We start from the raw sequence: 49918 nt of genomic DNA on the forward strand, positions 1-49918 counted from the left end.
CAATCACAAAGGGGAAAAACCACGCTTTTTCCCCTTTGTCACCGTATGAAGGGCTCACGGTGTGAGCCCTTTTTGCGTTGGCCGTCGCATAACCGACAATATCGGCCCGCCGTTTTTTTTGCTAAAATGACTGCCCATTCACGGTTAGTCAGTTCATTGATAATGAAGAAAAAACGGCCGGTACTCCAGGATGTGGCGGACAAGGTGGGCGTGACCAAGATGACGGTGAGCCGTTATCTGCGCAATCCCGACCAGGTTTCCGCCGCCCTGCAGCAAAAAATCGCCGTCGCGCTGGATGAGCTGGGCTACATCCCCAACCGCGCGCCGGACATCCTCTCCAACGCCACCAGCCGGGCGATTGGCGTGCTGTTGCCGTCGTTGACCAACCAGGTGTTCGCCGAAGTGCTGCGCGGCATCGAAAGCGTGACCGACGCGCACAACTACCAGACCATGCTGGCGCACTATGGCTACCTGCCGGAGCGTGAAGAAGAGCGTCTGACCTCGCTGCTGTCTTACAATATCGACGGCCTGATCCTGTCTGAGCGCCATCACACGCCGCGCACCCTGAAAATGATCGAGGTGGCGGGCATTCCGGTGGTAGAGCTGATGGACTGCGTCTCGCCGTGCATCGATCTGGCGGTGGGCTTCAACAACTTCGAGGCGGCGCGCCAGATGACCCAGCAGATCATCGCGCACGGCCACCGTCACGTGGTCTATTTCGGCGCCCGCCAGGATGAACGTACCCTCATCAAGCAGCAGGGGTATGAGCAGGCGATGCGTGAATCCGGTCTGGAGCCGTACAGCATCATGACTGCGCGGTCTTCCTCCTATTCCGCCGGCGGTGAATTGCTGCGCGTGGCGCAGCGCGACTATCCGCAGATCGACAGTATCTTCTGCACCAACGATGACCTGGCGATCGGCGCGGCCTTCGAGTGCCAGCGGCAGGGGCTGTCGATCCCGCAGGATATGGCGATCGCCGGCTTCCACGGCCATGACATCGGCCAGGTGATGGTGCCGAAGCTGGCCAGCGTGCTGACGCCGCGTGAACGCATGGGGCAGATCGGCGCCGAGCGCTTGCTGGCCCGGCTGCGCGGCGAAACGGTGTGCCCGCGCATGGTGGACGTCGGTTTCACCGTGATCCCCGGCGGCAGTATCTGAGCCATTTTAACGTTATGTTTTAACACCCTTTCTTTTTGCAGCGCGCCCTGAGGCGCGCGGGTTATCCCGCCTGTAAGCCCTCTGCTCGTTGCTGACATAAGTTTGATCTCTGTCCCAGAACGCGAATTTTAGCCGCTTACCCGGTTCCGGCGCTCATGTTGTTACCGGTATCATGATACCGGTAACAACGAGTGTGCGGTCATCTTGCTGCAAGACTGAACCTCTGATTCAACAACACCTACAGCTCTTCTTAAACACCGGGAAAGAGCCTAAAAATAAAACAACCGCACGCTTTACGCCTATCGTAAAGAGAGTCGCGATAAAAGGTTGGAGAAAAACTATGCCATTAGTGATTGTTGCAGGCGGCGTAGCGCTGCTGCTGCTGCTGATGATCCGCTTCAAGCTGAACGGCTTTATCTCTCTGGTGCTGGTTGCCCTGGCGGTCGGGATTGCGCAGGGTATGCCGGTCGATAAGGTCATCGGCTCCATCAAGGCCGGCGTGGGCGGCACGCTGGGCAGCCTGGCGCTGATCATGGGCTTCGGCGCCATGCTCGGCAAGCTGCTGGCGGACTGCGGCGGCGCGCAGCGCATCGCCACCACGCTGATCGACAAGTTCGGTAGAAAACACATTCAATGGGCGGTGGTGCTGACCGGTTTCACCGTCGGCTTCGCGCTGTTCTACGAAGTGGGCTTCGTGCTGTTGCTGCCGCTGGTGTTCACCATCGCCGCCTCCGCACGTATTCCGCTGCTGTACGTCGGCGTGCCGATGGCCGCCGCGCTGTCGGTGACCCACGGCTTCCTGCCACCGCACCCAGGCCCGACCGCCATCGCCACCATCTTCCATGCCGACATGGGTAAAACCCTGTTGTACGGCACGCTGCTGGCGATCCCGACGGTGATCCTGGCCGGCCCGGTCTATGCCCGTTTCCTGAAAGGCATCGACAAGCCGGTGCCGGAAGGCCTGTACAACCCGAAAACCTTTACCGACGCGGAGATGCCGAGCTTTGGCGTCAGCGTTGCCACGTCGCTGGTGCCGGTGATCCTGATGGCGCTGCGCGCGGTGGCTGAAATGGTGTTGCCGAAGGGCCACAGCCTGCTGCGCTTCGCCGAGTTCTTCGGCGACCCGGTGATGGCGACCCTGATCGCCGTGCTGATCGCCATCTTCACCTTCGGCCTGAACCGCGGCCGCACCATGGATGAAGTGATGGGCACCATCACCGACTCGATTAAAATCATCGCCATGATGCTGTTGATCATCGGCGGCGGCGGCGCCTTCAAGCAGGTGCTGGTGGACAGCGGCGTCGAGCAGTACATCGCCGGCCTGATGGAGGGCAGCAACGTTTCGCCGATTCTGATGGCTTGGTCGATCGCCGCCGCGCTGCGTCTGGCGCTGGGGTCCGCCACCGTGGCGGCGATCACCGCCGGCGGCATCGTCGCGCCGCTGATCGCCACTACCGGCGTCAGCCCTGAGCTGATGGTGATTGCGGTCGGTTCCGGCAGCGTTATCTTCTCGCACGTTAACGATCCGGGCTTCTGGCTGTTCAAGGAGTACTTCAACCTGAGCATCATGGAAACCATCAAATCCTGGTCGGTGCTGGAAACCATCATCTCGGTGTGCGGCCTGGTGGGCTGCCTGCTGCTGGCGACGGTCGTATAATCTTTATCCGACGCCCTGCGGGGCGTCGGCGTTCCAGAGTATCTTTATCAGTTGGGACGCATTTGGCGCTCGCGCCAGTTCCCATAAGGGCATGACACAATGAGCAATCCGCAGAATCACGTATTTATCCTGATGGGCGTATCCGGCAGCGGCAAATCCGCCGTGGCCAGCGCCGTCGCCCACGAGGCCGAGGCCGCCATGCTGGACGGCGATTACCTGCATCCGCGCGCCAACATCAACAAAATGGCTGCCGGGCACGCGCTGGACGACAACGATCGCGCCCCGTGGCTGGCGGCCTTGAACGACGCCATCTTCGCCATGCAACGCACCAATCCCGTGTCGCTGCTGGTTTGCTCGGCGCTGAAAAAAAGCTATCGCGACCGCCTGCGTGAAGGAAATAGCAACCTGCATTTCCTCTACCTGAAAGGCGACAAGGCGGTGATCGAGGAACGCCTGAAGCAGCGCAAAGGTCACTTCTTCAAACCGCAGATGCTGGTTTCGCAGTTCGCCACGTTGGAAGAGCCGGGCGAGCAGGAGCCGGACGTGCAAGCGATCGACATCAACCAGCCGCTGGACGGCGTGGTCGCCGATACGCTCGCCTATATTCGCCGCGTTACCGCCCGCTAAGCGCAGGCCGTTGTCGGCGCCGCCAGGCGCCTACAGCTTCATGTAAGCCCGCACGCCGTCCAGGAACATCTGGGTCGACAGCATCACCAGAATCAGCCCCATCAACCGCTCCAGCGCGCTGACGCCTTTGCTGCCCAGCAGGCGCAGGAACAGGTTCGACATCAGTAAAATGGCCGCAGAGAGACCCCAGGCGATCAACAGCGCCGCCACCAGATGGGGCAGCTGATGCGGATACTGGTGCGACAGCAGCATCAGCGCTGCCAGAATCGACGGCCCGGCCACCAGTGGGATCGCCAGCGGCACCAGGAACGGTTCCTCGCCGGCGGACAGCCCGGAGCTGTTCCCCTCCTGCGTGGGGAAAATCATCTTGATGGCGATCAGAAACAGAATGATGCCGCCGGAAATGGAGACGGTTTCGGTGCGCAGATTGAGGAACGCCAGAATTTTCTCGCCGGCGAACAGGAAGATCAGCATCAGCAGCAGGGCGATCAGCAGCTCGCGGATCAGCACCACCCGGCGGCGGCGCGGCTCCAGATGCTTGAGCACCGACATGAAAATCGGCAGATTGCCCAGCGGATCCATAATTAAAAACAGCAATACCGTAGCGGAAATCATCTCTGTCATGGTGACCTCGTGATCGGGAAAACGCCTCGGCCTTTCCGGCCGCGTCCTTGCCTATAAGAAGGATTGCTGAGAAATCCTCAGCCATCGAATAAATTCACTTTGCGCCCGCGCCGACATTTTGTAAGGTGAGGAGATATTGCACACAACTCGTTATCACCTATATAAGCCCTTATCCGGGCGGGACACAGATATTATGAAAAACGTTGGTTTCATCGGTTGGCGCGGAATGGTCGGCTCGGTTCTCATGCAACGCATGACGGAAGAGCGCGATTTCGACGCCATTCGCCCGGTCTTTTTCTCCACCTCGCAGCACGGTTCTGCCGCGCCGGCCTTCGGCGGCCAGCAAGGCACGCTGCAGGATGCGTATGACATCGACGCACTGAGCGCGCTCGATATCATTATTACCTGTCAGGGCGGCGATTATACCAACGAAGTGTATCCTAAGCTGCGCGCCAGCGGTTGGCAGGGTTACTGGATCGACGCGGCCTCGTCGCTGCGCATGCAGGACGACGCCATCATCATCCTGGATCCGGTCAACCACGCGGTGATTCAGCAGGGCCTGGACAAGGGCATCAAAACCTTCGTTGGCGGCAACTGCACCGTCAGCCTGATGCTGATGTCGCTCGGCGGCCTGTTCGCCAACGATCTGGTGGAATGGGCGTCGGTCGCCACCTACCAGGCGGCCTCCGGCGGCGGCGCGCGCCACATGCGCGAACTGCTGACTCAAATGGGCATGCTGCATGCCGACGTGGCGAAAGAGCTGCAGGACCCGGCTTCCGCCATTCTGGATATCGAGCGCAAGGTGACCGAAGCCACCCGCAGCGGCAAACTGCCGACCGATAACTTCGGCGTGCCGCTGGCCGGCAGCCTGATCCCGTGGATCGACAAGCAGCTCGACAACGGCCAGAGCCGTGAAGAGTGGAAAGGTCAGGCGGAAACCAACAAGATTCTGAATACCGGCAGCGTGATCCCGGTCGATGGCCTGTGCGTGCGCGTCGGCGCGCTGCGCTGCCACAGCCAGGCGTTCACCCTGAAGCTGAAAAAAGACGTGTCGCTGCCGGACATCGAGCAGATGCTGGCGACGCACAACGACTGGGTGCGCGTGATCCCGAACGACCGCGAGCTGACCATGCGCGAACTGACGCCGGCGGCGGTGACCGGTACGCTGAATACGCCGGTCGGCCGTCTGCGCAAGCTGAACATGGGGCCGGAGTACCTGTCGGCGTTCACCGTGGGCGACCAGCTGCTGTGGGGCGCGGCCGAGCCGCTGCGCCGCATGCTGCGTATCCTGTTGTAAACCCCACTCGCCAGTTCATCTGTAGTATTTCAAAGCCCGCTTATTGCGGGCTTTTTCATATGAGTTGGGTCATGTCGGTATTGTCTGAGTGTGGTTACAAGTTAACCTGTGCTGTGGTATTTATAAACGCATTGTCTACATAGCGCAGGTATAGGGATATGATCTCCAACGAAGGATTGCAGGTTGCGCTTTCGCCCGTGCAGCTAGCGGCCGTGATATCGGATAGCACGGTCACAGAAGGGGAAACCTGGAGTAATCGGCTCATGGGGGGGCTGGGTTTGGCGGGGGGAGTCGTCGAACTTCTTGGGGCTGGGGTTATGTGCTATGCACCTGACCCAACATTGTTAACCAAAGTGGGATGCGTGGTCGTAGGTACTCACAGTATGGATAGCATAAAAACCGCTTCAAATCAGATCATTACCGGTCGATCATTTACGACAGATACTTACAAGTCGGCGGTTTTGCTGGCTCAGATGCTGGGGGCCGACGAGGATACGGCCTACAACGTCGGTTTAACGGTAGATATTGCCGTTCCTTTGGTGTTTGCAAGCGCTTTAGGCGTTGCGCGCGTGGCTTCCGTTCGGGTGGGGCAACTAAAATTGCTTGAGCACGAGTCTATAGCCGGTGCCAAAGGCGGCGGGCACACCATTGCTAAGCATGTCGCTAAAAGCTCAGAGGAGTTGTTGGAGCGCTTGGCAAAGAGCCCTGGTTTACAATCAGCCTCGACGTTTACAGATTTACGTACTGCTGAATACGCAATTAGTCGGGCGTTGAGAGTGAATCACTCGCTTATTAAGCACTGGGCGCAACAGCCTGCTTCGGCCAACGTGCTTGAACTCACGTATCAGGCGGGTAAAGCGGTTGGTTTTGGCTACAGGCAAGGAGGCGCAATTCAATTAACGTCCAACAGCGTGCGAGTTGTCTTGCTAAAGAAGATTTACAACGGTAAGCCATATTACATTTTAACCGCTTACCCCATTATCAGATAAGGGACCCTATGGGCTTTTCAGTCGCTAATCTCGGTACACTTGTGCGTGTTTTTTTTGGGCAAGATTATGATTTATTTGGAGAGTCTGTAGAAGAGATCCTGGCCTCTTATCGGGAGACGGAAAATACCGCGACAGTGAGAAAAACCGTCGATGAAGCCCGAGTGTTGCTGGCGCAATATCCTGAGGAACAACAGCTTGAACTTGCTGTTGCTGAACTTGCTGATGGGGAGTTTGCACCAGCTCCATGGGGATACACAGCGCGATCGTTTCTTGAGAAGGTGATCTCTGCTTTGGAATAGGCGATACCTTCTGCTTCTGTACTTTGTTGTAAACCCGTACTTCCTGGGGGCTGGCTGATTTCAGCCCCCTAAAGCCTTATTTTCCGCCTTTTTGTTCGCCGCGCACCGCGTCGGGCAACGTCACCGCAAGCTTCGTTTCACTGGGCTGTACCCCGCATATCCCCTCGTCAGCCGCCGCATTCAGACGCCGCCGGGCTGGCAGTTTTCTTAATGAAGAATTTTCCTGAGCAATGCTGAGCAGTTTTTAACAGACATTGGCTATGCTTAACGCATGGGTGGACAATTTTTCACCATGACTGAAATATTTCAAAAAATAAGCATAAAGAGCGAAATTCAGGTCGGCAGAGTAAAGATTGGTCAATAACCGACCGCAATCACGCTTTAGAGTCCGAATGCATTGCATGATGACCAAAACGGCCAAGGAATAACCAACAAGCCGTGCTTAGATCATGCTGTTAATCTAAGGAAGAAGACTATGCCTGTACTTCCCGATCGTGACGTGATTGATCAGATCATCTCCGGCCATTACGCCGATCCCTTTGCTCTGCTTGGTATGCATGCGACCGATAACGGCCTGCAGGTGCGTGCGCTGTTGCCGGACGCCGGCGCAGTCTGGCTGGTAGAACAGCAAACCGGCCGGCGGCTGGTTCAGCTGAACTGCGACGATCCGCGCGGTTTCTTCAGCGCCGTGGTGCCGCGGCGAAAAAATCCTTTCCGCTATCAGCTGCAGGTCAGCTGGCGCGATCATCAACAGATCGTTGACGATCCCTACCGGTTTGGCCCGCTGCTGCAGGATATCGACAGCTGGCTGCTGGCCGAGGGCACGCACCTGCGCCCCTATGAACGCCTGGGTGCCCACCTCGCCACGCTGGATGACGTCGACGGCGTCAGTTTTGCCGTCTGGGCGCCCAATGCCCAGCGCGTCTCGGTGGTGGGGGAGTTCAACTTCTGGGACGGCCGCCGCCATCCGATGCGTCTGCGGCGTGAAAACGGCATCTGGGAGCTGTTCCTGCCCGGTGTGCGGGCCGGCCAGCTGTATAAATATGAAATCGTCGATTGCTACGGTAATACCCAGCTGAAAGCCGATCCTTACGCCTTCGAGGCGCAGATGCGCCCGGACACCGCCTCGCTGGTGGCGCCGCTGCCTGAGAGAGTGCCGTCGACGCAGGCGCGCTGCCGTGCCAACGATTTTGACCAGCCGATCGCCATCTACGAGGTGCATCTCGGCTCGTGGCGTCGCCACACCGACAACCACTTCTGGCTCAGCTACGGCGAGCTGGCGGTGCAGCTTATCGACTATGTGAAGGACATGGGATTCACCCATATCGAGCTGCTGCCGATCAACGAGCACCCGTTCGACGGCAGTTGGGGCTATCAGCCGCTGGGGCTGTATGCGCCGACCCGGCGCTTCGGCACGCCGGCCGATTTCAGGGCGTTCGTGGCGGCGGCGCATGAGGCGGGCATCAACGTGATCCTCGACTGGGTGCCGGGGCACTTCCCGAGCGACGCCTACGGCCTGGCGAATTTCGACGGCACCGCGCTGTACGAATACGCCGATCCGCGCGAGGGCTATCATCAGGACTGGAATACGCTGATCTACAACTACGGCCGTCACGAGGTGCGCAACTACCTGGCGGGCAACGCGCTGTATTGGCTGGAGCGTTTCGGTATCGATGCGCTGCGGGTCGATGCGGTGGCGTCGATGATCTATCGCGACTACAGCCGCGCCGACGGCGAGTGGGTGCCGAATTACTACGGCGGCAACGAGAACCTGGAGGCGATCGCCTTCCTGCGTTATACCAACCAGACTATTGGCCAGGCGCAGCCGGGCGCGGTGACGCTGGCGGAAGAGTCCACCGACTATCCCGGCGTCACCCTGCCGCCGGACGCCAACGGTCTTGGGTTCCACTACAAATGGAACCTCGGCTGGATGCACGACACGCTCAATTACATGAAGTGCGATCCGGTGCACCGCAAGTATCACCACAACCAGATGACCTTCGGCATGCTGTATGCCTATACCGAGAACTTCGTGTTGCCTATCTCGCACGATGAAGTGGTGCACGGCAAAAAATCGGTCCTCGACCGCATGCCAGGCGACGCCTGGCAAAAGTTCGCCAACCTGCGCGCCTATTACGGGTTTATGTGGGCGCATCCGGGCAAAAAGCTGCTGTTTATGGGCTGCGAGTTCGCGCAGGGGCGCGAGTGGAATTTCGATACCAGCCTCGACTGGCATTTGCTGGAGGGGTTGGATAACTGGCACAACGGCGTGCAGCGGCTGGTGCGCGATCTGAACCATTGCTACCGGCAGCAGGCGCCGCTGTACGAGCGGGACTATCGCCCGGATGGCTTCGAGTGGCTGGTGGTCGACGATCACGACAACTCGGTGTTCGCTTTCGCGCGCTACGATTCGCAGGGCAATGAGCTGATCGCCATCAGCAACTTTACCCCGGTGCCGCGCTACCGCTACCGCATCGGCCTCTCGCGCGCCGGCGACTACCGCGAGATCCTCAATACCGATTCGCACCACTATCACGGCAGCAACGCCGGCAATCAGGGGCAGGTCTCTTCCGAAGCGGTCGGCAGCCACGGCCGCGACTTTTCCATCTGCGTGACGCTGCCGCCGCTGGCGACCATTTATTTGCTGCGGGAGGCGTCATGACGGAGCTGACAGCCGGCCTCGCCGCGCCGCTGGGCGCGCATTACGACGGCGAAGGCATCAACTTTACCCTGTACTCGGCGCACGCCGAGCGGGTGGAGCTGTGCCTGTTCGACGGCCAGCAGCGTGAGGTGCGCCTGCCGCTGCCGGCGCGCAGCGGCGATATCTGGCATGGCTATTTGCCGGGCGGTAAGCCGGGACAACGTTACGGTTACCGGGTCTACGGCCCGTTCGACCCGGCAAATGGACAGCGTTTCAACCCCAACAAGCTGGCGCTCGATCCGGCCGCGCGCGCGGTGGAAGGGCCGGTGGGGGACCACCCGCACCTGCACGGTGGTTACGATCAGCCGGACCCGCACGACAGCGCCGAGCTGATGCCGAAATGTGTGGTGGTGGACGAACGGTACGACTGGCAGGACGATCGCCCGCCTGCCACGCCCTGGGGGCAGACGGTGATTTACGAAGCGCACGTGCGCGGCCTGACGCTGCTGCACCCGAAGATCCCGCCGGCGCTGCGCGGCAGCTTCGCCGCATTGGGGCACCCGGCGATGATCGCCCACTTCAAACGCCTCGGCATCACCGCGCTGGAACTGCTGCCGGTGCAGCAACATACCTCCGAACCGCGCCTGCAGCGGCTGGGGCTGATCAACTACTGGGGCTATAACGTGCTGGCGCCCTATGCGCCGGACAACCGCTACGCCAGCCTGAGCACCGAGGGCACGCCGCTGAACGAATTTCGCGATGCGGTCAAGGCGCTGCACCAAGCCGGCATCGAGGTGATCCTCGACGTGGTGTTTAACCACAGCGCCGAGCTGGACAGGGACGGACCGATGCTGTCGCTGAGCGGCATCGATAACCTGAGCTACTACTGGCTGACGCCCGAAGGGGACTACGTCAACGACACCGGCTGCGGCAACACCCTGCGATTGGATCAGCCGCAGGGCGTGGCCTGGGTGATGGATTGCCTGCGTTTTTGGGTGCGGGAGTGCCACGTCGACGGCTTCCGTTTCGATCTGGGCAGCGTGCTCGGCCGCACGCCGGGGTTCGATCGTGATGCGCCGCTGTTCCAGGCGATGCTGGCGGACGATGTGCTGTCGCGCTGCAAGCTGATCGCCGAACCTTGGGACGTTGGCCCCGGCGGCTATCAGGTGGGGGCGTTCCCCGGGCGTTTCGCCGAATGGAACGACCATTATCGCGACGACATGCGCCGTTTCTGGCTGCAGAGCGGCGTGTCGCTCGGCCAGTTCGCCCGGCGTTTTGCCGCCTCCAGCGATGTGTACAACCAGCGCGGGCGGGCGCCTTACGCCACCGTCAACATGCTGACTGCTCATGACGGTTTTACCCTGCAGGACGTGGTCAGCTTCAACGAGAAACACAATCAGCCGAACGGCGAAGGCAACCGCGACGGCAGCGATCGCAATTTCAGCAACAACCACGGCGTGGAAGGCCTGGTCGCCGACGACGCCATTGTGCAACGCCGCAGGGCCAGCCAGCGGGCGATGCTCGCTACGCTGTTGCTGTCCCAGGGAACGCCGATGCTGCTGGCCGGCGATGAACAGGGACACAGCCAGCAGGGGAACAACAACGCCTATTGTCAGGACAACGCCACCACCTGGCTCGACTGGGCCACGGCGGACGACGCGCTGACCGATTACGTCGCGGCGCTGATCGCGCTGCGCCGCCAGATCCCCGCGTTGCAACAGGACCGCTGGTGGCAGCAGGACGACGGCAGCGTGCAGTGGCTGAACGCGCAAGGGCAGGCGCTCGACGCGCAGCAGTGGGAACAGGGCGAGCTGCGCATGCAGATCCTGCTGTCGCAGCGCTGGCTGCTGCTGGTCAACGCCACGCCGCAAACGGTGGAGATGAGGTTGCCGGAAGGCGATTGGCAGGTTGTCGCTCCGTTCACTCAGGAAGACTCACGGGCGGTGTTACCCGCCTGGCACCAGGCCGCGCGCTCGCTTTGCGTACTGGTACGGAAATAATAAAAGGAGTCCGCTATGGTTAGGTTTGAAAATAAAGACCCCCTGATGTTGGCGCGCCAGCTGCCGATTAAATCCGTAGCGCTGATCCTGGCCGGCGGCCGCGGCTCGCGCCTGAAAGATTTGACCTCCACCCGCGCCAAGCCCGCCGTCCACTTTGGCGGCAAATTCCGCATTATCGATTTCGCCCTGTCGAACTGCCTGAACTCCGGCATCCGCCGCATCGGCGTGATCACCCAATACCAGTCGCACACGCTGGTGCAGCACATCCAGCGCGGCTGGTCGTTTCTCAACGAGGAAATGAACGAGTTCGTCGACCTGCTGCCGGCCCAGCAGCGACTCAGCACCGAACATTGGTACAAAGGCACCGCCGATGCGGTGTACCAGAACCTGGACATCATCCGCCGCTATGAGGCCGAATACGTGGTGATCCTGGCGGGTGACCATATCTACAAGATGGATTACTCGCGCATGTTGATCGACCACGTCGAGAAGGGCGCTCAGTGCACCGTGGCCTGCCTGCCGGTACCGCGCAGCGAGGCCGGTGAATTCGGCGTGATGAAGGTGGATGAAAGCGACCGCATCATCGAGTTTCTGGAAAAACCCGCCGATCCGCCGGCGATGCCGGGCAACCCGGATATGTCGCTGGCCAGCATGGGCATCTATATTTTCAATGCCGCCTACCTGTTCCAGCTATTGGAAGAGGATATGTCGACCCCTGGCTCCAGCCACGACTTCGGCAAGGATCTGATCCCGAAAATCACCGCGCAGCAGGCGGCGTGGGCGCATCCGTTTACCTTGTCCTGCGTGACGTCCAACCCCGACCTGCCGCCGTACTGGCGCGACGTGGGCACGCTGGACGCCTACTGGCGCGCCAACCTCGATCTGGCGTCGGTAACGCCGGAGCTGGACATGTACGACCGCGCCTGGCCGATCCGCACCCACATGGAGCCGCTGCCGCCGGCCAAGTTCGTGCAGGATCGCTCCGGCAGCCACGGCATGACCATGAACTCGCTGGTGTCCGGCGGCTGTATCGTCTCGGGCTCGGTGGTGGTGCATTCGGTGCTGTTCCCGCGCGTGCGAGTGAACTCGTTTTGCACCATCGACTCTACCGTATTGTTGCCGGACGTGAACGTCGGCCGTTCCTGCCGCCTGCGGCGCTGCATCATCGACCGTGCCTGCCACATTCCGGAGGGCATGGTGATCGGGGAAAACGCCGATGAGGACAGCAAGCGTTTTTATCGCTCGGAAGGCGGCATCGTGCTGGTGACGCGCGAAATGTTGTCAAAATTGTGAGTTAACGTGGGCGGCAGAACGATAGCCTGCCGCCTGATGAACGGTTCGATGGCTTGCGCAACGCGGCAAACATAACAGCGGCAAGCCTGCTTTATTTCTTATCCAGAGGCCTTCGGCCGACTTTCAGGAGTGATAATGCAGGTCTTACACGTATGTTCTGAAATGTTCCCCCTGCTGAAAACGGGCGGACTCGCAGACGTGGTTGGCGCACTGCCGGCGGCGCAAATCGCCGAAGGCGCCGATGTTCGGGTGCTCTTACCCGCTTTCCCTGACGTACGCAACGGCATTCCGGACACCGTGCTGGTGGCGGAAATCGATTCGTTCGCCGGCCGGGTGGGCCTGCGTTACGGCACCTATCATGGCGTGGGCATTTACCTGATCGATGCGCCCTGGCTGTATGACCGGCCGGGCAGCCCGTACCACGACCAATCCATGTACGCCTACCCCGACAATCACCGCCGCTTTGCGCTGCTAGGCTGGATGGCCTGCGAGCTGGCCAAGGGGCTGGATCGCTACTGGCGCCCGCAGCTGGTGCACGCCCACGACTGGCACGCCGGCCTGAGCTGCGCCTATCTGGCCGCCAACGGCCACCCGGCGCGTTCGGTGTTCACCGTACACAACCTGGCCTATCAGGGGCTGTTCTCCGGCCATCACGTGACCGAGCTGTGGCTGCCGGCGTCGTTTTACGATGTCTACGGCCTGGAGTTTTACGGCCAGATGTCGTTCCTCAAGGCCGGGCTGTTTTATGCCGACCATGTGACCGCCGTCAGCCCGACCTATGCGCGCGAGATCACCCGGCCGGAGTTCGGCTACGGCATGGAGGGGCTGCTGCAGGAACGGCAGCGGCAGGGGAGGCTGAGCGGCATCCTCAACGGGGTGGACGACAAGATTTGGGATCCGGCCCACGACCCGCGGCTGAGTACCCGCTACGACGCCGACGATCTGAAAAGCAAGGTCAAAAACAAGCTGCATCTGCAAAAGGCCATGGGGCTGAAGGTGGACGAATCGCTGCCGGTGTTCGCGGTGGTGAGCCGGTTGACCAGCCAAAAAGGCCTGGATCTGGTGCTGCAGGCGTTGCCTGAACTGCTGGCGCAGGGCGGGCAGCTGGCGCTGCTGGGCGCCGGCGACGCGGTGCTGCAACAGGCGTTTCTGGCCGCCGCCGCCGATTATCCCGAGCAGGTTGGCGTGCAGATCGGCTACCACGAATCCTTCTCCCACCGCATCATCGGCGGCGCCGACGTGATTCTGGTGCCGAGCCGCTTCGAGCCCTGCGGCCTGACGCAGCTCTACGGCCTGAAGTACGGCACGCTGCCGCTGGTGCGCCGCACCGGCGGGCTGGCGGACACGGTGGTGGACTGCGCGCTGGAGAACCTGGCCGACGGCACCGCCAGCGGATTCGTGTTCGACGATTGCGACGCCGTTGCGCTGGGCAACGCCATCCGCCGCGCCATGGTGCTGTGGAGCCGGCCGAAACACTGGCGCCACGTTCAGCGTCACGCCATGAGCGTGGACTTTGGCTGGCCGGTGGCGGCGAAAGAGTATTTATCGCTTTATCAACGTTTGTAGCCCGCGTTTCGCGTCTCGGGTTGACGCACGGCGGGCAGCCGTAAGGGTAGATTGTCGGGGCGCGGCGTACCGCGTCCATGTTCAGCGGAGCCCGCTATTCCGCGGCGAATGGCGGGGCTCCCTACAAGGGATTAAAAAGCCATGACTTCACCGTTTAGTTACACCTCACCTACGGTCAGTGTGGAAGCGCTGAAACACTCCATCGCCTATAAGCTGATGTTTATCGTCGGCAAGGATCCGGCCATCGCCAACCGGCACGATTGGCTGAACGCCGTGCTGTTCGCGGTGCGCGATCGCATGGTGGAGCGCTGGCTGCGCTCCAACCGCGCCCAGCTGTCGCAGGACGTGCGGCAGGTGTATTACCTGTCGATGGAGTTCCTGATCGGCCGCACCCTGTCGAACGCGCTGCTGTCGATGGGCATCTATCAGGATATCGACAACGCGCTCAACGAGATGGGGCTGAACCTGGCGGAGCTGCTGGAGGAGGAGAACGACCCCGGCCTCGGCAACGGCGGTCTGGGCCGGCTGGCGGCCTGCTTCCTCGACTCGCTGGCCACGCTGGCGCTGCCGGGGCGCGGCTACGGTATTCGCTATGAATACGGCATGTTCAAGCAGAACATCGTCAACGGCCAACAGATGGAGTCGCCGGACTACTGGCTCGAGTACGGCAATCCGTGGGAGTTTCCGCGCCATAACACCCGCTACAAGGTGCGCTTCGGCGGCCGCGTGCAGCAGGAGGGTGCCAAGGCGCGCTGGCTGGAGACCGAAGAGGTCGTGGCCATCGCTTACGATCAGGTGATCCCCGGCTTCGACACCGACGCCACCAACACCCTGCGGTTGTGGGGCGCGCAGGCCAGTAATGAGATCAACCTCGGTAAGTTCAACCAGGGCGATTACTTCGCCGCGGTGGAGGATAAAAACCACTCGGAGAACGTGTCGCGCGTGTTGTATCCGGACGACTCGACCTCCTCCGGGCGCGAGCTGCGGCTGCGGCAGGAGTATTTCCTGGTGTCGGCCACGGTGCAGGACATCCTCAACCGCCATTGGCTGATGCACAAAACCTTCGACAACCTGGCGGACAAGATCGCCATTCACCTCAATGACACCCACCCGGTATTGTCGATTCCCGAGCTGATGCACCGGCTGATCGACGAGCACAAATTCAAGTGGCTCGACGCCTGGGAAGTGGTGGAACAGGTGTTCTCTTACACCAACCACACGCTGATGAGCGAGGCGCTGGAAACCTGGCCGCTGGACATGATAGGCCGCATCTTGCCGCGCCATTTGCAGCTGATTTTCGAAATCAACGATCACTTCCTCAAGATGGTGCAGGAAGTGGCGCCGGGCGACAACGACCTGCTGGCGCGGGTCTCGATTATCGACGAAACCAACGGCCGCCGGGTGCGCATGGCGTGGCTGGCGGTGGTGGCCAGCCACAAGGTCAACGGCGTTTCCGCCCTGCATTCCGAACTGATGGTGCAGTCGCTGTTTGCCGACTTCGCCCGGCTGTTCCCCAATCGTTTCTGCAACAAAACCAATGGAGTGACGCCGCGTCGTTGGTTGGCGTTGGCCAACCCGCCGCTGGCGGCGGTGCTGGACGACTGCATCGGCCAAACCTGGCGCACCGATCTCAGCCAGCTGAGCGAGATCCAGGCCAATATCGATTACCCGAGCTTCCTGCAGGCGGTACAGCGCGCCAAGCGGCAGAACAAGGAGCGGCTGGCGTTGTACATCGCTAAAACGCTCAACGTGGTGGTCAACCCGGACGCGTTGTTCGACGTGCAGATCAAGCGCATCCACGAGTACAAACGGCAGCTGCTCAACGTGCTGCACGTCATCACGCTGTATAACCGTTTGCTGGACGATCCGGAGATCGAGCGCGTGCCGCGGGTGGTGATCTTCGCCGGCAAGGCGGCCTCGGCCTACTATGCCGCCAAGCAGATCATTCGCTTGATCAACGACGTGGCCAAAGTGATCAACAACGATCCGCGTGTGCATACCCAGCTGAAGGTGGTGTTCATTCCGAACTACGGCGTCAGCCTGGCGCAGATCATTATCCCGGCGGCGGATCTGTCGGAGCAGATCTCGCTGGCGGGCACCGAGGCCTCGGGCACCAGCAATATGAAGTTCGCGCTGAACGGCGCGCTGACCATCGGCACGCTGGACGGCGCCAACGTCGAGATGCGCGAGCACGTGGGGGAGGAGAACATCTTTATCTTCGGCAATACCGCCGAGCAGGTCGAGGAGCTGCGCCGCAACGGTTACAACCCGCGCCAGTACTATGAGCAAGACCCAGAGTTGCATCAGGCGCTGACGCAGATCGCCACCGGCGTGTTCAGCCCGGAAGAGCCGAAACGCTATGGCAATTTGTTCGACTCGCTGGTCAACCTCGGCGACCACTATCAGCTGTTGGCGGATTACCGCAGCTATGTGGACACGCAGGATAAGGTGGACGAGGTCTATCTCAATCAGGACGAATGGACGCGGCGCGCGGTGCTGAATATCGCCAACATGGGCTACTTCTCATCCGATCGCACCATTCAGGAATACGCGGATGAAATCTGGCACATTAAGCCGGTGAAGCTGTAAACGTGCGGGGAAAAGCAAAGAAAAGGGCCGGATAACCGGCCCTTTTTCGTTACGCTGCGGCTCAGGAAGCCAGAGACAGCGCTTTCGTTTTCGCGTGTTCTGCCAGCCAGGCTTTCACTCGCGCCTGCTGCGCTTCGTCCAGCCACATACCCAGCTTGGTGCGGCGCCAGATGGCGTCGGCCAGCTCTACGACCCACTCTTTCTCGGTCAGGTAGCGCAGCTCGGCTTCATACAGACCGTGGCCGAAATCTTCGCCCAGATCGGCGAGGCCGTTGGCGCCGGCCAGGATCAGCTCGCTCTGGCTGCCGTAGGTGCGGGCATAGCGGCGCGCCAGGGCTTCCGGCAGCCAGCCGTGCGCACGGCGCAGTTTGGCCGCGTAGCTGTCGCGGTCGCCTTCGATGTCACCGCCCGGCAGCGTGGCGTTTTTGGTCCACGCCGGGCCGCAGCCTGGGTAGTAGTGGGCCAGTTTTTCCATCGCATGTTCGGCCAGCTTGCGGTAGGTGGTCAGCTTGCCGCCGAAGACCGACAGCAGCGGCGCCTTGCCTTGTTCGTCGTGCACGTCCAGCGTGTAATCGCGGGTGATCGCCTGCGGTGAATCGGATTCGTCGTCGCACAGCGGACGCACGCCGGAGTAAGTCCAGACGATGTCGTCGCGGCCCAGCTGCTTCTTGAAGTGATCGTTGTACACTTTCAGCAGATAAGCGATTTCGTTCTCGTCGATCTTCACGTCCTTCGGATCGCCTTTGTACTCCACGTCGGTGGTACCGATGATGGAGAACTCGTCATTCCACGGGATCACGAACACGATGCGGTGGTCTTCGTTCTGCAGAATGTAAGACTGCGGCTGATCGTGCACGCGCGGCACCACAATGTGGCTGCCTTTAATCAGACGGATGCCGTAAGGCGATTTCAGCTTCAGGCCGTCGTCGAAGAAGTTTTTCACCCACGGGCCGGTGGCGTTCACCAGGCCTTTGGCGCGCCAGGTGAAGGTTTTGCCGCTGTCGATATCGACCGCTTCCACCATCCACAGGCCGTTTTCACGCCATGCGCGGGTCACTTTGGTGCGGGTGCGCACTTCGCCGCCGCGTTTTTCCACTTCCTGCGCGTTCAGCACGACCAGGCGAGCATCGTCAACCCAGCAGTCGGAATATTCGAAACCGCGCTTCAGTTCTGGCTTCAGCACCGACTCTGGTCCAAAGCGCAAACCCTTGCTGCCCGGCAGGCTGGTGCGTTTGCCCAGGTGATCGTACAGGAACAGGCCGATACGGATCATCCAGGCCGGACGCAGGTGCGGCTGGTGCGGCAGGCGGAAACGCATCGGGAACGCGATGTGTGGCGCCAGCTTCAGCAGCACTTCACGCTCGGCCAGCGCTTCGCTCACCAGACGGAATTCGTAGTGTTCCAGGTAGCGCAGGCCACCGTGGATCAGTTTGGAACTGGCGGAAGACGTAGCACAGGCCAAGTCTTGCGCTTCCAGTAGCAGTACCGACAGCCCGCGCCCGGCAGCATCCGCCGCGATGCCGGCACCGTTGATGCCGCCACCGATAACGATCAAGTCTTTGGTTTCCACGTCATCTTCCTCCAGATGTTCGAAATAGCTCTTTCATGTTCGTTTTCGCTCATGATTGTAATCAAAAACCAACAGGCAAGCCAAGACTTAACCAAACAAAAACATTTAGGCGTGATAGAGGTAACAGTTTGGTGATGATAGTCACATAAATGATATGGATATGGCGCGAGCGCGCAAACGGCTGTCGATAAGGGGGGCACGGGCAGGAAACGGGGCGGCGGCGCGCCCCGCAGGTTAACAGCGGATCAGCACAGTTCCAGCTGCACGTCGTACTGTTCGATGATTTTCATCACGCTCGGCGGCGGTAACTGATCGGTAAACAGGTAGTCGATCAGATTCATGTTGCCCAGGTTGACCATGGCGTTGCGGCCGAATTTGGAGTGGTCGGTCACCAGCATCACACAGCGGGAATTTTCGATAATCGCGCGTTTGGTGCGCACTTCGTGATAGTCGAATTCGAGCAGCGAGCCGTCCATATCGATGCCGCTGATGCCGAGAATGCCGTAATCGAGACGGAATTGAGAGATGAAGTCCAGGGTGGCTTCGCCCATGATGCCGCCGTCGCGGGTGCGCACTTCGCCGCCGGCCAGGATCAGGCGGAAGTCTTCCTTGGCGGTCAGCAGGGTGGCGACGTTGAGGTTGTTGGTGACCACGCGCAGGTTCTTGTGGTTCATCAGCGCATGGGCCACCGCTTCCGGCGTGGTGCCAATATCGATGAACAGCGTGGCGCCGTCCGGGATCTGGCTGGCGACGCGCTGCGCGATGCGGGCTTTCTCTTCCGACCACATTACCTTGCGATCGTTATAGGCAGCGTTGACCGAGCTGGAAGGCAGCGCCGCGCCGCCGTGGTGACGCTGGATCTTGTTCTGGTCGGCCAGGTCATTCAAATCGCGGCGAATCGTTTGCGGGCTGACGTCAAAATGTTCGACCAGCTCTTCCGTGCTGACGTAACCCTGCAGGCGCACCAGTTCGATAATTGCGTCATGACGCTGTGTTTGCTTCACGATAATCCCCTAAAACGCCCGCTATGCCCGCTGGACACAGCTCCCGGCTGTTATTGTTCGTTGTGTGCGCGATGACGCGTATCCCAAAATGCCATCAATAACCCTAACACTAAACCGGCTACGTGTGCCGCGTTGGCGATCGACATTCCTAAAATATCGAAATATCCGGCCACCAGCCACAGCACCGAGAACACCATCAGGCCGCGCGGCAGCATCAGGCCGCGCTCCGGCGCCCGTTCACCCGTCAGCCACACATAGCCCATCAGCGCATAGACCACGCCGGAAAGCCCGCCGAACAGCGCGCCGCTGAACAGCGACTGTGCCCAGCCGCTGAAGAAGGCCGACACTACCGCCAGCACGAACAGCTTGCCGGCGCCGAGGCGTTTTTCCATCTGGCCGCCGAGATACCACCACCACATCAGGTTAAACAGAATATGCAGCAGGGAGAAGTGCAGGAACGCATGGCTGACCCAGCGCCACAGCTGCGTGTATTGGCTGCTGTCTTGCGGCCAGGAGAGCCAGTACATCACGGTATCGTCACCCAGCGCCTGCATCAGGATGTAGACCGCGATGCACAGTACCATCACGCCGAGCGTCAGCGGCCCGGCCTTGCTGCGTAGGGTGTGCAGGTAGGATTCGCTCTGATAGTGCAGGCCGGCGTCGGTATGGCCGGTCTGCCAACTGGCGGCCTGATAACGGCGGTTGAGCGGATCGACCAGAAACTGCTGCAGCTCGTGTTGCACCTGCTCGAGGTGGCTGTCGTCGGCCAGCCAGATTTCCGCCGCCTCGCCGCTGTTGCGCAGCTCAAGCCGGATGCCCTGGGTCGCCATATAGTCGACAAAGGCCAGCGCCAGGCGCGGGTTGGATATGGCGATTACTCTAACCATTGCTCTTCCGTCGTAAGTGAATGATTTTGGCCGCGGCTTGCTCGCCGATGACCCTGACGGCCGATTATAACGTCGAAATCCTGAGCGCTGGCAAACGGATCTGCGAAAAACCCGCGAAAACGCGCATAAAATCGAAGGGAAAGCCCGCCGATGCGCAGCGGGCGGCGGGGATCAGGCAGAGGTTTCCACGTCTTGCGGGTACTGGCGGGCCCAGGCTTCGAAACCGCCGTCGATGCTGTAGACCGCGTCGAACCCCTGGTGCAGCAGGTATTGCGCCGCGCTGCGGCTGCTGTTGCCGTGGTAGCACATCACCATCACCGGCCGCTCGAAGTCGTTTTGCTGCATAAAGGCCGACAGGGTGGCGTTGGTGAGGTGAAAGGCGCCCGGCGTATGCCCGGCTTCAAAACTTTGCGGATCGCGGATGTCGACCAGGGCGGTGCTGCCCTCTTTCCAGCGGGTGTACGCCTGCTCAACGTTGATCGCTTCGAACTGTTCCATACTGCTGACTGCCTCGTAATTGGGGGACGCCGCTATTGTAACCAACTCGGCGGCGTTTAAGACCAGAGCAAGGTTGTGGTTTTGTCACACCAGCAGCACTTCTACCCCTTGTTGACGCAGTTGCTCAACGATCGCCGGATCGGCGGCGCGGCCGGTGATCACCATAGCGATTTGCTCGGTGCGGCTGAACAGCATGCCGGCCCGTTGGCCGACTTTGCTGCTGTCGACCAGCACCACCAGTTTACCGACGTAGTTGAGCATCTTCTGTTCTGCCATCGCGGTCAGCATATCGGTTTTATACAGACCGTCAGCGGTGAGGCCGATACCGCTGGTGAACATCCAGTGCCCGGCGTACAGGGTTGCGTCGCCGTCCTGAGGTGCCAGGGTAATCGACAGAGTCTTGTTGTACTGGCCTCCCATGATCACCACGCTGTCGTGTTCCTGATCGATCAGGTAATTGGCCAGCGGCAGGTAATTGGTGATCACCTGAACCGGCTTGCCGCAAATTTCACGGCCCAACAGAAATGCGGTGGAGCCGCAGTTGATCACCACGCTTTCACCCGGCTGACAGAGCTGTGCCGCGGCCGCCGCAATGCGCATTTTTTCATCGAGGTGCTGGGTTTGGTGGATATTGAGTGGCGTCCAGGCCGGACGCGGAGTTTGTGTGGCTTCGGCGCCGTTGCGTACTTTGCGCAATTTGCCGATTTCATTCAGCTTGTTGATGTCCCGGCGCGCGGTGGCCGGAGAGATGTCAAACGCCGCGATGACGTCCGCCACGGAGATTTGCCCCTTGCGCTGCAAGAGATCGAGAATGGCGTTGTGGCGTTGGGACTCTGTCATGCGGGCTCCGTCGGAGAGAGAAAACGTCGTTGCCTATGATTATATGCGCGCCGTTTGACGATTTGAATCATTCCCGTTCAAAAGCGCGCATCCGTATGCAACACCGGTGGATTACAAGAAAGACTTGAAGGGCAGATCGGGTTCGAGGGTGAAGCAATCATCGAAACCGCGCGGGTAGTGGTACTCCAGATTGTCTTTATCCTGCGGCCAGATGAACTTGCCGCCAACCTGCCAGATAAACGGTTTAAAACCGTATTTGAGCCGGTCTTTCTTCATTTCCCACAGCACGCGAATTTCCTGCGGATCCGCCTGGAAATTCGACCATATGTCATGGTGGAAGGGGATAACGACCTTGGCGTTCAGCGATTCCGCCATGCGCAAGATGTCGGCGCTGGTCATCTTGTCGGTAATGCCGCGCGGGTTCTCGCCGTAGGAACCGAGGGCGACATCGATCTGATGATCGTTGCCGTGCTTGGCGTAATAGTTGGAGTAGTGGGAATCGCCGCTGTGATAAAGGTTGCCGCCCGGCGTTTTGAACAGGTAGTTGACCGCCCGCAGGTCCATGCCGTCCGGCAGGACGCCCGCCGCTTTTTGTTCCACCGGCAGTGTGATGAGCGCCGTGCGATCGAAGGCGTCCAGCGCATGAATTTCAATGTCTTTGATTTTTATCACGTCGCCAGGTTTGACGGTGATGCAGCGCTCAGGCGGCACACCCCAGCCAATCCAGATATCCACGCAGCTTTGCGGTCCGATAAACGGAACGGTGGCGGCGCAATTTTTCAACACCGCCGCGGCGACGTTCACATCGATGTGATCGTTGTGGTCGTGCGTGGCCAAGATGGCGTCGAGCTGGGTAATTGCGAAGGGATCCAGTACGAATGGGGTAGTGCGCAGGTTAGGCTGCAGCTTGCGCACCCCTGCCATTCGCTGCATTTGGTGGCCGGTTTTCATCAGTGGGTTGCCGTGACTTTGCTTGCCGGTGCCGCACCAAAAATCGACGCACAGGTTGGCGCCTTCTTCAGACTTGAGCCAGATGCCGGTACAGCCCAGCCACCACATGGCGAAAGTGCCGGGCGCGACGTTCTCCTGCTCTATCTCTTCGTTCAGCCAGGTGCCCCATTCGGGAAAGGTGTTCAATATCCAGGATTCGCGGGTGATGTCGTTGACTTTACTCATGGGTCGTTCCTCGTTGGTGGTGATAATGCAATCACAAATAATCATTTAAAGATTTTATGTGATTTGTTTTGATCGAATCTAGCACCGTTTTTTTCAACTGACAACGATCGAAATACACGTTAACACCGCCGGATTTACGTGCTGCGCCGTCCTTCTATCTCCTTTTTGTTTGATTAACTGCTATTAAATTCAATGAGTAATGAAATGTAAGCTGTCTAATTCATTGAATGTTAGTGGAATTGATTTTTAACTTGCGAGGTTGTTCACAAATAATCATTAATGATCTTTTTGTGATTTCTTGTGATTGGTATGGTGAAGGCGTTACCTGCATGCCAACCTTTTCGGGAGAGCCGTATGGAAACTCTTTACACCATATTCACCGTCTTTTTTAACCAGGTGATGACCAATGCGCCGCTGCTGTTGGGGCTGGTTACGCTGCTGGGTTACACGTTGCTGCGCAAAAGCGCGGCGGTCATTATCAAAGGCACGATCAAAACCATTATCGGTTTCATGTTGCTGCAAGCCGGTTCCGGCATCCTGACCGGCACGTTCAAACCCGTTGTGGCGAAGTTGTCCGAGGTATACGGCATCAACGGGGCGATTTCGGACACCTATGCTTCGATGATGGCCACCATCGAACGTATGGGGGACGCCTACAGCTGGGTCGGCTACGCGGTATTGCTGGCATTGGCGCTGAACATTCTCTACGTACTGCTGCGGCGTATTACCGGTATTCGTACCATTATGCTCACCGGCCACATCATGTTTCAGCAGGTTGGGCTGATCGCGGTATTTTTCTACATTCTGGGTTACGGCATGTGGACGACGGTATTGTGCAGTGCGCTCTTGGCTTCATTGTACTGGGGCATCACCTCCAACATGATGTTCAAACCGACGCAGGCGGTAACGGAAAACAGCGGTTTCTCGATCGGGCACCAACAGCAGTTCGCTTCGTGGCTGGCGTATAAGGCCGCACCGTATCTCGGTAAAAAAGAGGACAGCGTGGAAGATCTGAAGCTGCCCGGGTGGCTGAACATTTTCCATGACAACATCGTGTCTACCGCCATCGTGATGACGCTGTTTTTCGGCATCATTCTGTGCTCGTTCGGCTTGGACACTCTGCAGGCGATGGCCGGTAAAACCCACTGGAGCATCTATATCCTGCAAACCGGGCTGATGTTCGCGGTGGCGATTTTCATCATCGTGCAGGGCGTGCGCATGTTCGTCGCCGAATTGACCGAGGCCTTCAATGGGATTTCCCAACGTCTGATCCCCGGCGCGGTACTGGCCATCGACTGTGCCGCCATTTATAGCTTCGCGCCCAACGCCGTGGTATGGGGCTTTATGTGGGGCACCATCGGCCAACTGATCGCCGTCGGCATACTGTTAGCGCTCGGCTCTTCCATCATGATTATTCCCGGTTTCATTCCCATGTTCTTTTCTAACGCCACCATCGGCGTATTCGCTAACCACTTTGGTGGCTGGCGTGCGGCGATGAAGATCTGTCTGGTGATGGGAATGATAGAGATCTTCGGCTGCGTGTGGGCCATCAAACTGACTGGGCTAAGCGCCTGGATGGGCATGGCGGACTGGTCGATTCTGGCGCCGCCGCTGATGCAAGGGCTGAGTCTGGGCCTGTGGTTTATGGGCGTGGTGATCGTTATCGCCCTGCTGTACATGTTCTTCGCCGGACGCACCTTGCGTGCGGAAGAAGATGCTGAAAAACAATCGGTTGAATCGGCGTCACGTTAATAGGAGTGCAGATTATGACGGTACGAATCCTGGCGGTGTGCGGTTGCGGACAAGGCAGCTCCATGATCATGAAAATGAAAGTCGACCAATTTTTAACGCAGCAAGGCGTGGATCATTCGGTCAACAGCTGTGCGGTGGGGGAATACAAATCCGAGCTGAATGGGGCTGACATCATCATCGCTTCCACCCATGTCGCGGATGAAATCGTCGTCAGCGGCAACAAATACGTAGTTGGGGTGCGCAATATGCTCTCGGCGGCGGACTTCGGTCCGAAGCTGATGGACGTCATCGGCGCGCATTTTCCGCAAGATTTGAAGCAGTGAGGAGCGAGTCATGAAGCTGAGCGATTCGTTGGCGCAGAACAACGCTATTCACCTGCAGGCGGAGGCTGCCGACTGGCGTCAGGCGGTGCGGCTGGGGGTCGATCTGCTGGTGGTCGCCGGCGTGGTGGAGCCTCGCTATTTCGACGCCATTCTGGCCGGCGTCGAACGGCACGGCCCTTACTTCGTGTTGGCGCCCGGCCTGGCGATGCCGCATGGTCGGCCGGAGGAAGGGGTGCTGAAAACCGGCTTCGCCTTGGTCACCTTGAAAACGCCGGTGTGCTTCGGCGATGAGGACAACGATCCGATAGATATCTTGATCACTATGGCGGCGGTGGACGCCAAAACGCATCAGGAGGTGGGGATCATGCAAGTGGTGAACCTGTTTGAAGATGAGGCGAATTTCGATCGCTTGCGGGCCTGTCGCCACGCGAGCGAGGTATTGGCGTTGATCGACAAAACGTCTACGGCGGCGGCGAATTGAAGGAGACAAACAATGAACACGCATTTACCGATGTTGCAGGTGGCGCTGGATAATCTGTCCATGGCTGCGGCTTACGACACGACTCGCCTGATCGCGGCCGAAGTCGACATCATCGAAGTCGGCACTATTTTGTGCGTGGCGGAAGGCGTGCGAGCCGTACGCGATTTAAAAGCGCTGTATCCGGATCGCATCGTGTTGGCGGACGCAAAAATCGCCGATGCGGGTCAAATTTTGGCGCGCATGTGCTTCGAGGCGAATGCCGATTGGATCACGGTGATCTGCTGTGCCGATATCAATACGGCCAAGGGAGCCCTGCAGGTGGCGCATGAGTTCGGTGGTGACGTGCAGATAGAACTGACGGGGTTCTGGACCTGGGAACAGGCGCAGGCGTGGCGTGAAGCGGGAATTGGTCAGGTGGTGTATCACCGCAGCCGTGACGCGCAGGCGGCGGGGATATCCTGGAGCGATGACGATATCCGCGCGGTTCGTCGCCTGAGCGAGATGGGTTTTAAGGTGACGGTCACCGGCGGACTGGCGCTGGAGGATTTGCCTCTGTTCCAGGGGATCCCCATCCATGTCTTTATCGCCGGACGCAGCATTCGCGATGCCGCCGATCCGGTCGCGGCGGCGCGGGAATTTAAACGTGTCATCGCCCAGCGGTGGGGCTGAGGAGCGGTTATGTTGCACAAGTCCGTGCCGTTGGGCATCTATGAGAAAGCGTTGCCGCCGGGCGAGGATTGGCTGACGCGCCTGCAACTGGCGGGTGAGTTGGGATTCGATTTCGTTGAAATGTCGATCGATGAAAGCGACGGCCGCCTGGCGCGGCTGGATTGGAACAGCGAGCAGCGACTGGCGCTGATCGGCGCCGTTGCCGCCAGCGGTGTGCGCGTCCCTTCTTTATGCCTCAGCGCCCACCGGCGTTTTCCGTTGGGCAGTGAAGACGACACGACGCGCGACCGGGGACTGGAGATCGTGCGAAAAGCTATTCGGCTGGCGCAGGATACCGGCATCCGGGTGATCCAACTGGCCGGGTATGACGTTTATTACCAGCAGTCTACTGCGCAGACCCGCGCCCGGTTCCGCGCCGGATTGGTACAGGCGGTAGAGATGGCCAGCCGTGCACAGGTCATGCTGGCGATGGAAATCATGGACTATCCGCTGATGAACTCGATCAGCAAGGCGCTGGGCTATGCCCACTACCTGAATAACCCGTGGTTTCAGCTGTACCCGGATATCGGCAACTTGTCTGCCTGGGACAACGATGTGCCGATGGAGCTCATGGCCGGGCGCGGACATATCGTGGCGGTACACGTTAAGGATACGCGGCCGGGGGAGTTTAAGAATGTGCCGTTCGGCGAAGGCGTGGTCGATTTCACGCGCTGCTTCGAAACGTTGCTTGCGAGCGGCTATCGCGGCCCCTATCTGCTCGAAATGTGGAGCGAGAAAGCACCCGATCCTCTGCAAGCGGTACGGGAGGCACGCGCTTGGGTGGTTGCACGTATGGCTGAGGCCGGGTTGGAAATAGGGGGGGAGCATGCTGGAGCAACTGAAATTGCAGGTCTACAAAGCCAATATGGCGTTGCCTGAACACGGGCTGGTGACTTATACCTGGGGCAATGTCAGCGGCATCGATCGGGCCAGCAAGCTGATGGTGATCAAACCCAGCGGCGTACCTTATGAAACGATGCAGGCTGAGGATATGGTGGTGGTGAATCTGCGAGGAGAGGTTGTTGAGGGGCAGCTGCGGCCTTCATCCGATACGCCGACGCATTTGGCGCTATACCGGGCATTTCCTCAGCTCGGTGGTGTCGTGCATACGCATTCCACCCATGCCACTGCTTGGGCCCAGGCGGGGGAGGCGATACCGGCGTTCGGCACCACCCACGCCGATTATTTTTCCGGCGACATTCCTTGTACCCGCGCGCTGACGGCGGAAGAGGTGGCGCGGGAATATGAACTGAACACCGGTCGGGTGATTATCGAAACCTTGAAAGGACGTGAACCGTTGCACGTTCCCGGTATTCTGGCGTATCAGCATGGTCCGTTCAGTTGGGGCTGCTCGCCGGATGAGGCGGTGCATAACGCCGTGGTGCTGGAGGAGGTGGCGAAAATGGCGTGGATTAGCCGGGGTATTAACCCCGGCCTGAGGCGGATCGATGAGCACCTGTTAGCGAAGCATTTCTGCCGCAAACATGGTGCCGGCGCCTATTACGGCCAGCGCTGACTCTCAGGCGCCGTACCCCATCATCTTCAGCAGCTGCTGCGCCTGCTGCACCGCCTCCTGGCGATGGGCCACGCCGAGCTTCTGGTACAGGTTGCGGATGTGCGTCTTGATGGTGGTGGCCGCCACGTCCAGCTCGCCGGCGATCTGGTCGTTGCTGTAACCGGAATAGATCAGCCCCAGCACCTGCCATTCGCGCTGGGTGAGCGGGCTGGTGCGGATCAGCTCCGGCACCTGCGGGTGGGTCAGCAGCTTATCGACAAAGTTCTCGTCAAAATGCGCGAACTTGTGTCGATGATGCTGGTTGATGTCGCGCAGGATGCGCTGGGCGCGATGCTGCTCCAGCTCCGGCAGCGTGTTGAGCTGGATCAGCTGGCGCAGCTGCTGTGCCATCGCTTCGCCTTCGATGACGAAATGGCTGATAAAGCCGGTGCGGTTAGCCAGCGACAGCGCTTCGATCAGCGCCTGCTGCGCTTCGCCCTTGCGCTCCTGCAGCCAGTACAGCTGGTTGCTGAGCAGCAGATTGCGGTTCAGATCGCTCACCAGCCGCAGGCGACGGGCATTTTCGTTCAGTTCATCCAGCACCACCCCGGCCTCGTCATACTGGCCGAGCAGGATCTGCACCCGCGCGATGTTGCGCCATTGGCCCTGCGTGAAGTGGTTGTCCGCCATGCCGGGCTTTTCGGTGTGGCGCAGCCACTGGGCGGCGGCGGCGGTGTCGCCGGTCATCTGCCAGTGGATCACCCGCGATTTGTCGGTGTTGGTCAGCCAGTCGCGATGGTAGTGAGCGCCGTGCAGCAGGGTTTCGCAGCGCTGCAGATGCGTATTGGCGTTGTCCAGATCGCCGCGCGCCAGCGAGCATTTGGCCAGCATGGCGATGCACTGCAGTTGCTGTTGCGGTTGGTAGTTCGCCAGGATTTTCAGCCCGCTGCGCGCCGCGTCTTCCGCCTCGTCCAGCCGCGACCACGACCACAGGATTTGGGCGCGAATGCGCAGCAGGAACTCGTGCATCGGCAGCTGTTCCAGGTGCTGCTCGCGGATCAGTTCGAACGCCTTGTCCTGGGTTTCGTAAGCGGCCTGTAGGAAGCCCTGGGCGATGAGGATTTCGCTCTGCTGCAGCAGCGCCCAGAGCGCGTAATGGTTGGCCTGATGGCGACGCGCCATCTGCTCGGTTTGCTGCATCATCGGCAGCGCGCGCGCCAGCTCGCCCTTGCAGTGGTGCACTTCGCCGGTCACCGAGGTGGCGACGATGCGGCTGTAATAGCTGGACAGCGGCAGGAATTTCAACGCTTCGGTCGCCAGCCGTTCGGCCTCTTCCGGTTTGCCGGCGTTGATCGCCACCTGGGCGCGCAGGGCGTCGAACTCGGCGTGCAGCGTTTGGTCTATCTCGATTTTCTGTTCGCGCATGGTGCGCTCGGCGCGCTCCAGCAGGGTGTTAACCTCGCCGTAGCGGTGCTGGCTCTGCGCCAGCCAGGCCTGCAGCAGCGCCAGCTTGGGGTTTTGGATCAGGCGCTCATAGGGCAGCGCGTTGAGGCACTCTTCCAGCAGGGCCAGCTCGCTGTGGTGGAACAGTGACCAGGCGTGTTGCAGCAGGATATCGCGCAGCATGCTGACGTCGCTGGCCGCCAGCGCGTGGTGAATGGCCTCCGCCGGATACCCCAGCGCCAGCCAGCCCTCGGCGGCGGCGCGGTGCAATCCCGGCAGCTCCAGCGCCAGTTCCCACTGGCAACGCTGGCGCAGGAAAGAGGCGAACAGCGGGTGGAAGTTGAACCATTCGCCGGTGTCGTCCATGCGGTGGATAAACAGCCCCTGGCGTTCCAGCTCCTCCAGCCGTTGCTGGCCGTTGTCTTCGCCGGTCAGGCGCACGATCAGCGCGTCGTTCATCGAGCGCAGCACCGAACAGCGCAGCAGGAAGGCGCGCGCATCGGCATCGACGTGATCCAGCACTTCGTCTACCAGGTAATCGGACAGGTGACTGGCGTTCAGCCCCGCCAGGCGCTTGGCCGACAGTTGGGCCGACGAGGCGGACTGGCGGGCCGACAGCGCGATCAGCTGCAGCGCGGTGGCCCAGCCTTCGACTTCGTCGCACAGGCGGCTGCTGTCCTGCTGTTCCATCGGCGCCGCCAGGCGGCAGTCGAAGAATTGTTTGGCTTCCTGGTGGGTGAACGCCAGCTGCTGCGTGCCCATTTCCAGCAGCTGATCGCGCACCCGCAGGTTGGCGATGCCGAGCGGCGGCAGGGTGCGCGAGAGCAGGATCAGCGTCAGGTTTTCCGGCTGATGACGCAGGAAAAAGCGCATGGCTTCGTGGATGGCGTCGTTGGTGATCAGGTGGTAGTCGTCGATCACCAGGTACAGCGGCTGATGCCAGTCGGCCAGCTCGATAAACAGCTGGGCGAACAGCGCCGACAGGCTGGCGTACTGATGCTTCTGGCTCAGCGCCTCGCTCTTGACGCAGCGGCCACCGCTGGCCTGCTGCAGCGCGGCGATCAGGTAGCTGGCGAAGCGCTCCGGCTGGTTGTCGCTCTCATCCAGCGAATACCAGCCCAGATCGGCCTTGCCGGCCGCCCATTGGGCGATCAGCGTGGTTTTCCCGTATCCCGCCGGGCAATTGACCAGTGTCAGGCGATAGTTGCCCGCGCTGGCCAGTTTGGCCAGCAGGCGATCGCGGATCACGGTATTTTGCAGCCGTACCGGGCGGCTCAGTTTTGATGGGATCAGCATAGTATTCCAGGGTATAAATCGCGGTTCCCGCCGGGATTGGAGTGGCGCTAATTATTTTATGGTTCGTAATTAATAGCTCCCCCTAACTTCTGCCAACCCTAAACGTATTGCAACAAGCTTCCGCATCGGCTTGGAGTTAAGTTGCTATCGATCACACTTTTTTACGTTTGGCGCCGGTGCGCGGCGATGCGGTTGCAGATCGCATTTCCGGCCATGGACAAAACTTCAGCAGCGCGAATACTTGTGCTAACGTCATGGTTAACGTTCTCAGTGCTCGCCGCACGCGTTGGCGGGCTTTTTTGCATCGTTGCAAGGGAGTCAAAAAGTGCCTGAGATCACAATTCCAGCTACGCCCCAATCCTCCTCCCCAGCTAATCCCCAGGCGGGATGATGCCGTCAGGCTTTCTCACCGGCACGATAGCGGCAATTTGACCCACTTACTGGATAGAGAGTTTTCCTTATGTCACAGCCTACGCTCAAGAAGGATGCTTTTCTGGCGGCGCTCGCCCGCCAGTGGCAACGGTTCGGCCTCAGTTCCGCACAACAGATGACGCAGCATCAATGGTGGGAAGCCGTCAGTGCGGCGCTGGCCGAGCAGTTGGCCGCGCAGCCGGCGCCGCGCAAAAGCGCCAAACCGCTGCGCCACGTGAACTACATCTCGATGGAGTTTCTGATCGGCCGGCTGACGGCGAACAACCTGATCAACCTGGGCTGGTACGACACCGTCGAGCAGGCGCTGGCCGAACAGAACGTCAAGCTGGCGGATCTGCTGGAGCAGGAAACCGATCCGGCGCTGGGCAACGGCGGGCTGGGGCGCTTGGCGGCCTGTTTCCTCGACTCGATGGCGACGGTGGAGCAACCGGCCACCGGATATGGGCTGAACTACCAGTACGGGCTGTTCCGCCAGTCGTTCCAGGGCGGGCAGCAGCAAGAGGCGCCGGATAACTGGCAGCGCGAGAGCTACCCGTGGTTCCGCCACAACACCGCGCTGGCGGTGGACGTGGGCATCGGCGGCAAGCTGGAAAAGCAGGCCGATGGGCGCGAACTGTGGCGCCCGGCCTTCACCCTGCGCGGCGAAGCCTGGGATCTGCCGGTGCTGGGGTATCGCAACGGCGTGGCGCAGCCGCTGCGCCTGTGGCAGGCGACCCATCAGCATCCGTTCAACCTGAGCGATTTCAACGACGGCAAATTCCTGCAGGCGGAGAAGCAGGGCGTAGAAGCCGACAAGCTGACCAAGGTGCTCTACCCGAACGACAACCATCAGGCCGGCAAGCGCCTGCGCCTGATGCAGCAGTATTTCCAGTGCGCCTGCTCGGTGGCGGACATTTTGCGCAAGCACCATCAGGCCGGCCGCAAGATTGAAGAGCTGCCGAAGTACGAAGTGATCCAGCTGAACGACACCCATCCGACCATCGCCATTCCGGAAATGCTGCGCATTCTGCTGGACGAGCACCAGCTGGAGTGGGAGGCGGCCTGGGCGATCACCAGCAACACCTTCGCCTACACCAACCACACCCTGATGCCGGAAGCGCTGGAGTGCTGGGATGAAAAACTGGTGCGCAGCCTGCTGCCGCGCCATTTCTCCATCATCAAACAGATCAACGCCAGGTTTAAAAAATTGGTGGATAAGCACTGGCCGGGCGACGAGGCGGTGTGGGCCAAACTGGCGGTGCACTACAACAAGCAGGTGCGCATGGCCAACCTGTGCGTGGTCAGCGGCTTTGCGGTCAACGGTGTGGCGCAGCTGCACTCGGATCTGGTGGTGAAGGATCTGTTCCCGGAATATCACCAGCTGTGGCCGAACAAATTCCATAACGTCACCAACGGCATCACGCCGCGCCGCTGGCTGAAACAGTGCAACCCGGCGCTGTCGGGCCTGATCGACGAGACGCTGAAGGTGGAATGGGCGAACGATCTCGACGCGTTGCGCGGGCTGGAAAAATTCGCCGACGACGCGGCGTTCCGCCAGCGTTATCAGCAGATCAAACGCGACAACAAGGTGGCGCTGGCCCATTACGTGCACGGCGTGATGGGGTTGACGCTCGACCCGGACGCGATTTTCGACGTGCAGATCAAGCGTCTGCACGAGTACAAACGCCAGCACCTGAACCTGCTGCACATCCTGTCGCTGTATCGCCAGCTGCGCGACAACCCGAATCTGGACATCGTGCCGCGCGTCTTCCTGTTCGGCGCCAAGGCGGCGCCGGGCTACTATCTGGCGAAAAACATCATTTACGCGATCAACCAGGCGGCCGAGAAGATCAATAACGATCCGTTGGTGAAAGATCGCCTGAAAGTGGCGTTCATTCCCGACTACCGCGTGTCGGTGGCCGAACTGATGATCCCGGCGGCGGATATCTCCGAGCAGATCTCCACCGCCGGTAAAGAGGCCTCCGGCACCGGCAACATGAAGCTGGCGCTGAACGGCGCGCTGACGGTCGGCACGCTGGACGGCGCCAACGTCGAAATTGCCGAGCAGGTGGGCGAAGACAATATCTTTATCTTCGGCAATACCGTGGAGCAGGTGAAGGCGATACTGGCGAAGGGCTACGATCCGCTCAGCTACCGCAAGAAAGACAAGCACCTGAAGGCGATTTTGGACGAGCTGGCGAGCGGCGCGTTCAGCCACGGCGACAAGCACGCGTTCGACATGATGCTGCACAGCCTGCTGGAAGGCGGCGATCCTTATCTGGTACTGGCGGACTTCGCCTCATACTGCCAGGCGCAGCGCCGGGTCGACGAACTGTACCGCGATCGGGACGAATGGACGCGGCGGACTATCCTTAACACTGCGCGCGTCGGCATGTTCAGCTCGGATCGCTCGATTCGCGATTACCAGCAGCGCATCTGGCAAGCCAAACGTTAAGGAGAGCGAATGGATCGTAAGCGTATCGATCAGGCGGCAGCGCAGGCGGGGATCGCTGCCGATTTCATTAATGCCCACGGCAAGCGGCAGGCGATTGAGCCGGAGACCAAGCGCAAACTGCTGGCGGCCATGAACCGGGCCGATGCCGCGCAGGAAGGGGCCGCATCACCGTTACCGGCGGTCAAGGTGTTCTATCAGGGCGCGCCGCTGGCACTGACCCCGGCGGGCGAAGGCGAGTACCTGTGGGCGCTGCAGCGTGAAGACGGCGAATGCCTGCAGGGGCGCGTCGGGGCGCGCAAGACCCTGACGCTGCCCGGCGATCTGCCGGCGGGTTACCACCAATTGACGCTGAGCCAAGGCGCGCAGCAGTGGTCATGCCGCGTGATCGTCGCGCCGAGGCGCTGCTTCGAGCCGGACGCCTTGCTGACCGGCAAGAAACTGTGGGGCGCCTGCGTTCAGCTGTATACGCTGCGTTCCGATCGCAACTGGGGCATCGGCGATTTCGGCGATCTGCGCCTAATGGTGGAGCAGGTCGGGGAGCGCGGCGGCGCCTTCATCGGCCTCAACCCGATCCATGCGCTGTATCCGGCCAACCCGGAGAGCGCCAGCCCTTACAGCCCCTCGTCGCGCCGCTGGCTGAATCTGGCGTATATCGACGTCAACGCGGTGGAGGATTTTCAGCGCAGCGACGCGGCACAGCGCTGGTGGCAGAAGCCGGCGACGCAGAAGCAGCTGGCCAAGGCGCGCGCCGCGGAGTGGGTGGATTACAGCGCCGTGATGCAGCTGAAGCTGGCGGCGCTGAAGCTGACGTTCCCGCTGTTTCAGGCGCGCAAGCCGAGCGACGCGCAGCGTCAGGCGTTCGAACGGTTCGTGACTGAGGGCGGCGACAGCCTGTATCAGCAGGCTGCGTTCGACGCGCTGCATGCCCACCTGGCGGCCAAAGACGCCAGCCAGTGGGGATGGCCGGCCTGGCCCGAGGGCTATCGGCGGGGGCAGAGCGAAGCGGTGCGGCTGTTTTGCGCCGAACATCAGGACGCGGTCCGCTTTTACCTGTGGCTGCAGTGGCTGGCGGCCACGCAGTTTGCGCAGTGTTTTGAGCAGAGCCGGCAGCAGCAGATGCCGATTGGTCTGTATCGCGATCTGGCGGTCGGGGTAGCGGAAGGCGGGGCGGAAACCTGGTGCGACCGCGAGCTGTACTGCCTGAAAGCGTCGGTCGGCGCACCGCCGGACATCCTGGGGCCGCTGGGGCAAAACTGGGGCCTGCCGCCGATGGATCCGCACGTGATGGCGGCGCGCGGTTATCAGCCGTTCATCGATCTTTTGCGCGCCAACATGACCAGCTGCGGCGCGCTGCGTATCGATCACGTCATGGCGCTGCTGCGGCTGTGGTGGATCCCTTATGGCGAAACCGCCGATCGCGGCGCCTACGTCAAATACCCGGTGGACGATCTGCTGGCGGTGCTGGCGCTGGAAAGTCAGCGCCACCGCTGCATGGTGATCGGCGAAGATCTCGGCACGGTGCCGGTGGAGATCGTCGGCAAGCTGCGCGACAGCGGCGTTTATTCCTACAAAGTGCTGTATTTCGAAAGCGACGGCGAACACCATTTCCGCGCGCCGCAGGCCTATCCGGTGCAGGCGATGGCGACCATCACCACCCACGATCTGCCGACGCTGCGCGGCTACTGGCAAAGCGACGATCTGACGCTGGGCAACCGGCTGGGTCTTTACCCGGACGCGGAGATCCTGCAGGCGCTGTTTGCCGATCGGGAACGCGCCAAGCAGGGGCTGCTGGATGGGTTGCATCGCTATGGCTGCGTGCCGCAGAAGGTGGGCAAGAAGGCGGCGCTGCTCGGCATGAGCCCGCTGCTCAACCGCGGCCTGCAGCGCTATGTCGCCGACAGTGCCAGTGCTTTGCTCGGCCTGCAGCCGGAAGACTGGCTGGATATGGCCGATCCGGTCAATATTCCCGGTACCAGCGATCAGTATCCTAACTGGCGGCGCAAGCTGACTCAGACGCTGGAGGAGATGTTTGCCGACCCGCACATAAACCGCTTACTGAAGGATTTGGACAAACGGCGGCGCAAGGTGTCGGTGGGGTGAAAACGACAATGCCGGAACGGGTTTCCCCTTCCGGCATTGTGTTATCTACCGCGGCGCGAGCGCCGGAGATTAGTAGTAGGAGTGCTCGCCGCGCTGGTGCTCGGTCAGGTCACGCACGCCTTTCAGCTCCGGGAATTTCTGCAGCAGCTCTTTCTCGATGCCTTCTTTCAGCGTGACGTCGACCATCGAACAGCCGTTGCAACCGCCGCCAAACTGCAGGATCGCCATGTTGTCGTCGGTGATCTCCATCAGCGTCACGCGGCCGCCGTGGCCCGCCAGCTGTGGGTTGATCTGCGACTGCAGCACGTATTCCACGCGCTCCATCAGCGGCGCGTTGTCATCGACCTTGCGCATCTTGGCGTTCGGCGCCTTCAGCGTCAGCTGGGAACCCAGCTGGTCGGTCACGAAGTCGATTTCGGCGTCTTCCAGATACGGCGCGCTCAGCTCATCGACATAGGCGGACAGTTTGTCGAACTTCAGTTCGGTATCCGTCGCTTCTACCGCGTCCGGCGGGCAATAAGAGACACCGCATTCGGCCGTCGGCGTGCCCGGGTTGATCACGAATACGCGGATTTGGGTGCCTTCTTCTTGATTTGCCAGCAGTTTGGCAAAGTGTTCCTGTGCAGCATCTGTTATACGGATCATAGCATTAGCTCAATAGTTGACTTCTATAGTCGGTTATAATACGCCCATTGCCGTGGCACTACAACGTGCGGCAAACGCACCATATCTGCACCGAGGCGGCGCCTTGCCGCCGCAGCAGCACCGCGATCTCCGCGACGGTGCTGCCGGTGGTCACCACGTCATCCACCAGGGCGATATGCCGGTTGGCGACCGAGACGGTGCAGACGAACGCGCGCTGCAGATTGCGCCTGCGCGCTCCGGCGCTCAGCCGCTGTTGCAGGGCGGTCTTGCGTACCCGGCGCAAGGCGGCGGGCCGATAGGCACAGCCCAGCCAGCGTGCCAGCGGCCGGGCCAGCAGATCGCTCTGGTTATAGCCACGGCGCCAGCAGCGTGAGCCATACAAGGGTACCGCTAAAATCAGGTCGGGTCTGTTCAGATACTGCTCTCTGCGCGCCTGCTGCCAGCGCAACAGCATCAGGCGCGCCAGCGTCGGTGCCAGCTCGGGCGCGCGGTGAAACTTGAACCTTCTTACCAGCCGGCTGAGCGGTGCTACGTAGTCGCCGACGAACACCAGCCGCTGCCAGGGTGGCGGCCGTTGCAGACAGCGGCCGCAGGGCGTTTGCGTCTCCCCGGCGGGCAATCCGCAGCGTGGGCAACACGGTGGGTTGGCCGGCAGATGGCGCAGGCAGCAGCTGCAGATGCCGTGACGCATCAGGCTCAACGGCTGTCGGCATAGCCAACAGCGGCTGCGGATTGATAGCATAGAGACTCCGAGACGGGTAAGCATGAAAGGACAATAACCAATGACAGCGCTGTACTGGCAAACAATAGGTGAAGGCGAACGCGATCTTGTGCTGCTGCACGGCTGGGGATTGAACGCTGAAGTGTGGAGTTGCATTCAGGCGCGACTGGCGCCGCATTTTCGCCTGCATTTGGTCGATCTGCCGGGATACGGCCGCAGCCAGGGGTTCGGTGCTCTCTCGCTGGAGCAGATGACGGAGATCGTGCTGGCGGCTGCCCCCTCTCAGGCCTGGTGGCTAGGCTGGTCGCTCGGCGGGTTGGTGGCCAGCCAGGCGGCGCTGATGCAGCCGCAGCGCGTCAGTGGGCTTATCACCGTGGCCTCTTCGCCCTGTTTTGCCGCCCGCGATGAGTGGCCGGGGATCCGCCCGGACGTGCTGAGCGGTTTTCAGCACCAGCTGAGCCTGGATTTCCAGCGCACCGTCGAGCGTTTTCTGGCGTTGCAGACGCTGGGCACCGAGAGCGCGCGCCAGGATGCGCGCCAGCTGAAAGCGGTAGTGCTCAACCAGCCGACGCCGAGCATCGAGGTATTGAACGGCGGGCTGGAGATCCTGCGCACCGCCGATCTGCGCGCGCCTCTGGCAGCGCTGGAGCTGCCGCTGCTGCGGATCTACGGCTATCTGGATGGGCTGGTACCGCGCAAGGTCGCCGATCTGCTCGACGCCGCCTGGCCGAATTCTACGTCGCAGGTCGTGGCCAAAGCCGCCCATGCGCCGTTTATCTCTCATCCCGACGAATTTGTGACGATGATCGAAGCGTTTATTGCAGCACATTGAATGCGGCGGGAAAACGCACGATAGGGCGCGAAAAAAAACGCTGCCGGGTGGATAAAAGACAAAGCTGTTCGATACTTAGTGAGTCAATGCGTTGGCTGCAAAATGAAAAGACCGCGTGCGGCGTTTTTCATTTTTGCGTTTCGTCTCTGGGAAACAGGCCCCGTCAGGGAAAGCAACGAGGCCTGAGGATGTCGCGGCAGCCTGCTGTACTACGCATGGATTCTTGACGGCTTTCATAACAGATAAATTATCCATTGAGAGGTTAGTGTCATGAAATCATTGAAGATGATTATTTCAGCGGCAGTGCTGGGTTCGGTGTCTTTCGGCTCCATGGCGGCAACCCTGCTGACCAAGGAAGATCTGGATAAGAACCCGGGTAAATACGAGAAGATCGGCACCGTGACCACCACGGCGCAGACCACCTCGCCGATGGATGCCAAGGATGAGCTGTCCAAACTGGCGGACGAAAAGGGCGGTCAATACTACGTGATCCTGGCAGGCCGCGAGCACGGTAAATTCAGCGCCATCGCTGAAGTTTACAAAGATAAGCAATAAGCCTTCAACGGCAAGGGGCGCCGCTCGGCGCCCCTGATCGTCAGGCCTTCAGCCGGTAGAAAACCGTGCTGCACCCCTGGCCCTGCGGGCAGCCTTTGCAACTGCCGCTCAGACAGGCGCCGTCATCCTGTTCGATGCGCTCCACTTTCCCCATTGCCGCCAAACGGTCCAGCATCGCCTGCACCAGTGGCAGCGGCGTCGCCAGCGAGTGGCTGAGCTGCTGCGCCTGAGCGCTGCCAAGCAGCGCCAGCGCATCGCGCACCTGCAGCAGCCCGGCCATCAGTGGCAGCTCCCCTTGGCGCCCTGGCAACAGGCCGCCGGCGTAGCGTTGCCCAGGCGAACCGTGACGCGGCTGCGCGCCCGGCGCAAGCCGAACAGCACCAGCAGGTTCACCAGTACCACCACCAGGATCGCCGTCAGGCTGTACTGCGGGTGTTGGTTGAAGGTGGCCACCTGATAGAACAGCGTCGCCAGCGAGTAGGCCACGTTCAGCCCCCACAGAATAGAGAAGGTCATCCAGCCGCGGCTCGATTCACGGGCGATGGCGCCCATCACCGAGACGCAAGGCACATACAGCAGCACGAAGATCAGGTAGCTGTAGGCGGAGATGCCGGAGCCGAATTTGCTGCTCATCACGCCCATCGAGCCGACGCCCATCTCGCCGTCGCCCTTGCTGGCTTCGATGGGGTTGGAGAGCACGCTCAGGCTGAAGGTGTTTTTCAGGCCGTCCCAGGTTTCGTTCAGCGCGCCGCCCAGCTCATCGAGCAGGTTGAAGTTGGCGGCGTCGAACGCCTCTTTGTTGATGTGCTCGGCGGTGTACAGCGTGTTCAGCGTGCCGACCACCACTTCTTTCGCCATCGCGCCGGTCACCAGACCGACGGTGGCCTGCCAGTTATCGCTGTGGACGCCCATCGGCTGCAGCAGCGGCGTCAGCACTTTGGAAACTGAGGCCAGCGCGGAGTCGTTGATATTGTCGACCGTCTTGCCGCTGAACGAGAAGCTGTTCAGGCCGCCGATGAATATGCTGGCCACCACGATCACCTTACCGGCGCGCAACACGAAGCCTTTCAGCCGCTGCCAGGTTTGCAGCAGCAGGCTTTTCAGGTGCGGCACGTGGTAAACCGGCAGCTCCATCACGAACGGCGAGGCTTCGCCGCGCATGAGGGTGTATTTGAGCACCAGACCGGTGAGGATCGCCACCGCAATGCCGAGCATGTACAGCGAGAACACCACTCCGGCGCCGTCCTGGCCGAAGAAGGCGGCGGCGAACACCGCGAAGATCGCCAGACGGGCGCCGCACGACATGAACGGCGCCATCATGATGGTAATCAGGCGTTCGCGCTGGGCGTCCAGCGTCCGGGCGCCCATGATGGACGGCACGTTGCAGCCGAAACCGACGATCAGCGGCACGAAGGATTTACCCGGCAGCCCGAGCGCCTGCATCAGGCGGTCCATCACGAACGCCGCGCGCGCCATGTAACCGGAGTCTTCCAGGAAGGACAGGAACAGGTACATCATGCCGATCTGCGGCACCAGCGGCAGCACGGTGTTGATGCCGCCGCCGACGCCCTGCGCCAGGAAAACGGTCAGCCAGTCGGGGAAGTGCAGGGTGTAACCGAGCCACTGAATGCCCTGAATGAAGATCGCCGCCGAGCCGATATCGAAGATCGGCTGCAGCGCGCCGCCGATGTTGATCGCCAGCAGGAACATCAGGTACATCACCAGCAGGAAGATCGGCACGCCCAGCCAGCGGTTGAGAATCACTTTATCCAGCATCTCGGTCAGGCGGTTGGGCATCGCCTGCTGCGAGTTGCTGACCGCGTCGCACAGGGTGGCGATAGACTGGTAGCGCGCGTCGGCGATCACCAGCGCCGGGTCTTCTTGCTGTTGCTGTTGCAATGCCTGGGTAGCCGCAGGCAGCAGCGCGACGGCGGGGCCGGCCAGCCGGTGGCTGTAGATGTCGCCTTCCAGCATCTGCAGCGCCAGCCAGCGGCGCTGTACTGCCGGCAGCGTTTGCGGCATGGCGTCGCTCAGCGTGGCGACCGCTTTCAGCAACAGCGGCGGATAGTTCACCAGCGCCTGCTGTTCGTTGATGTGATGATTGTCGATCATCTGCTTCAGCACGCCGATGCCGTCGGCGCGGGTGGAGACCATCGGCACCACCGGGCAGCCGAGGCGCGCCGACAGCGCGGCGACGTCGATATCGATATGCTGGCTTTTGGCGATGTCGAGCATGTTCAGCGCCACGATGCAGGGAATGCCCAGCTCCAGCAGCTGTAGCGTCAGATAGAGGTTGCGCTCGAGGTTGGAGGCGTCGACCACGTTGATCAGCAGATCGGCGTCGCCGCTCAAAATGTAGTGACAGGCGATCTGCTCATCGAGCGAGGTTTGCTCTGAAATGGTGGTCAGGGAATAGGTGCCCGGCAAATCGACCAGCCGCACGTCGGACTGCGGGGTGGTGAAATGGCCTTCTTTGCGTTCGACCGTCACGCCCGCCCAGTTGCCGACCCGTTGGCGTGCGCCGGTCAGCTGGTTGAACAGCGTGGTTTTGCCGGAGTTCGGGTTACCGATTAAGCCGATGGTGAGTTTTTTCATAGTTCAGCGTGTCGTCTTCAAGGAGAACAGCGCCGGCGCAAGGGCGCGTCGGCAAACGGAGGGCGCGCCGGCTCAGGACTGGCCGTCGAGCTGCAGCAGCGCCAGATCCTTCCTGCGCAGCACCAGGCTGACGCGGCGAGTTTTAATTTCTATCGGATCGCCCAGCGGCGCGACGCGCACCACGTCGAACGAAGAGCCGGGCAGCATGCCGAGCGATAACAGTTTCTGGCGATAGGCCGGCGCAATTTCACCGGAAAAGCCGACGATCTTATACGTGTGTTTAGGTTGAAGCTGCATGTGATTAACCTTCCGGGTGCCGATGAGCATCGGGCTGATGATAATTGGACGTTGCCGGCGAAAATGCCACGCCGTCGGCGGTATTCATCCATAAGGTCATGCAATAAAGTGAGCGCAAATAATAGTAATTATCATTATCGCGTTCAATACAAAAAGTAAGGGTATTGTAACCAATTATTATGGCGGCGACAGTTTTTGATGGCGTTGCCTTGATTAACGACGTTTTACCACCGCTTGCGAGCGGGAACAAATGAGAATGGCGAGTTAAATCAGTTACGTATTTGTAGCCGAGTTTTCTCGTTTGCAAATACCGATGGTTTTTTCCCCTTATTTATTTCCGCCCAAAGGCAATTCAATAACATTATTCCGGCGTAATGCGAGCGGTAACCATTTGTGTTTCGTTCACAATTTGCGAGATGAAATAGGCGTGTTAACGAAGTTGTTAATAAATGGCTGCGGAGAGGATTTTTGTTGCCTGAATAATGGGAGGGCGGTCACGCAGGAACGGGAAATAAAAAGATGACGGTTTATTGAGACGGGTCAAAAAATGCCGCAAGTTTTATTCGTCAGAAAGGGCGGAGCAGGCTCCGCCCTGTCGGTTCCGACTTAGCGTTTCTTACCGAACGCCGCCGCCAGCGCGTCGCCCATGGCGCTGTTGCCGGCCGGCGCCGCGTTGCGCGGTTTGGCCTTGTTGCCGCCCGCCGAACGGTTGGCGTTGTCGCGTGCCTGCGCTGGCGCGTTGCCGCCGCGGCGCGGTGAACCTTCGCCCGGCTGCTCATCCAGACGCATGCTCAGCGCGATGCGTTTACGCTGCAGATCGACTTCCATCACCTTCACTTTGACAATGTCGCCGGCCTTCACCACGGTGTGCGGATCTTCAACGAACTTGTCCGCCAGCGAGGAGATGTGCACCAGGCCGTCCTGATGCACGCCGATATCCACGAAGGCACCGAAGTTGGTGACGTTGGTGACCGATCCTTCCAGGATCATGCCCACCTGCAGATCGTTGAGGGTTTCCACCCCTTCGGCAAAGGTCGCGGTTTTGAACTCAGGGCGCGGATCGCGGCCCGGTTTCTCCAGCTCTTTCAGGATATCGGTAACCGTCGGCACGCCGAATTTGTCGTCGGTGAAATCGACCGCTTTCAGGTTGCGCACTGCCGAAGCGTTGCCCATCAGGTCCTGCAGCGCCTGCTCGGTGGCGGCCAGAATGCGCTGCACCACCGGGTAGGCTTCCGGGTGAACGGTGGAGGCGTCCAGCGGATTGTCGCCGTGGTTGATGCGCAGGAAGCCGGCGCACTGTTCGAAGGCTTTCGGCCCCAGGCGGCTGACTTTCAGCAGCTGTTCGCGGTTGCTGAAGCGGCCGTTCTCGTCGCGCCAGTTGACGATATTTTGCGCCATCATGCGCGTCAGGCCGGCCACGCGGGTCAGCAACGGCACCGACGCGGTGTTCAGATCGACGCCGACGGCGTTCACGCAGTCTTCCACCACCGAGTCCAGCTTCTTCGCCAGCTGGCTCTGGCTGACGTCGTGCTGATACTGGCCGACGCCGATGGATTTCGGGTCGATCTTCACCAGCTCCGCCAGCGGATCCTGCAGACGACGAGCGATGGACACCGCGCCGCGCAGCGACACGTCGAGATCCGGGAATTCCAGCGCCGCCAGTTCGGACGCGGAATACACCGACGCGCCCGCTTCGCTGACGATCACTTTCTGCGCCCGGACCTCACCGAACTGTTTTTGCAGGTCGAGATAGAAGCGCTCGGTCTCACGCGAAGCGGTGCCGTTGCCGATGGCCACCAGCTCCACGTTATGTTTGATGCACAGTGCCGCGACGATGGCGGCGGCTTTGGCCGCTTGCCCGGTGTGCGGGTAGACGGTGTCGGTGGCGACCAGCTTGCCGGTTGCGTCGACCACGGCGACTTTCACCCCGGTGCGCAGGCCCGGATCGAGGCCCATGGTGGCGCGCATGCCGGCCGGCGCGGCCATCAGCAGATCATGCATGTTGCGGGCGAACACGTTGATCGCTTCGTCTTCCGCGCGCTCGCGCACCGTGCCCATCAGCTCGGTTTCCAGGTGCAGCAGCACCTTGATGCGCCAGGTCCAGTTGACCACCGCCTTGCGCCAGGCGTCGGCCGGGGCGTTGTTCAGGCGCAGGTTGAGGTGATTGATGATGATCAGCTCCGCCTGGCTTTCGCGCGGCGCTTCCTCAAATTGCGGATCGGCGTTCAGCGCCAGCTGCAGCACGCCTTCGTTGCGGCCGCGGAACATCGCCAGCGCGCGGTGCGAAGGCACCTGAGAAATCGGTTCGTGGTGATCGAAGTAGTCGCGGAACTTGGCGCCTTCTTCTTCCTTGCCCTCGACCACCTTGGACACCAGATGGGCGTTTTTCCACAGGTAGTCGCGCACCTTGGCCAGCAGCGTGGCGTCTTCGGCGAAGCGCTCCATCAGGATATAGCGCGCGCCGTCGAGGGCGGCTTTCACGTCCGCCACGCCCTTGTCGGCGTCGACGTAGCGTTCAGCCAGCTGTTCCGGCTGCTGTTGCGGATCCTGCCACAGCGCGTCCGCCAGCGGTTCCAGACCGGCTTCGATGGCGATCTGACCGCGGGTGCGGCGCTTCGGTTTGTACGGCAGGTAGAGGTCTTCGAGCTCGGTCTTGCTCAGCGTGGCGTTGATCGCCCCCGCCAGTTGTTCGGTCAGTTTGCCCTGTTCATCGATCGACTTCAGGATGGTCTGGCGACGATCTTCCAGTTCACGCAGATAACCCAGGCGGGTTTCCAGCTGGCGCAGTTGGGTGTCGTCCAGGCCCCCGGTGACTTCCTTACGATAGCGTGCAATAAAGGGCACGGTATTACCTTCATCCAGCAGACGGATGGCGGAGTCGACTTGCTCCGGCCGGGCCTGCAGTTCTGTTGCAATAATGCGGCTCAGTGGGTCATTCATAGGTCTGGTATCTGTATTGAGAACGGTGAATAAACAGGGGACAGTTATACGGATTGATCGTGGAAAATGCCAGCGGAGCGGGCCGCCGCCGCGTGGCCGCGGCGTGGAGAACAGCGCAGGCGGCGGCGTTGGCGGCGGTTCGGAAAAAGCTGAAAGCTTACTTCGGGTAGTCTATCTCGTTCACGTACCACTGCGCCTCGCCAAGCGGCGTATTGACGGTGGCGACGTCCCCGACCTCTTTTTTCAGCAGGGCGCGCGCCATCGGCGCGTCGATGGAGATGTAATCCTTGCGGCCGAAGATCTCGTCGTAACCGACGATGCGAAAGCGTTTGGTTTCGCCGTCATCGTTCTCTACTTCCACCCAGGCGCCGAAGAACACTTTGCCTTCCTGCTGCGGGGAGTAATCGACGATCTTCAGCTGCTCCAGGCATTTGGTCAGATAGCGGACGCGGCGGTCAATTTCCCGCAGCCGCTTCTTGTTGTATTGGTAGTCGGCGTTTTCGCTTCTGTCGCCCAGGCTGGCGGCCCAGGTCACTTTCTTGGTCACCTCGGGGCGTTCTTCGCGCCAGAGGTAATCCAGCTCTTGTTTGAGCTTGTCATACCCTTCACGGGTTATCAGTTGAGTTCTCATCGTGATTTATCTTTATGGGGCCACCGCCACAGTGTACGTGAATGCGCAGGGCTTTAGAAATGGCGCGCGGGCCTGCGCGTTGTCGCACGGTTTTTATTCAGTTTGCGCAGCTTTTAACAATCGGGAGTATGCTTAGCGATAGCGGAAAAGGAATGTGACGAAAGGAGGATATCTGGCGAGAGAAACAAGGAATTTTGGCGCACAACCCAACACATTGAAGGTATTACCGCATGGAATTTAAAGATTACTACGCAACGATGGGCGTCGAGCCCAACGCCGATCTGAAAACCATCAAAACGGCCTACCGCCGGCTGGCGCGTAAATATCACCCTGACGTGAGCACCGAAGAAGACGCCGAGAGCAAATTCAAGGAGCTGGCCGAAGCCTATGAGGTGCTGAAGGACGAAGAGCGCCGCGCTGAGTACGATCAGATCCGGCTGCACCGCAACGATCCGAACTTTGGCCGCCAGACGCGCGGCGATCGCGGCGGCTATCAGCAGAGCGCTTCATGGCACGGCGGCGGCGCCGACGCGCAAGACTTCTCCGATTTCTTCGAAAGCATGTTCGGCGGGCGGGCGGCGGGCGGGCACCGCTCCGCTTCGCACTCGCACGGCGGGCATGGCTTCCGCGGGCAGGATCTGGAGATGGAGGTGCCGCTGTTCCTCGAGGAAACGCTGCATGGCCAAAGCCGCGAGATCGCCTACAAGCTGCCGGTGTACGACGAGCTGGGGCGGCAGGTGAGCGAAGCCAGCAAAACGCTGAACGTGAAAATCCCGGCCGGCGTGGGCGACGGCGAGCGCATTCGCCTCAAGGGGCAGGGCGTTGCCGGCGTGGGCGGCGGCCAGAACGGCGACCTGTACCTGGTCATCCGCCTCGCGCCGCATCCGCTGTTCGAAATTGATGGCCACAACCTGAGCATCGTGGCGCCGCTCGCCCCGTGGGAAGCGGCGCTGGGGGCCAGCATTGAGGTGCCGACGCTGACCGGCAAAATCGCGCTGACCGTGCCGGCCGGCAGCCAGAGCGGCAAACGGCTGCGGGTCAAAGGCAAAGGGCTGGCGGGCAAGAAAGAGCCCGGCGATCTGTATGTCATTCTCAAGGTGGTGATGCCGCCGAAGCCGAACGAGAAGGCCAGCGCCCTGTGGCGCGAACTGGCTGAGCAGGCGGCGTTCAACCCGCGTGCGGAATGGGAGTAAAGCACATGATGAAGAAAGAGATCACATTCACCGTGGTGGAACTGTGTCAGCGAGTGGAGATTTCAGAGGATGAGCTGGTCGAGATTGTCGGCCTGGGCGTGATCGTGCCGCTGGAGCCGGCGCAGCCGAGCTGGGAGTTCGATTATCCGGCGCTGAGCCATCTGCAGCGCGCGCGCAGGCTGCGGGCCGAACTGGATCTGGATTGGCCGGGGATCGCCATGGCGCTGACGCTGCTCGATCGGGTTGATGCGCTGCAGCAAGAGAACCGGCAGCTGCGCCGGCAGTTGGCGCGTTTCCTGCAGACTTCCTGACTCGCCGTCAAAACGCCACCGTGCGGTTCGCCGGTGGCGAAATTGCGCAAAATTGGGCCGCTGCCCCACATTGCGCCGATAAAGGGCGAAATTTTGACGAACCCCCGTCGACATTCGATGAAAATTGTTGATAAATGGGGAAAAGAATAAGCTTTGTAACAATTTCGTCTAGAATACATACCATTAAACGCTGTCTCAAATGGCAAGGTTTTCTAACAATATTCGAGTCAGGCAATAAAGCCTTTGGGAGTAATACCATGCAAGAGAATCATAAGATCCTGGTCGTCGATGATGACATGCGCCTGCGCGCGCTTTTAGAACGTTATTTAACCGAGCAGGGCTTCCAGGTTCGCAGCGTTGCCAACGCTGAGCAAATGGATCGCTTGCTGACCCGTGAATCCTTCCATCTGATGGTGCTCGATCTGATGTTGCCGGGCGAAGATGGGCTGTCCATCTGCCGCCGTCTGCGCAGCCAGAGCAACCCGATGCCGATCATTATGGTCACCGCCAAAGGCGAAGAGGTCGATCGCATCGTCGGGCTGGAAATCGGCGCCGACGACTACATTCCTAAGCCGTTCAACCCGCGTGAGCTGTTGGCTCGCATCCGCGCGGTGCTGCGCCGCCAGGCTAACGAACTGCCGGGTGCGCCTTCGCAGGAAGAGGCGGTGATCGCGTTCGGCAAATTCAAACTGAACCTCGGCACCCGCGAGATGTTCCGCGAAGACGAACCGATGCCGTTGACCAGCGGCGAGTTCGCGGTACTGAAAGCGCTGGTCAGCCACCCGCGTGAACCGCTGTCGCGCGATAAGCTGATGAACCTGGCGCGTGGCCGCGAATACAGCGCCATGGAGCGCTCCATCGACGTGCAGATCTCGCGCCTGCGCCGCATGGTGGAAGAAGATCCGGCGCATCCGCGTTATATCCAGACCGTTTGGGGTCTCGGCTACGTGTTCGTCCCGGACGGCAGCAAGGCATGAGGCGATTGCGCTTTTCACCGCGTAGCTCGTTTGCCCGAACCCTGTTGTTGATCGTCACCTTGCTGTTCGTCAGCCTGGTGACGACCTATCTGGTGGTGCTGAACTTCGCCATCCTGCCCAGCCTGCAGCAGTTCAACAAGGTATTGGCGTACGAAGTGCGTATGCTGATGACCGATCGGCTGCAGCTGGAGGACGGCACGCTGCTGGAAGTGCCGCCGGCGTTCCGCCGTGAGATCTACCGCGAACTGGGCATCTCTCTCTACACCAACTCGGCGGCGGAGGAGAGCGGCCTGCGCTGGGCGCAGCACTACCAGTTCCTCAGCCAGCAGATGGCGCAGCAGCTCGGCGGGCCGACCGATGTGCGGGTGGAGGTGAACAAGAACTCCCCGGTGGTGTGGCTGAAAACCTGGCTGCAGCCCGATATCTGGGTACGCGTGCCGCTGACGGAAATCCACCAGGGCGACTTCTCTCCGCTGTTCCGCTATACGCTGGCGATTATGTTGCTTGCGATCGGCGGTGCCTGGTTGTTTATCCGCATTCAAAACCGCCCGCTGGTGGAGCTGGAACATGCGGCGCTGCAGGTGGGTAAGGGCATCATTCCGCCACCGCTGCGCGAGTATGGCGCTTCCGAAGTGCGGTCGGTGACGCGCGCATTCAATCAGATGGCGTCGGGCGTCAAGCAGCTGGCGGACGATCGCACTTTGCTGATGGCCGGGGTCAGCCATGACCTGCGCACGCCGTTGACGCGCATCCGGCTGGCGACGGAGATGATGAGCGCCGAAGACGGCTATCTGGCCGAGTCGATCAATAAAGACATCGAAGAGTGCAACGCCATCATCGAGCAGTTCATCGACTATCTGCGCACCGGGCAGGAGATGCCGACCGAAAGCAGCGATCTGAACGCCATTTTGGGCGAGGTGGTCGCGGCGGAGAGCGGCTATGAGCGGGTGATTGAAACCGCGCTGTCGCCGGGTGAGCTGATGATGAACGTGCACCCGCTGTCAATTAAGCGGGCGGCGGTGAACATGGTGGTGAACGCGGCGCGTTACGGCAACGGTTGGATCAAGGTCAGCAGCGGCCGCGAGCTGCAGCGCGGCTGGTTCCAGGTGGAAGATGACGGCCCGGGCATCAAGCCGGAAGAATTGAAGCACCTGTTGCAGCCGTTCGTACGTGGCGACAGCGCACGCAGCACCAGCGGCACCGGTCTGGGGCTGGCTATCGTGCAGCGTATTATCGACGCGCACGACGGCGAACTGGATATTGGCACCAGCGAGCGCGGCGGGCTTTTGATCCGCGCGTATATTCCGTTGCCGATGGAGAAAAAAGAGTCGGCCAACGGCCATCAGACCGCCAGGGACAACGCCTGACGCTCTTGGCGTGGGCCGCGCCGCTGTGGCCCCGTCAGGACTTCCTGCTCATCACGTAGTATTCCGCCGCATCTTCATGCAACCGACGGCCGGTCGGCGCCTGCCACGGGTCGATTAACTCGATGCCGCAGTGGAGAAAGTCTTTGGTATTGCGGGTGGCGAGGGCCGCGCCGTAATGCAGGCAGGTGGCGGCGATTTGGGCATCCGGCACGCTCATCGCTTGACCCAGAAGCCGGTTCCTTGCCGTCAATTCCGCGTATTGCATCGCACACAGCCCATCAAACGGCAATATCTGCCCCTCGAACTTCAATTCAATCGCGTCCGCCAATTTGAGCTTGAGATCCCGCTGGCGCTTGCCGTCAGGCATACAGGCGACGCCGGTGAACAGTTCTGCCAGGACAATGGCGCTCAGATAGAGCTCGTCATTGTCCTTTTCATTTAACCAGTTAATGACGTTGTAGTACGGACTGGGGCGCAGCGTTTCTGAAATGACGTTAGTGTCGAGAATAATCATGCGTTGCCATCTTCATCATCAAAGGTGACGATGCGTGGTGGCACTGCGTCACGCGGTGGGATCTCCAGCTCGACGCCGCCGAATTCGGCGAAGTGCTGATGCATCCAGGTACCCAATCCATAGCGCGGCGGCTTTTTCACCAGCGCCTGTTTCAGGATCATACGCGCTTCCTCTTCCATGGAATGGCCGTTTTTCGCCGCTGAAATACGCAGCAGCTCTTTGATCTCGTCGTCCAGATTTCTGACGGTGATAGTCGCCATTTAAACCTCCTTTGCTATCAATGATTGCATTGACTTATTTTCTCGCCTTGCTGGTTAAAAAGCAATCGCTGAAAATAAAAAAAGGCGCGGGATCCGCGCCTTAGCTGAAGAGGTAACGCTACCGAATTACAGCTTAGGGCCGGCGCTGACCAGCGCGGCGCCCGCAGGCGTGTCGGTGTATTTGTCGAAGTTGGTGATGAAGCGCTCGGCCAGATCCTGCGCTTTTTCCTGCCACTGCTCGAGGCTGGCGTAGGTATTGCGCGGATCGAGGATTTCCGGGTTCACGCCCGGCAGCGCGGTCGGCATCGCCAGATCGAAGATCGGCAGAGTAATGGTTTCCGCCTTGTCGATTTCACCGCTCAGGATGGCGTCGATGATGCCGCGCGTATCTTTGATCGAGATGCGCTTGCCGGTGCCGTTCCAGCCGGTGTTGACCAGGTAAGCCTGGGCGCCGGCGGCCTGCATGCGTTTCACCAGCACTTCGGCGTACTGCGTCGGGTGCAGCGAGAGGAACGCGGCGCCGAAGCAGGCGGAGAAGGTTGGCGTCGGCTCGGTTACGCCGCGCTCGGTGCCGGCCAGCTTGGCGGTGAAGCCGGACAGGAAGTGGTACTGAGTCTGGTTGGCGGTCAGACGCGATACCGGCGGCAGTACCCCGAAGGCATCGGCGGTCAGGAAGATCACCTTGGTGGCATGACCCGCCTTGGACACCGGCTTGACGATGTTCTGGATATGATAGATCGGGTAAGAAACGCGGGTGTTCTCGGTTTTCGAACCGTCGTTGAAGTCGATGCTGCCGTCGGCCAGCACGGTGACGTTTTCCAGCAGCGCGTCGCGTTTGATGGCGTGGTAGATGTCCGGCTCGGCTTCTTCAGACAGCTTGATGGTCTTGGCGTAGCAGCCG

Annotated in this window: 43 protein-coding genes; 25 read left to right on the forward strand and 18 right to left on the reverse strand. The window is 60.5% G+C overall.

The features are described 5' to 3' along the window. Window positions 1–162 precede the first annotated feature (162 nt). The 3 genes from gntR to gntK all read left to right on the forward strand — a co-directional run bounded on the left by gntR (window position 163) and on the right by gntK (window position 3442). Entirely contained in the window at window positions 163–1158 is a 996-nt protein-coding gene (gene gntR / locus FUU19_RS04640; RefSeq protein WP_197834631.1) for a gluconate operon transcriptional repressor GntR, read from the forward strand. 340 nt (window positions 1159–1498) lie between these two features. Continuing rightward, the gene (gene gntT / locus FUU19_RS04645; protein ID WP_016930400.1) at window positions 1499–2815 is read left to right on the forward strand and encodes a gluconate transporter; all 1317 of its coding nucleotides are present in this window, start codon (window positions 1499–1501) and stop codon (window positions 2813–2815) included. Window positions 2816–2914: 99 nt separating this feature from the next. Beyond that, complete coding sequence (gene gntK / locus FUU19_RS04650) at window positions 2915–3442, forward strand: gluconokinase (protein ID WP_033631893.1); 528 nt, start codon at window positions 2915–2917, stop codon at window positions 3440–3442. A gap of 30 nt (window positions 3443–3472) precedes the next feature. Here the strand turns inward: gntK and FUU19_RS04655 are convergent, their stop codons facing one another. Then, window positions 3473–4066 carry a YhgN family NAAT transporter gene (locus FUU19_RS04655; RefSeq protein WP_004930825.1) on the reverse strand — a complete coding sequence of 198 codons (594 nt, stop codon included), beginning with the start codon at window positions 4064–4066 and terminating at the stop codon, window positions 3473–3475. A 193-nt stretch (window positions 4067–4259) separates the two neighbouring features. On the opposite strand from FUU19_RS04655, the gene asd reads away from it, so the two are divergent. The 8 genes from asd (at window position 4260) to glgP (ending at window position 16740) form a co-directional block, all read left to right on the forward strand. Continuing rightward, the gene (gene asd / locus FUU19_RS04660; protein ID WP_049205578.1) at window positions 4260–5363 is read left to right on the forward strand and encodes an aspartate-semialdehyde dehydrogenase; all 1104 of its coding nucleotides are present in this window, start codon (window positions 4260–4262) and stop codon (window positions 5361–5363) included. A gap of 158 nt (window positions 5364–5521) precedes the next feature. Continuing rightward, entirely contained in the window at window positions 5522–6352 is an 831-nt protein-coding gene (locus tag FUU19_RS04665; RefSeq protein WP_230489973.1) for an RNase A-like domain-containing protein, read from the forward strand. 8 nt (window positions 6353–6360) lie between these two features. Beyond that, a complete protein-coding gene (locus FUU19_RS04670; protein ID WP_230489974.1) occupies window positions 6361–6651 on the forward strand; it encodes a contact-dependent growth inhibition system immunity protein in 291 nt (96 codons plus the stop codon). 475 nt (window positions 6652–7126) lie between these two features. Next, the gene (glgB, locus tag FUU19_RS04675) at window positions 7127–9313 is read left to right on the forward strand and encodes a 1,4-alpha-glucan branching protein GlgB (protein WP_141972097.1); all 2187 of its coding nucleotides are present in this window, start codon (window positions 7127–7129) and stop codon (window positions 9311–9313) included. Further along, entirely contained in the window at window positions 9310–11292 is a 1983-nt protein-coding gene (gene glgX, locus FUU19_RS04680; RefSeq protein WP_230489975.1) for a glycogen debranching protein GlgX, read from the forward strand. The genes glgB and glgX overlap by 4 nt, the downstream gene beginning before the upstream one ends. Window positions 11293–11307: 15 nt before the next feature. Beyond that, window positions 11308–12585 (forward strand): glucose-1-phosphate adenylyltransferase, encoded by a 1278-nt coding sequence (gene glgC / locus FUU19_RS04685; protein WP_004930810.1) that lies wholly within the window; start codon window positions 11308–11310, stop codon window positions 12583–12585. Window positions 12586–12720: 135 nt separating this feature from the next. Then, the gene (gene glgA, locus FUU19_RS04690; protein WP_141972101.1) at window positions 12721–14151 is read left to right on the forward strand and encodes a glycogen synthase GlgA; all 1431 of its coding nucleotides are present in this window, start codon (window positions 12721–12723) and stop codon (window positions 14149–14151) included. A gap of 141 nt (window positions 14152–14292) precedes the next feature. Further along, a complete protein-coding gene (glgP, locus tag FUU19_RS04695) occupies window positions 14293–16740 on the forward strand; it encodes a glycogen phosphorylase (RefSeq protein WP_197834518.1) in 2448 nt (815 codons plus the stop codon). A gap of 61 nt (window positions 16741–16801) precedes the next feature. On the opposite strand, the gene glpD is transcribed toward glgP, so the two are convergent. The 6 genes from glpD to ulaG all read right to left on the reverse strand — a co-directional run bounded on the left by glpD (window position 16802) and on the right by ulaG (window position 22715). Continuing rightward, a complete protein-coding gene (gene glpD, locus FUU19_RS04700) occupies window positions 16802–18310 on the reverse strand; it encodes a glycerol-3-phosphate dehydrogenase (RefSeq protein ID WP_141972105.1) in 1509 nt (502 codons plus the stop codon). 245 nt (window positions 18311–18555) lie between these two features. Next, a complete protein-coding gene (locus tag FUU19_RS04705; RefSeq protein WP_004930797.1) occupies window positions 18556–19314 on the reverse strand; it encodes a DeoR/GlpR family transcriptional regulator in 759 nt (252 codons plus the stop codon). A gap of 50 nt (window positions 19315–19364) precedes the next feature. Beyond that, window positions 19365–20201 carry a rhomboid family intramembrane serine protease GlpG gene (gene glpG / locus FUU19_RS04710; RefSeq protein ID WP_141972107.1) on the reverse strand — a complete coding sequence of 279 codons (837 nt, stop codon included), beginning with the start codon at window positions 20199–20201 and terminating at the stop codon, window positions 19365–19367. A 171-nt stretch (window positions 20202–20372) separates the two neighbouring features. Continuing rightward, a complete protein-coding gene (gene glpE / locus FUU19_RS04715) occupies window positions 20373–20699 on the reverse strand; it encodes a thiosulfate sulfurtransferase GlpE (RefSeq protein ID WP_230489976.1) in 327 nt (108 codons plus the stop codon). 84 nt (window positions 20700–20783) lie between these two features. After that, window positions 20784–21539, reverse strand: a complete 756-nt coding sequence (ulaR, locus tag FUU19_RS04720) for an HTH-type transcriptional regulator UlaR (RefSeq protein ID WP_230489977.1) — start codon at window positions 21537–21539, stop codon at window positions 20784–20786. A 111-nt stretch (window positions 21540–21650) separates the two neighbouring features. After that, the gene (gene ulaG, locus FUU19_RS04725) at window positions 21651–22715 is read right to left on the reverse strand and encodes an L-ascorbate 6-phosphate lactonase (RefSeq protein ID WP_089196335.1); all 1065 of its coding nucleotides are present in this window, start codon (window positions 22713–22715) and stop codon (window positions 21651–21653) included. 354 nt (window positions 22716–23069) lie between these two features. On the opposite strand from ulaG, the gene ulaA reads away from it, so the two are divergent. The 6 genes from ulaA to FUU19_RS04755 are packed head-to-tail and all read left to right on the forward strand — an operon-like array spanning window position 23070 to window position 27495. Further along, on the forward strand, window positions 23070–24467 hold the full coding sequence (gene ulaA, locus FUU19_RS04730) for a PTS ascorbate transporter subunit IIC (RefSeq protein ID WP_060424498.1): 1398 nt from the start codon (window positions 23070–23072) through the stop codon (window positions 24465–24467). Window positions 24468–24481: 14 nt separating this feature from the next. After that, a complete protein-coding gene (gene ulaB / locus FUU19_RS04735; protein ID WP_047729673.1) occupies window positions 24482–24790 on the forward strand; it encodes a PTS ascorbate transporter subunit IIB in 309 nt (102 codons plus the stop codon). Window positions 24791–24800: 10 nt separating this feature from the next. Next, window positions 24801–25271, forward strand: a complete 471-nt coding sequence (gene ulaC, locus FUU19_RS04740) for a PTS ascorbate transporter subunit IIA (protein ID WP_230489978.1) — start codon at window positions 24801–24803, stop codon at window positions 25269–25271. Between the two features lie 12 nt (window positions 25272–25283). Then, complete coding sequence (locus FUU19_RS04745; RefSeq protein ID WP_055316951.1) at window positions 25284–25940, forward strand: 3-keto-L-gulonate-6-phosphate decarboxylase UlaD; 657 nt, start codon at window positions 25284–25286, stop codon at window positions 25938–25940. A 9-nt stretch (window positions 25941–25949) separates the two neighbouring features. Continuing rightward, complete coding sequence (locus tag FUU19_RS04750; RefSeq protein ID WP_141972114.1) at window positions 25950–26858, forward strand: L-ribulose-5-phosphate 3-epimerase; 909 nt, start codon at window positions 25950–25952, stop codon at window positions 26856–26858. Beyond that, on the forward strand, window positions 26809–27495 hold the full coding sequence (locus FUU19_RS04755) for an L-ribulose-5-phosphate 4-epimerase (RefSeq protein ID WP_141973075.1): 687 nt from the start codon (window positions 26809–26811) through the stop codon (window positions 27493–27495). Before FUU19_RS04750 ends, FUU19_RS04755 begins: the two co-directional genes overlap by 50 nt. A gap of 3 nt (window positions 27496–27498) precedes the next feature. Here FUU19_RS04755 and malT read toward each other — a convergent pair whose 3' ends face one another. Continuing rightward, window positions 27499–30213, reverse strand: coding sequence for an HTH-type transcriptional regulator MalT (gene malT / locus FUU19_RS04760; RefSeq protein ID WP_049272756.1), 2715 nt, complete (start codon window positions 30211–30213; stop codon window positions 27499–27501). Between the two features lie 460 nt (window positions 30214–30673). Between malT and malP the strand changes: the two genes are divergently transcribed. Together malP and malQ are read left to right on the forward strand one after the other, a co-directional pair. Then, a complete protein-coding gene (gene malP, locus FUU19_RS04765) occupies window positions 30674–33079 on the forward strand; it encodes a maltodextrin phosphorylase (protein ID WP_230489979.1) in 2406 nt (801 codons plus the stop codon). 9 nt (window positions 33080–33088) lie between these two features. Then, the gene (gene malQ, locus FUU19_RS04770; protein WP_230489980.1) at window positions 33089–35179 is read left to right on the forward strand and encodes a 4-alpha-glucanotransferase; all 2091 of its coding nucleotides are present in this window, start codon (window positions 33089–33091) and stop codon (window positions 35177–35179) included. Between the two features lie 69 nt (window positions 35180–35248). Here malQ and nfuA read toward each other — a convergent pair whose 3' ends face one another. Further along, on the reverse strand, window positions 35249–35824 hold the full coding sequence (gene nfuA / locus FUU19_RS04775) for a Fe-S biogenesis protein NfuA (RefSeq protein ID WP_033631902.1): 576 nt from the start codon (window positions 35822–35824) through the stop codon (window positions 35249–35251). 58 nt (window positions 35825–35882) lie between these two features. Beyond that, window positions 35883–36566 carry a DNA utilization protein GntX gene (gntX, locus tag FUU19_RS04780; RefSeq protein ID WP_230489981.1) on the reverse strand — a complete coding sequence of 228 codons (684 nt, stop codon included), beginning with the start codon at window positions 36564–36566 and terminating at the stop codon, window positions 35883–35885. Between the two features lie 40 nt (window positions 36567–36606). Between gntX and bioH the strand changes: the two genes are divergently transcribed. Further along, window positions 36607–37377, forward strand: a complete 771-nt coding sequence (bioH, locus tag FUU19_RS04785) for a pimeloyl-ACP methyl ester esterase BioH (RefSeq protein ID WP_230489982.1) — start codon at window positions 36607–36609, stop codon at window positions 37375–37377. A gap of 270 nt (window positions 37378–37647) precedes the next feature. Beyond that, window positions 37648–37932 carry a YdgH/BhsA/McbA-like domain containing protein gene (locus FUU19_RS04790; RefSeq protein WP_230489983.1) on the forward strand — a complete coding sequence of 95 codons (285 nt, stop codon included), beginning with the start codon at window positions 37648–37650 and terminating at the stop codon, window positions 37930–37932. A gap of 40 nt (window positions 37933–37972) precedes the next feature. On the opposite strand, the gene FUU19_RS04795 is transcribed toward FUU19_RS04790, so the two are convergent. The 5 genes from FUU19_RS04795 to greB all read right to left on the reverse strand — a co-directional run bounded on the left by FUU19_RS04795 (window position 37973) and on the right by greB (window position 44395). Continuing rightward, window positions 37973–38212: a FeoC-like transcriptional regulator gene (locus tag FUU19_RS04795; protein WP_230489984.1), complete on the reverse strand. Its 240-nt coding sequence runs from the start codon at window positions 38210–38212 to the stop codon at window positions 37973–37975. Beyond that, entirely contained in the window at window positions 38212–40527 is a 2316-nt protein-coding gene (gene feoB, locus FUU19_RS04800) for a Fe(2+) transporter permease subunit FeoB (protein WP_230489985.1), read from the reverse strand. The genes FUU19_RS04795 and feoB overlap by 1 nt, the downstream gene beginning before the upstream one ends. 72 nt (window positions 40528–40599) lie before the next feature. Further along, the gene (feoA, locus tag FUU19_RS04805) at window positions 40600–40824 is read right to left on the reverse strand and encodes a ferrous iron transporter A (RefSeq protein ID WP_004930752.1); all 225 of its coding nucleotides are present in this window, start codon (window positions 40822–40824) and stop codon (window positions 40600–40602) included. Between the two features lie 606 nt (window positions 40825–41430). Continuing rightward, the gene (locus FUU19_RS04810; protein WP_230489986.1) at window positions 41431–43764 is read right to left on the reverse strand and encodes a Tex family protein; all 2334 of its coding nucleotides are present in this window, start codon (window positions 43762–43764) and stop codon (window positions 41431–41433) included. Window positions 43765–43921: 157 nt separating this feature from the next. Further along, window positions 43922–44395: a transcription elongation factor GreB gene (greB, locus tag FUU19_RS04815; protein ID WP_033636315.1), complete on the reverse strand. Its 474-nt coding sequence runs from the start codon at window positions 44393–44395 to the stop codon at window positions 43922–43924. A gap of 230 nt (window positions 44396–44625) precedes the next feature. On the opposite strand from greB, the gene cbpA reads away from it, so the two are divergent. From cbpA to envZ, 4 genes are all read left to right on the forward strand, one after another. Next, complete coding sequence (gene cbpA, locus FUU19_RS04820) at window positions 44626–45588, forward strand: curved DNA-binding protein (protein ID WP_230489987.1); 963 nt, start codon at window positions 44626–44628, stop codon at window positions 45586–45588. Between the two features lie 5 nt (window positions 45589–45593). Further along, window positions 45594–45899: a chaperone modulator CbpM gene (locus FUU19_RS04825; RefSeq protein ID WP_049202813.1), complete on the forward strand. Its 306-nt coding sequence runs from the start codon at window positions 45594–45596 to the stop codon at window positions 45897–45899. Window positions 45900–46156: 257 nt separating this feature from the next. Beyond that, the gene (gene ompR / locus FUU19_RS04830) at window positions 46157–46876 is read left to right on the forward strand and encodes an osmolarity response regulator transcription factor OmpR (RefSeq protein WP_004709363.1); all 720 of its coding nucleotides are present in this window, start codon (window positions 46157–46159) and stop codon (window positions 46874–46876) included. Continuing rightward, complete coding sequence (envZ, locus tag FUU19_RS04835; RefSeq protein WP_141972135.1) at window positions 46873–48243, forward strand: two-component system sensor histidine kinase EnvZ; 1371 nt, start codon at window positions 46873–46875, stop codon at window positions 48241–48243. The genes ompR and envZ overlap by 4 nt, the downstream gene beginning before the upstream one ends. A 34-nt stretch (window positions 48244–48277) precedes the next feature. On the opposite strand, the gene FUU19_RS04840 is transcribed toward envZ, so the two are convergent. The 3 genes from FUU19_RS04840 to FUU19_RS04850 form a co-directional block, all read right to left on the reverse strand. Continuing rightward, window positions 48278–48757 carry a type II toxin-antitoxin system VapC family toxin gene (locus FUU19_RS04840; RefSeq protein ID WP_230489988.1) on the reverse strand — a complete coding sequence of 160 codons (480 nt, stop codon included), beginning with the start codon at window positions 48755–48757 and terminating at the stop codon, window positions 48278–48280. After that, entirely contained in the window at window positions 48754–49017 is a 264-nt protein-coding gene (locus FUU19_RS04845; RefSeq protein ID WP_197813152.1) for a FitA-like ribbon-helix-helix domain-containing protein, read from the reverse strand. Before FUU19_RS04845 ends, FUU19_RS04840 begins: the two co-directional genes overlap by 4 nt. A 126-nt stretch (window positions 49018–49143) precedes the next feature. Further along, window positions 49144–49918 (reverse strand): phosphoenolpyruvate carboxykinase (ATP) (locus FUU19_RS04850; protein ID WP_230507081.1); only part of this gene is annotated, 775 nt, incomplete at its 5' end.

The organism is Serratia montpellierensis (assembly GCF_020858655.1).
Taxonomy (GTDB): domain Bacteria; phylum Pseudomonadota; class Gammaproteobacteria; order Enterobacterales; family Enterobacteriaceae; genus Serratia; species Serratia montpellierensis.

Bases quoted from the DNA above. Each gene is read 5' to 3' on its own strand.
- gntX (WP_230489981.1), bottom strand. From the start codon at position 36,566: ATGCTATCAATCCGCAGCCGCTGTTGGCTATGCCGACAGCCGTTGAGC.
- glgX (WP_230489975.1), top strand. From the start codon at position 9,310: ATGACGGAGCTGACAGCCGGCCTCGCCGCGCCGCTGGGCGCGCATTAC.
- asd (WP_049205578.1), top strand. From the start codon at position 4,260: ATGAAAAACGTTGGTTTCATCGGTTGGCGCGGAATGGTCGGCTCGGTT.
- gntK (WP_033631893.1), top strand. From the start codon at position 2,915: ATGAGCAATCCGCAGAATCACGTATTTATCCTGATGGGCGTATCCGGC.
- FUU19_RS04750 (WP_141972114.1), top strand. From the start codon at position 25,950: ATGTTGCACAAGTCCGTGCCGTTGGGCATCTATGAGAAAGCGTTGCCG.
- malT (WP_049272756.1), bottom strand. From the start codon at position 30,213: ATGCTGATCCCATCAAAACTGAGCCGCCCGGTACGGCTGCAAAATACC.
- ulaC (WP_230489978.1), top strand. From the start codon at position 24,801: ATGAAGCTGAGCGATTCGTTGGCGCAGAACAACGCTATTCACCTGCAG.
- envZ (WP_141972135.1), top strand. From the start codon at position 46,873: ATGAGGCGATTGCGCTTTTCACCGCGTAGCTCGTTTGCCCGAACCCTG.
- malQ (WP_230489980.1), top strand. From the start codon at position 33,089: ATGGATCGTAAGCGTATCGATCAGGCGGCAGCGCAGGCGGGGATCGCT.
- FUU19_RS04845 (WP_197813152.1), bottom strand. From the start codon at position 49,017: ATGGCGACTATCACCGTCAGAAATCTGGACGACGAGATCAAAGAGCTG.
- ompR (WP_004709363.1), top strand. From the start codon at position 46,157: ATGCAAGAGAATCATAAGATCCTGGTCGTCGATGATGACATGCGCCTG.
- glgB (WP_141972097.1), top strand. From the start codon at position 7,127: ATGCCTGTACTTCCCGATCGTGACGTGATTGATCAGATCATCTCCGGC.
- FUU19_RS04665 (WP_230489973.1), top strand. From the start codon at position 5,522: ATGATCTCCAACGAAGGATTGCAGGTTGCGCTTTCGCCCGTGCAGCTA.
- ulaG (WP_089196335.1), bottom strand. From the start codon at position 22,715: ATGAGTAAAGTCAACGACATCACCCGCGAATCCTGGATATTGAACACC.
- gntR (WP_197834631.1), top strand. From the start codon at position 163: ATGAAGAAAAAACGGCCGGTACTCCAGGATGTGGCGGACAAGGTGGGC.
- glgA (WP_141972101.1), top strand. From the start codon at position 12,721: ATGCAGGTCTTACACGTATGTTCTGAAATGTTCCCCCTGCTGAAAACG.
- ulaB (WP_047729673.1), top strand. From the start codon at position 24,482: ATGACGGTACGAATCCTGGCGGTGTGCGGTTGCGGACAAGGCAGCTCC.
- FUU19_RS04790 (WP_230489983.1), top strand. From the start codon at position 37,648: ATGAAATCATTGAAGATGATTATTTCAGCGGCAGTGCTGGGTTCGGTG.
- cbpA (WP_230489987.1), top strand. From the start codon at position 44,626: ATGGAATTTAAAGATTACTACGCAACGATGGGCGTCGAGCCCAACGCC.
- FUU19_RS04745 (WP_055316951.1), top strand. From the start codon at position 25,284: ATGAACACGCATTTACCGATGTTGCAGGTGGCGCTGGATAATCTGTCC.
- greB (WP_033636315.1), bottom strand. From the start codon at position 44,395: ATGAGAACTCAACTGATAACCCGTGAAGGGTATGACAAGCTCAAACAA.
- nfuA (WP_033631902.1), bottom strand. From the start codon at position 35,824: ATGATCCGTATAACAGATGCTGCACAGGAACACTTTGCCAAACTGCTG.
- feoA (WP_004930752.1), bottom strand. From the start codon at position 40,824: ATGCAGCTTCAACCTAAACACACGTATAAGATCGTCGGCTTTTCCGGT.
- bioH (WP_230489982.1), top strand. From the start codon at position 36,607: ATGACAGCGCTGTACTGGCAAACAATAGGTGAAGGCGAACGCGATCTT.
- FUU19_RS04670 (WP_230489974.1), top strand. From the start codon at position 6,361: ATGGGCTTTTCAGTCGCTAATCTCGGTACACTTGTGCGTGTTTTTTTT.
- FUU19_RS04825 (WP_049202813.1), top strand. From the start codon at position 45,594: ATGATGAAGAAAGAGATCACATTCACCGTGGTGGAACTGTGTCAGCGA.
- FUU19_RS04795 (WP_230489984.1), bottom strand. From the start codon at position 38,212: ATGGCCGGGCTGCTGCAGGTGCGCGATGCGCTGGCGCTGCTTGGCAGC.
- glpG (WP_141972107.1), bottom strand. From the start codon at position 20,201: ATGGTTAGAGTAATCGCCATATCCAACCCGCGCCTGGCGCTGGCCTTT.
- FUU19_RS04810 (WP_230489986.1), bottom strand. From the start codon at position 43,764: ATGAATGACCCACTGAGCCGCATTATTGCAACAGAACTGCAGGCCCGG.
- malP (WP_230489979.1), top strand. From the start codon at position 30,674: ATGTCACAGCCTACGCTCAAGAAGGATGCTTTTCTGGCGGCGCTCGCC.
- gntT (WP_016930400.1), top strand. From the start codon at position 1,499: ATGCCATTAGTGATTGTTGCAGGCGGCGTAGCGCTGCTGCTGCTGCTG.
- feoB (WP_230489985.1), bottom strand. From the start codon at position 40,527: ATGAAAAAACTCACCATCGGCTTAATCGGTAACCCGAACTCCGGCAAA.
- glgC (WP_004930810.1), top strand. From the start codon at position 11,308: ATGGTTAGGTTTGAAAATAAAGACCCCCTGATGTTGGCGCGCCAGCTG.
- glgP (WP_197834518.1), top strand. From the start codon at position 14,293: ATGACTTCACCGTTTAGTTACACCTCACCTACGGTCAGTGTGGAAGCG.
- FUU19_RS04655 (WP_004930825.1), bottom strand. From the start codon at position 4,066: ATGACAGAGATGATTTCCGCTACGGTATTGCTGTTTTTAATTATGGAT.
- glpE (WP_230489976.1), bottom strand. From the start codon at position 20,699: ATGGAACAGTTCGAAGCGATCAACGTTGAGCAGGCGTACACCCGCTGG.
- ulaR (WP_230489977.1), bottom strand. From the start codon at position 21,539: ATGACAGAGTCCCAACGCCACAACGCCATTCTCGATCTCTTGCAGCGC.
- FUU19_RS04840 (WP_230489988.1), bottom strand. From the start codon at position 48,757: ATGATTATTCTCGACACTAACGTCATTTCAGAAACGCTGCGCCCCAGT.
- ulaA (WP_060424498.1), top strand. From the start codon at position 23,070: ATGGAAACTCTTTACACCATATTCACCGTCTTTTTTAACCAGGTGATG.